This is a genomic window from Haloferax sp. Q22, from assembly GCF_001482285.1.
Classification (GTDB): domain Archaea; phylum Halobacteriota; class Halobacteria; order Halobacteriales; family Haloferacaceae; genus Haloferax.
On the sequence record NZ_LOEP01000014.1, the window covers coordinates 1 to 56064 of the forward strand.

Annotated in this window: 55 protein-coding genes (1 of these 55 only partly in view); 17 read left to right on the top strand and 38 right to left on the bottom strand. The window is 65.9% G+C overall.

Annotated features, from left to right (window positions below; genetic code table 11):
- Positions 1 to 449: 449 nt before the first annotated feature.
- Positions 450 to 983, bottom strand: coding sequence for a hypothetical protein (locus AM590_RS04370; RefSeq protein ID WP_058826407.1), 534 nt, complete (start codon positions 981 to 983; stop codon positions 450 to 452).
- Positions 984 to 1329: 346 nt separating this feature from the next.
- On the opposite strand from AM590_RS04370, the gene AM590_RS04375 reads away from it, so the two are divergent.
- Both AM590_RS04375 and AM590_RS04380 read left to right on the top strand, forming a co-directional pair.
- The gene (locus tag AM590_RS04375; RefSeq protein ID WP_004978148.1) at positions 1330 to 1608 is read left to right on the top strand and encodes a PadR family transcriptional regulator; all 279 of its coding nucleotides are present in this window, start codon (positions 1330 to 1332) and stop codon (positions 1606 to 1608) included.
- A 590-nt stretch (positions 1609 to 2198) separates the two neighbouring features.
- A complete protein-coding gene (locus AM590_RS04380; protein ID WP_042663194.1) occupies positions 2199 to 2621 on the top strand; it encodes a hypothetical protein in 423 nt (140 codons plus the stop codon).
- A 47-nt stretch (positions 2622 to 2668) separates the two neighbouring features.
- On the opposite strand, the gene AM590_RS04385 is transcribed toward AM590_RS04380, so the two are convergent.
- The 4 genes from AM590_RS04385 to AM590_RS04400 all read right to left on the bottom strand — a co-directional run bounded on the left by AM590_RS04385 (position 2669) and on the right by AM590_RS04400 (position 6036).
- Positions 2669 to 3280 carry a nitrous oxide reductase accessory protein NosL gene (locus AM590_RS04385; protein WP_058826408.1) on the bottom strand — a complete coding sequence of 204 codons (612 nt, stop codon included), beginning with the start codon at positions 3278 to 3280 and terminating at the stop codon, positions 2669 to 2671.
- Between the two features lie 116 nt (positions 3281 to 3396).
- The gene (glmM, locus tag AM590_RS04390; RefSeq protein WP_058826409.1) at positions 3397 to 4722 is read right to left on the bottom strand and encodes a phosphoglucosamine mutase; all 1326 of its coding nucleotides are present in this window, start codon (positions 4720 to 4722) and stop codon (positions 3397 to 3399) included.
- 181 nt (positions 4723 to 4903) lie between these two features.
- Positions 4904 to 5218 (bottom strand): HalOD1 output domain-containing protein, encoded by a 315-nt coding sequence (locus tag AM590_RS04395; protein ID WP_058826410.1) that lies wholly within the window; start codon positions 5216 to 5218, stop codon positions 4904 to 4906.
- 176 nt (positions 5219 to 5394) lie between these two features.
- Entirely contained in the window at positions 5395 to 6036 is a 642-nt protein-coding gene (locus tag AM590_RS04400; protein WP_058826411.1) for an NADPH-dependent F420 reductase, read from the bottom strand.
- 183 nt (positions 6037 to 6219) lie between these two features.
- Between AM590_RS04400 and AM590_RS04405 the strand changes: the two genes are divergently transcribed.
- The gene (locus tag AM590_RS04405; RefSeq protein ID WP_058826412.1) at positions 6220 to 6825 is read left to right on the top strand and encodes a hypothetical protein; all 606 of its coding nucleotides are present in this window, start codon (positions 6220 to 6222) and stop codon (positions 6823 to 6825) included.
- A 3-nt stretch (positions 6826 to 6828) separates the two neighbouring features.
- Here AM590_RS04405 and AM590_RS04410 read toward each other — a convergent pair whose 3' ends face one another.
- The 11 genes from AM590_RS04410 to AM590_RS04460 all read right to left on the bottom strand — a co-directional run bounded on the left by AM590_RS04410 (position 6829) and on the right by AM590_RS04460 (position 18111).
- Entirely contained in the window at positions 6829 to 8139 is a 1311-nt protein-coding gene (locus AM590_RS04410; RefSeq protein WP_058826413.1) for an MFS transporter, read from the bottom strand.
- Between the two features lie 48 nt (positions 8140 to 8187).
- Complete coding sequence (locus AM590_RS04415) at positions 8188 to 8625, bottom strand: chemotaxis protein CheW (protein ID WP_058826414.1); 438 nt, start codon at positions 8623 to 8625, stop codon at positions 8188 to 8190.
- Entirely contained in the window at positions 8626 to 9669 is a 1044-nt protein-coding gene (locus AM590_RS04420) for a methyl-accepting chemotaxis protein (RefSeq protein WP_058826415.1), read from the bottom strand.
- A gap of 267 nt (positions 9670 to 9936) precedes the next feature.
- Positions 9937 to 10923, bottom strand: a complete 987-nt coding sequence (locus tag AM590_RS04425; protein WP_058826416.1) for a metal ABC transporter permease — start codon at positions 10921 to 10923, stop codon at positions 9937 to 9939.
- A complete protein-coding gene (locus AM590_RS04430) occupies positions 10920 to 11744 on the bottom strand; it encodes a metal ABC transporter ATP-binding protein (RefSeq protein ID WP_058826417.1) in 825 nt (274 codons plus the stop codon). The genes AM590_RS04425 and AM590_RS04430 overlap by 4 nt, the downstream gene beginning before the upstream one ends.
- Positions 11741 to 12790 carry a metal ABC transporter substrate-binding protein gene (locus AM590_RS04435; protein ID WP_058826418.1) on the bottom strand — a complete coding sequence of 350 codons (1050 nt, stop codon included), beginning with the start codon at positions 12788 to 12790 and terminating at the stop codon, positions 11741 to 11743. The genes AM590_RS04430 and AM590_RS04435 overlap by 4 nt, the downstream gene beginning before the upstream one ends.
- A 300-nt stretch (positions 12791 to 13090) precedes the next feature.
- Positions 13091 to 13297, bottom strand: coding sequence for a cold-shock protein (locus AM590_RS04440; RefSeq protein WP_004040969.1), 207 nt, complete (start codon positions 13295 to 13297; stop codon positions 13091 to 13093).
- Positions 13298 to 13454: 157 nt separating this feature from the next.
- Complete coding sequence (locus AM590_RS04445; RefSeq protein ID WP_058826523.1) at positions 13455 to 14372, bottom strand: DMT family transporter; 918 nt, start codon at positions 14370 to 14372, stop codon at positions 13455 to 13457.
- A 222-nt stretch (positions 14373 to 14594) separates the two neighbouring features.
- Complete coding sequence (locus AM590_RS04450) at positions 14595 to 16022, bottom strand: FAD-dependent oxidoreductase (RefSeq protein WP_058826419.1); 1428 nt, start codon at positions 16020 to 16022, stop codon at positions 14595 to 14597.
- 111 nt (positions 16023 to 16133) lie between these two features.
- Positions 16134 to 17498, bottom strand: coding sequence for a hypothetical protein (locus AM590_RS04455; protein ID WP_058826420.1), 1365 nt, complete (start codon positions 17496 to 17498; stop codon positions 16134 to 16136).
- A gap of 1 nt (position 17499) precedes the next feature.
- Positions 17500 to 18111 carry a hypothetical protein gene (locus tag AM590_RS04460; protein WP_058826421.1) on the bottom strand — a complete coding sequence of 204 codons (612 nt, stop codon included), beginning with the start codon at positions 18109 to 18111 and terminating at the stop codon, positions 17500 to 17502.
- A gap of 110 nt (positions 18112 to 18221) precedes the next feature.
- Between AM590_RS04460 and AM590_RS04465 the strand changes: the two genes are divergently transcribed.
- Both AM590_RS04465 and AM590_RS04470 read left to right on the top strand, forming a co-directional pair.
- A complete protein-coding gene (locus AM590_RS04465; RefSeq protein WP_058826422.1) occupies positions 18222 to 18794 on the top strand; it encodes a hypothetical protein in 573 nt (190 codons plus the stop codon).
- Between the two features lie 38 nt (positions 18795 to 18832).
- Positions 18833 to 19291, top strand: coding sequence for a hypothetical protein (locus AM590_RS04470; protein WP_058826423.1), 459 nt, complete (start codon positions 18833 to 18835; stop codon positions 19289 to 19291).
- 21 nt (positions 19292 to 19312) lie between these two features.
- On the opposite strand, the gene AM590_RS04475 is transcribed toward AM590_RS04470, so the two are convergent.
- From AM590_RS04475 to AM590_RS04495, 5 genes are all read right to left on the bottom strand, one after another.
- Positions 19313 to 19768, bottom strand: coding sequence for a high-potential iron-sulfur protein (locus tag AM590_RS04475; protein WP_058826424.1), 456 nt, complete (start codon positions 19766 to 19768; stop codon positions 19313 to 19315).
- Between the two features lie 165 nt (positions 19769 to 19933).
- Positions 19934 to 22615, bottom strand: coding sequence for a heavy metal translocating P-type ATPase (locus tag AM590_RS04480; protein WP_058826425.1), 2682 nt, complete (start codon positions 22613 to 22615; stop codon positions 19934 to 19936).
- Positions 22616 to 22710: 95 nt separating this feature from the next.
- Positions 22711 to 24120, bottom strand: a complete 1410-nt coding sequence (locus tag AM590_RS04485; RefSeq protein ID WP_058826426.1) for a hypothetical protein — start codon at positions 24118 to 24120, stop codon at positions 22711 to 22713.
- Complete coding sequence (locus tag AM590_RS04490) at positions 24117 to 24374, bottom strand: hypothetical protein (RefSeq protein WP_008094085.1); 258 nt, start codon at positions 24372 to 24374, stop codon at positions 24117 to 24119. The genes AM590_RS04485 and AM590_RS04490 overlap by 4 nt, the downstream gene beginning before the upstream one ends.
- Positions 24375 to 24517: 143 nt before the next feature.
- Positions 24518 to 25582: a hypothetical protein gene (locus AM590_RS04495; protein ID WP_058826427.1), complete on the bottom strand. Its 1065-nt coding sequence runs from the start codon at positions 25580 to 25582 to the stop codon at positions 24518 to 24520.
- Between the two features lie 198 nt (positions 25583 to 25780).
- Here AM590_RS04495 and AM590_RS04500 point away from each other — a divergent pair, with 198 nt between their 5' ends.
- Entirely contained in the window at positions 25781 to 27427 is a 1647-nt protein-coding gene (locus AM590_RS04500; RefSeq protein ID WP_058826428.1) for a PAS domain-containing sensor histidine kinase, read from the top strand.
- A 75-nt stretch (positions 27428 to 27502) separates the two neighbouring features.
- Here AM590_RS04500 and AM590_RS04505 read toward each other — a convergent pair whose 3' ends face one another.
- Entirely contained in the window at positions 27503 to 27919 is a 417-nt protein-coding gene (locus tag AM590_RS04505) for a VOC family protein (protein ID WP_058826429.1), read from the bottom strand.
- Between the two features lie 269 nt (positions 27920 to 28188).
- Between AM590_RS04505 and AM590_RS04510 the strand changes: the two genes are divergently transcribed.
- From AM590_RS04510 to AM590_RS04535, 6 genes are all read left to right on the top strand, one after another.
- Positions 28189 to 28557, top strand: a complete 369-nt coding sequence (locus AM590_RS04510; protein WP_058826524.1) for a hypothetical protein — start codon at positions 28189 to 28191, stop codon at positions 28555 to 28557.
- A gap of 422 nt (positions 28558 to 28979) precedes the next feature.
- Positions 28980 to 29414 carry a type IV pilin gene (locus AM590_RS04515; RefSeq protein ID WP_058826430.1) on the top strand — a complete coding sequence of 145 codons (435 nt, stop codon included), beginning with the start codon at positions 28980 to 28982 and terminating at the stop codon, positions 29412 to 29414.
- 238 nt (positions 29415 to 29652) lie between these two features.
- Positions 29653 to 30078: a type IV pilin gene (locus tag AM590_RS04520; protein WP_058826431.1), complete on the top strand. Its 426-nt coding sequence runs from the start codon at positions 29653 to 29655 to the stop codon at positions 30076 to 30078.
- A 154-nt stretch (positions 30079 to 30232) separates the two neighbouring features.
- Positions 30233 to 31570 (top strand): M20 family metallopeptidase, encoded by a 1338-nt coding sequence (locus AM590_RS04525; protein ID WP_058826432.1) that lies wholly within the window; start codon positions 30233 to 30235, stop codon positions 31568 to 31570.
- A 13-nt stretch (positions 31571 to 31583) separates the two neighbouring features.
- Positions 31584 to 32699, top strand: a complete 1116-nt coding sequence (locus tag AM590_RS04530) for an aminotransferase class V-fold PLP-dependent enzyme (protein ID WP_058826433.1) — start codon at positions 31584 to 31586, stop codon at positions 32697 to 32699.
- A 113-nt stretch (positions 32700 to 32812) separates the two neighbouring features.
- Positions 32813 to 33289 carry a YbaK/EbsC family protein gene (locus AM590_RS04535; protein WP_058826434.1) on the top strand — a complete coding sequence of 159 codons (477 nt, stop codon included), beginning with the start codon at positions 32813 to 32815 and terminating at the stop codon, positions 33287 to 33289.
- A 207-nt stretch (positions 33290 to 33496) separates the two neighbouring features.
- On the opposite strand, the gene eif1A is transcribed toward AM590_RS04535, so the two are convergent.
- Positions 33497 to 33781 carry a translation initiation factor eIF-1A gene (gene eif1A / locus AM590_RS04540; protein WP_013035036.1) on the bottom strand — a complete coding sequence of 95 codons (285 nt, stop codon included), beginning with the start codon at positions 33779 to 33781 and terminating at the stop codon, positions 33497 to 33499.
- 1154 nt (positions 33782 to 34935) lie between these two features.
- Here eif1A and AM590_RS04545 point away from each other — a divergent pair.
- On the top strand, positions 34936 to 36186 hold the full coding sequence (locus tag AM590_RS04545; protein WP_058826435.1) for an orc1/cdc6 family replication initiation protein: 1251 nt from the start codon (positions 34936 to 34938) through the stop codon (positions 36184 to 36186).
- 533 nt (positions 36187 to 36719) lie between these two features.
- Here the strand turns inward: AM590_RS04545 and AM590_RS04550 are convergent.
- The 3 genes from AM590_RS04550 to msrA all read right to left on the bottom strand — a co-directional run bounded on the left by AM590_RS04550 (position 36720) and on the right by msrA (position 39396).
- On the bottom strand, positions 36720 to 37298 hold the full coding sequence (locus tag AM590_RS04550; protein ID WP_058826436.1) for a hypothetical protein: 579 nt from the start codon (positions 37296 to 37298) through the stop codon (positions 36720 to 36722).
- Entirely contained in the window at positions 37291 to 38118 is an 828-nt protein-coding gene (locus tag AM590_RS04555; protein WP_058826437.1) for a ParA family protein, read from the bottom strand. Before AM590_RS04555 ends, AM590_RS04550 begins: the two co-directional genes overlap by 8 nt.
- A gap of 744 nt (positions 38119 to 38862) precedes the next feature.
- Positions 38863 to 39396, bottom strand: coding sequence for a peptide-methionine (S)-S-oxide reductase MsrA (msrA, locus tag AM590_RS04560; protein WP_058826438.1), 534 nt, complete (start codon positions 39394 to 39396; stop codon positions 38863 to 38865).
- Positions 39397 to 39583: 187 nt separating this feature from the next.
- On the opposite strand from msrA, the gene AM590_RS04565 reads away from it, so the two are divergent.
- A complete protein-coding gene (locus AM590_RS04565) occupies positions 39584 to 39988 on the top strand; it encodes a CBS domain-containing protein (protein WP_042665409.1) in 405 nt (134 codons plus the stop codon).
- 30 nt (positions 39989 to 40018) lie between these two features.
- Here the strand turns inward: AM590_RS04565 and surE are convergent, their stop codons facing one another.
- On the bottom strand, positions 40019 to 40894 hold the full coding sequence (gene surE, locus AM590_RS04570; protein WP_058826439.1) for a 5'/3'-nucleotidase SurE: 876 nt from the start codon (positions 40892 to 40894) through the stop codon (positions 40019 to 40021).
- Positions 40895 to 40924: 30 nt separating this feature from the next.
- Positions 40925 to 41848 (bottom strand): DUF6544 family protein, encoded by a 924-nt coding sequence (locus AM590_RS04575; RefSeq protein WP_058826440.1) that lies wholly within the window; start codon positions 41846 to 41848, stop codon positions 40925 to 40927.
- Positions 41849 to 42320: 472 nt separating this feature from the next.
- On the opposite strand from AM590_RS04575, the gene AM590_RS04580 reads away from it, so the two are divergent.
- Positions 42321 to 42617 (top strand): winged helix-turn-helix domain-containing protein, encoded by a 297-nt coding sequence (locus tag AM590_RS04580; protein ID WP_042663898.1) that lies wholly within the window; start codon positions 42321 to 42323, stop codon positions 42615 to 42617.
- Positions 42618 to 42675: 58 nt separating this feature from the next.
- On the opposite strand, the gene AM590_RS04585 is transcribed toward AM590_RS04580, so the two are convergent.
- The 10 genes from AM590_RS04585 to AM590_RS04630 all read right to left on the bottom strand — a co-directional run bounded on the left by AM590_RS04585 (position 42676) and on the right by AM590_RS04630 (position 53544).
- Positions 42676 to 43713 (bottom strand): GNAT family N-acetyltransferase, encoded by a 1038-nt coding sequence (locus AM590_RS04585; protein WP_058826441.1) that lies wholly within the window; start codon positions 43711 to 43713, stop codon positions 42676 to 42678.
- 52 nt (positions 43714 to 43765) lie between these two features.
- Positions 43766 to 44854 (bottom strand): GNAT family N-acetyltransferase, encoded by a 1089-nt coding sequence (locus tag AM590_RS04590; protein WP_058826442.1) that lies wholly within the window; start codon positions 44852 to 44854, stop codon positions 43766 to 43768.
- Positions 44855 to 45124: 270 nt separating this feature from the next.
- Complete coding sequence (locus tag AM590_RS04595; protein WP_058826443.1) at positions 45125 to 46444, bottom strand: antibiotic ABC transporter permease; 1320 nt, start codon at positions 46442 to 46444, stop codon at positions 45125 to 45127.
- Between the two features lie 96 nt (positions 46445 to 46540).
- Positions 46541 to 47542, bottom strand: a complete 1002-nt coding sequence (locus tag AM590_RS04600; protein WP_058826444.1) for a polysaccharide deacetylase family protein — start codon at positions 47540 to 47542, stop codon at positions 46541 to 46543.
- A complete protein-coding gene (wecB, locus tag AM590_RS04605) occupies positions 47535 to 48620 on the bottom strand; it encodes a non-hydrolyzing UDP-N-acetylglucosamine 2-epimerase (RefSeq protein WP_058826445.1) in 1086 nt (361 codons plus the stop codon). Before wecB ends, AM590_RS04600 begins: the two co-directional genes overlap by 8 nt.
- Positions 48617 to 50056, bottom strand: a complete 1440-nt coding sequence (locus AM590_RS04610) for a nucleotide sugar dehydrogenase (protein ID WP_058826446.1) — start codon at positions 50054 to 50056, stop codon at positions 48617 to 48619. Before AM590_RS04610 ends, wecB begins: the two co-directional genes overlap by 4 nt.
- Positions 50053 to 51102 (bottom strand): Gfo/Idh/MocA family protein, encoded by a 1050-nt coding sequence (locus AM590_RS04615; RefSeq protein WP_058826447.1) that lies wholly within the window; start codon positions 51100 to 51102, stop codon positions 50053 to 50055. Before AM590_RS04615 ends, AM590_RS04610 begins: the two co-directional genes overlap by 4 nt.
- Positions 51099 to 52202: a DegT/DnrJ/EryC1/StrS aminotransferase family protein gene (locus AM590_RS04620; RefSeq protein WP_058826448.1), complete on the bottom strand. Its 1104-nt coding sequence runs from the start codon at positions 52200 to 52202 to the stop codon at positions 51099 to 51101. The genes AM590_RS04615 and AM590_RS04620 overlap by 4 nt, the downstream gene beginning before the upstream one ends.
- Positions 52199 to 52774: an acyltransferase gene (locus AM590_RS04625; RefSeq protein ID WP_042663890.1), complete on the bottom strand. Its 576-nt coding sequence runs from the start codon at positions 52772 to 52774 to the stop codon at positions 52199 to 52201. The genes AM590_RS04620 and AM590_RS04625 overlap by 4 nt, the downstream gene beginning before the upstream one ends.
- A 182-nt stretch (positions 52775 to 52956) precedes the next feature.
- A complete protein-coding gene (locus AM590_RS04630) occupies positions 52957 to 53544 on the bottom strand; it encodes a metal-dependent hydrolase (RefSeq protein ID WP_042663900.1) in 588 nt (195 codons plus the stop codon).
- Between the two features lie 434 nt (positions 53545 to 53978).
- Here AM590_RS04630 and AM590_RS04635 point away from each other — a divergent pair, with 434 nt between their 5' ends.
- Together AM590_RS04635 and AM590_RS04640 are read left to right on the top strand one after the other, a co-directional pair.
- Positions 53979 to 55058, top strand: coding sequence for a DUF354 domain-containing protein (locus AM590_RS04635; RefSeq protein WP_058826449.1), 1080 nt, complete (start codon positions 53979 to 53981; stop codon positions 55056 to 55058).
- Between the two features lie 228 nt (positions 55059 to 55286).
- On the top strand, positions 55287 to 56064 hold the 5' portion of the coding sequence (locus tag AM590_RS04640; RefSeq protein WP_058826450.1) for a glycosyltransferase family 4 protein. The gene runs 281 nt beyond the window's last position; the window shows 778 of its 1059 coding nt (coding positions 1–778); the start codon lies at positions 55287 to 55289; its stop codon lies off the right edge, out of view.

The window sequence follows — 56064 nt, forward strand, 5'->3', positions numbered from 1 at the left end:
CCTCGTCGTCGCAATCACCAACTACGAACGTGGAGACAATCCGGGAAGTACCGTGATCACGGTGTGAGAACTCTTCTATGACACCCTCTGCGCCCCACCAAGCGCGCCCCAGATTCAGAGGGTCAACGAGTTAATAGGTTAAACGAGGATATATACTTGTCTGAGAATCCCACACTCTGATTTCACCGACTGTTAGGGTCGCAAAATCTGCAAGTAAAGTGGTCGTAACAATCTATACTAACTCAGAATTTCAATGTATCCGACAGTATCGTTGTACTACCGGAAAGCAGTAGTGTGGCCCGATTTTTCACCTGCGAGAACCGCAATTGGACGCGACACCAAAATCGACTGAGAGTTAAGTTCACGGATACGACGATTCGGCAGTAGCACCGACTGAGAATACGCGAGAGCTCCGGAGCGACTGTCCACGGCAGTCTCGAGGAGACGGTTTATTCCACGAGCGCTTCGAAAGCGTCGGCCGAGGTACCCTCACGTTGCTCGGAGAGGTACTGCGCGAACACCAGCACGAGGAGCGCCGCGGAGACGAACACCGCGATTGCGCTCCACGAGACGAGCGCGAATCCAGGGATCCCCGCCCACACTCCGAGGATGAGCACCCAACTGACCGCGCCGAGAAGTGCGTAGTACCGACTCCACGACTCGCGCGCGTCGGGTTGCATCCAGAAGAACCCCCGCTTGGCGACGTTCGGGACGAGTTCGACGGACCGCTCCTCGTCGTCGTAATCGACCAGTCCGGCGCTCTCGAGTTTCGGGAGGTGCGTCTGGTACAGCGAGATATACACGCGCTGTCGCTCTTCGTCGGTCACGTCCTCGACCGCCGTGCCGTTCTCTCGAGCCGCGACCATCGCCGCGAGTTGCTTCAACGAGATTGCTTCGCCCGCGCGGTGAAGGAAGTAGAGAATCTGCCTCCGGCGCGAGTTACTGAGGATGCGAAAGAGCTCGTCTTTTGATAGTGTTGTCATCGTCGTGTGCGGGGGGTTCTCGCATGCGATGCGAAAGAAGACCAGGCCCGGTTGAGTCGTAATACACCACAACCAACCTTTGTTATCGTGACGTTTCCGGGAGGCACTGACCGAGTTTCTAACGAGGATTAAGCTCATCTTCACGGGATATTTACTGGGTTACAGACGGTCAGCGGGAGGGAGTTATCTCGGTCTCGGAGATGATTACGCATCTCGTCGGTTTTGAGAAAAGTCCTCGCGCCGGAATGGGAGCAAACTCGCAACAGCGGCGGTAAGGAACCCAATTGTCCAGTATAGAGGTGGCTAACAATACCCGATGGCGGCGATACTTAGATTCGAGACTACAATGTTCGAATTGACTGGCTTCCAGCGCGACCTGCTGTACGTGATTGCCGGCGCAGAGCGCCCGTCCGGGCAGGAGATTAAAGAGATGATCAGCAAGGACGTCGGGGAGGTGAACCACGGTCGGCTCTACCCGAACCTCGACGCCCTCGTTGAACAAGGGTACGTGAACAAGGGACAGCACGACCGCCGAACGAACTTCTACGAGATGTCCGAGAAAGGCCGCGAGTCCATCGTCGAGCGCCGGGACTGGGAAGACCGTCACGTCGGGTTCCTCGGATAGCACGCCGCCGTCTCCACAGCTGAGCGACGAACCGTCCGTTCGAACACCCGAGGGCGCGAGTGGGACGCTCGCCCCGGAAGAAAGAAGACGAGAACAGCTCGTCGCTGGTGGCCGCATCGGTCCCCGCGGTCTCGTTCGGTCCTCTCCCCTTTTCAGCGCCGATTCGAGTTGAGCGACCGCAGCGGCGCTGAGCCGACCGTGTTCGACGAGGCTCAACGCCCGGCGCCGCGGCTCCTGACCCGTCCGCCGCGGTTTCGAGGCGCATAGACGCTCGGACGGCCGAGAGCGCGGCCGCAGCGAACGCCACCAGAATATCTATCAGAAATTAGTACATTCGGTCGTCGTCAAAAATATCACAAGAAGGACATTCAAATCGACACCGCAACTCAGACATTAATGCAGCCATAAGAAACGGATTAATTCGAGAATAAGAGGTTGCTGTCGGTCGTTTTTCTGGTCAAAGTGAATCACCAGAATTCGTCGGCAATTCGAACAATAACGATAGCAATAGTATCATCGATAGATATTCATGTATTCCTACTAATGTAATTATCGCAACATTTATGCGTGTAATCCGCAACCCCTGAGACATGGTAAGTGAACGGTCCACCGGGCAGGACCCAGAAACGACGACGACTGACGACGACGTCGGTAGACGCAAGTACCTCGCGCTGTGCGGGTCGGTATCGGCCACTGGTGCACTCGCGGGGTTCTCTGGGCTCGGCTCGGCGACGGAACAGGCCGACGAACCGGTCGACGACGACGGGCACACGCTCGTCGTTGCGGGCACCGGTCCCGTCTCTTCGTTCGAAGTGACGGTCAGCGGCTCTATCTCACCGCTCCAATCGAACGGCGCGCTCAGCACGACCGGGACGGTCGGTCCCGCCGCCGAGGGTACCGTCGACGACGACTCCCGGCGCTACCAGTTCGCGGGCGACATCACCAACTTCCAGTCGACCGACGCGGTGTCGGTCTACGTCGACGGCGTCCGCATCCCCAACGACTCGTTCTGAGGCCGTCGGAAATTCCGTTGTTTTCGAAGCGACCGACAGCGGCGGCGCTACGAGCGCATGTAGCCGCTGAGCCACTCGGGCGTCACGTCGTCGAACGGTACGGTTTCCCCGCCGTATTCGGCGACGAACTCGTCGGCGTCGGAACCCGACGAAAAGGGAATCAGGTCTTTACCCATGCCTCCGAGCACGTCGCTTTCGACGACGTACGTCATCTCGGTGGCGTCGCCGAAGGTCTCAGCGCCGGTGTGAGTCGAAATGAACGTGTCGCCGCCCTCTGTCGAGAGCTCGTAGTCGACCGTCGAGTAGTCCGTGACGTACACCGCCGTCGCCTCCCAGCCCTGCTCTCGGCGTTCGAAGTAGTACGGGAACAGCCCCATGCTGAGGGTGTGGAACCACGCCGGGTTGTCGTGGTCCTCGGGCGCGTTGTCGCGGTAGAAAACCTGTCCGTTCGGGCCGGCGTGGAGGCCGATGACCATCCCGCCTTGGTCGTCTTCCTTCCCGCCCGAGAGGTCGACCGGTTCGGGCGTCGGCTCCGCGTTCGAACCGCCGCCGAGACAGCCCGCGAGGGCCGCGAGCGCGCCGAGAGAAACGGCTTTCGTCGCGGCTCGGCGCGTGAACGAACCGTTCGAGCGGTCGCGCGGCGGAGAGTCATCGTGCATCGTCGCTCTGTGCAGAGGTCGGGCGTCATGGTACATAAACCGTGAGAACGGTCGCTCGCGTGCGCGAACTGAACTACCCTCGCCGAGGAGGCGGACGGGTCACAAAAATGAGGGGGTCAGGCGACGACCCGCGCGCCCTCGACGAGCGAGCGAACGTCCGCGAACAGGCGGTCGGCGTCCTCCTCGTCGCGGGCCTCCGCCGTGATTCGGACCAGCGGTTCGGTCCCGCTGGCGCGGACGAGGAACCAGCCGTCGTCGGTGTCGACGCGGATGCCGTCGATGGTGTCGACCTCGTCGTACGTCGCGTGGATGTCGCGGGCGATGCGGTCCATCGCCTGGTGTTTGTCGTCGAACGAGAGGCTCGCGCGGCGGGTGGCGTACGCCGCCCCGCCGAGGTCGGCGACCTGCTCGGACAGCGGCCCGCCGCGGGCCACGAGGTCGGCGAGTTTGAGTGCCGCGTAGTGGCCGTCGGGTGCGAGCGTCTCGTCCGGCCAAATCCACGCGCCGGAGGGTTCGCCACCGAAGACGTAGCCGGGTTCGGCGACCGCCTCGGCGACGTGGACGTCGCCGACCGGCGTGTAGGTGACGTGCCCCCCGGCGGATTCGACCACATCTTGCACGAGGAGGCTCGTGTCGACGGGGACGGCGACGGCGTCGCCCGGGGAGACGGCGTCCCGCGCGAACAGCGCGAGGAGCGCGTCGCCGGGGACGTACGCGCCGGTCTCGTCGACCGCGACGAGTCGGTCCGCGTCGCCGTCGTGGGCGAGACCCACGTCCGCGTCGAGCGCGGGAACGGTCCGGCGGAGCGCAGTGAGCGTCTCGGCGTTCGGCTCGCTCTTACGAGCGGGGAACCGACCGTCCAGTTGGCCGTCGATGGTGTTGACCGTCGCGCCGAGCTCGTAGAGCGCGTCGACCGAGACGCGACCCGTGCCGTTGCCGAGATCGAACGCGACGGTCACGTCGTCGAGGTCGTCGAACGACGAGACGAGGTGATTCACGTGGCGAGCCGCGGCGTCGGGCCACTCGCGCTCCTCGCCGAGTTCGTCCCACGGGGCGAGCGACACCTCGTCGCGGTTGAGCCGGTGGACGATGTCGCGCGTCTGGGCCTTGTCGAAGGCGCGGCCGCTCGGCGTCCAGAGCTTCAGCCCGTTGTCCGACGCGGGGTTGTGAGACGCCGTGATACCGATACCGGCGTCCGCGCCGGCCCAGCCGACCGCGCGGGCGACTGTGGGGGTCGAGACGACGCCGAGTCGGACCACGTTCGCGCCGCACTCGCGGACGCCGGCGCTCACGGCGTCGGCGAGGACGTCCCCGCTGAGGCGGGCGTCCTGCCCGACGACGACGGTGCAGGCGTCGCAGCCGACCGCGCGGCCGATTCGAAGGGCGAGTTCGGCGGTCACGGTTCGGCCAACCGGACCCCTGATTCCACTCGTTCCGAACATACCGTGGGAGACGGTGACAGGACGTTTTGGTATGTTTCGCCTACTGTCACAAACGGGCGGTCAGGCGGTACCTACTGGAAGGCGGCGAATCGCGAGGCCGGCGTGACGAATCGAGGGGCCGTGTCGCCACTCGCCGGGGCGGATGAGCGGTAAGTGGTCGGCGATTAGGCGGTGAGTCGCCTCACTGGAGGGGCTGGGCGTCGCCGATGGGGACCACTTCAATAGAACCGAGCGCGTCGAGCGTCACGCGGTAGCCCGCGTAGGAAAACGAGAGGAGCGCGTCCTCAGAACAGCCGAAGACCGTTTCGAGGGCGTCGGGGTCGATAGTCTGTGCGAGCGGCGGGAGCTGCGTCGGTCGGACGCCCTCGATTGCCGCAATACTCAATACAACGTTCGTGCTTAGGAGCTCGGAAGAGTCGCGGTCGACGCGGTATGACCCGGTCGACTCGTCGTACGTCACGCGCGAGTCCTTCCAGTCGTTCGTCTGTGCCATCATGGGTGCCTTAACAGGCGTCTGTGTGCGATGGTTCCCCTTAAATCCATGCTATTTGTGAACAGTTGTAATTCGTGAACGTCACGGAAATAGACGGGTACAGCCGTGGTACTCCGCGATCGCAATCTGGTGCCCACCATACACAATCAAAATTCGTGATGGTTTCGGAGGAGCGACGGTCAGCCCTGCCGGGCACGAAGCGTTCGGACGGTTTCGCGCGCCTCCTCGACCGTGATTTCGCGCTTGTAGAGCGCCGATCCGGGCTCCAGTAGTTCGCCGCCCGAAACGAGGCCACCGACGTCAACCGGGCCGAAGCCGATGTCACGGATGAGGTCGGCGACGCGGGCTTTGGCGTCCGAGTCGTCGCCGGCGAGGAAGACCGCGAGACGCTCCGAGTCGGGAAGGTCCGGGTGTCCGAGGTCGCGCAGCGTCTCCCAGTGGATGGTGTTGAACGACTTGACTAGTTTCGCGTCCGGGAGCTGGGCCGCGACGAGTTCCGAGGAGGTGTCGTCACCGAGGTCGATGACGTGGAAGTTCTCGGTGTAGGGGTTCATCGCGTCGACGACTATCTTCTCCGCGAAGTGGTCCGCGTCGGGGAGCGAATCGCGCTCTCGGAACGGAACGGCGAGGAAGACCACGTCGCCGAACCGAATCGCTTGCGTCGGTTCAACCGCGCGAAGTTGCGGCCCGAGCGTCTCGGAGAGGTCCGTGAGCGACTCGACTCCGCTTTCGTTGGCTATCGCCACCTCGTGGTCCGACTCCACGAGGAGTTGGGCCAACGTCCCGCCGAGTCGGCCAGCGCCGAGTATTCCGATGTCCATGAACAAAGATATATGTTAACAAAGTTGAATCTTTGTGTGGTCGGCGGCGAAGGATGAAGGCTCTCTCACTCGTGGTTCACTAATCGTAATGAGCCACATAACCGCATCAGACCTTCTCTATCCCGGAATCTTCAGCTATTCAGTACAATCATAATTTAGTATATATGTGGCGTTGGAAGCGACATGAACAGACGAACATTCCTCGGCGGCGTCGGAGCGAGCGTGGTGCTCCTCTCCGGCTGCCTCGGTGCGGAGGGTAACGCGCTCGACCCGGCGGCCGACCAGAACGACGACCCAGCCGGCGACGAACAGCCCGCGAGACAGGCGACCGACTCGCCCGAGCCGACCCCCGAGCCGACGACCGAACAGCCCACCGAACCGACACCCGAATCGACGCCGGAGCCGACGACCGACGCTCCCGAAGACCGCATCGACTTCGAGCGCGAGGACGACGACCCGGACGTCGTGGGCACACTCCTGACTAAGGGGCCCGTGCCGGGCGTCGTCGTCTCCTCTGACCTCCCGTACGCGAAGGCGTGGCAGAACTACGCCGAGACCGACGAGGAGGCGGAGACCTACCGCGTCGGCCTCTCAGTTGACACCGCCTCGCGAATCGGGCGGCTGAGCGTCGTCGGTCGGGTGTACGACGCCGAGGGCGAGCTCGTCGCCGAGGACACGGACGTGAGCAACAACGTCCCGGCGGACAAGAACGCGCTCATCCACCTCGTCTTCGAGGGCGACCTCGACGCGATGTACTACTTCGAGGTCGACCTCGTCGTCCCGAACTGAGCGTCAGGCCCCGCCGGCGTACGCCTCGAACTCTTTTCCGCGCAGGGCGAAGTAAACCACGCCGACCACGCCGACGAGCGACGCGACCGAGAACGCCAGCGTCGGGTCGCTCGCGTAGAGCCAGCCACCGAGCGCCGCGCTCGGGATGACGATGGTGTTCCGCACGAGGTAGTACGCGCCCGTCACCCGGCCGCCGGCGTTCCGCTCGGCCGGGCCGACGATGAGCGCCTTGTGCGCGGGGAGGCCGGCGAACCGGAGCCCCGAGAAGGCAAAGAGGGCGACGACGACCCACTGGTCCGCCGGCGCGAAGATGAGGAGGACCGGAAAGACGGCGTACACCGCGAACCCGAGGCCGACGACCGGCTTGAGACCGGTTCGCTCGGCGAGCTTCGAGACGGGGAGTTTCGTCAGGAGCGCGACGGCCATCTCGACGCCGAGGAGGACGCCGAAGAAGGCGTCTGGGCGGAGCGAGACGCCGAACCCGGTGAAGCCGACGTCGAGGAACTCCGTGACGACGATGACGAAGAAGACGTACACCATCCCGTTGGCGAACCGGATGAGCGTGTCTGCGACGAGGAGCGGGCGGAGCGTCTCCGGGAGCGACCGGAGGTCGTCGCGGAGCTGTGCGAGCCCCTCGAACGACTTGCCCAGCGAGTCCCCGCCCGCGTCGTAGAGGACGTGCTGGGCGACGGTGGCGACGATACCGAAGGCCGCGGCCACGATGAGGACGTACCGGAAGCCCTCGACGAACGTCGCCGTCGCCGCCAACAGCGCGGCCGCGATGAGCGGTCCGAGGAGGAAGCCGACGCGGCGGAAAATCTCGGTGCTGGCGAAGCCCATCGCCAGTCGCTCCGGCGGAACGCTCTGCTTGACGATGGCAAACGTCGCACCGAGGCCGAACGACTTCCACGCCTGCGTGAGAAACAGCCCGACGAAAATCCAGAGCCACGGTTCGAGCGAGACGCCCGCGAGCGTCACCTCGGGAACTTGCGGGGCGACGAACCAGAAGAGAAAACCGGCCGAGGAGACGGTTCCGAACAGCGTGAGCGAGAGGCGCGACCCGAGGCGGTCGGAGAGCGCGCCGCCCGGATACGGGTACAGCGCCCCGATGAGGTTGCCGACGCTCCCGTAGAGACCGACCACGGTCGCGCCGGCCCCGAGCACCCGGAGGTACTCCGGAACGTACCGGCCGGTCATCTGAAACGAGAGGCTGAACGCGAACATCGCCACCGAGAGGACGAGCACGTCGCGTTCGAGTCCGACGAACTGCCGGAAGGAATCGAAGCTATCGACGGCGTCCCGGAGCGTTCCCATCGTCCGAGTGGTTCGCGGGAGCACTCAAGAAAGTACGGTGCGGTCGGCCTATTCGTCGACCGGCGGGTCGACCCAGACGACGAGGCCGTCGTCGCCCCTGACGACGCCGCGGGTCAGGTCGTCGCCGAACGGCGCGTCGTCGACGCTCTCGGGGTCGACCGCCGTCACGCGGTCGACCTCGTCGACCAGCCAGCCGAACACGGTCGCGTCCTCGTCGGCGGCGTCGAAGACGACGACGCGGGAGGCGTCCGGGTTCGACCCCACGCCGAGGAGCGAAGCCGTGTCGACGAGCATCGTCGTCGCGCCCCGGTAGTCCATCGCGCCGACGACGTGCGGCGGCGAGTCCGGGAGCGAGCGGGTCGGCTTGCGGTCGATGATCTCGGTGACGACATCAAGGGCCACGCAGTAACGCTCCTCGCCGATTTCGAATTCGAGGACCTGCGTCGGTTCGTCGAGCGCCGCGCCGGGCGCGTCCGTGAGTGACATCTACGCGCTCCGGACGGAGCGCCCGTCTTCGGCCGCGTCGAGTTCGTCTTCGAGGTCGTCCACCTCGTCGTCGATGTGGCCAACGAGGAGCGCGACCTCCGAAATCTTCGCCGTCTGCTCTTCGGTGGCCGCGGCGACCTGGTCTATCTCGCCGGCGACCTCTTCTGCGCCCCGAGCGGTCTGGTCGACGAGGCTCGCCACCTCCTCGGTGCTCGCGGCCTGCTGGTCGGTCGCGCGGGCGACCTCCTCCGCGCCGGCGGCGGCCTCACCGACCGCAGAGTCGATGTTCCGGAGGGCGGAGACGGCAGCGTCGACCTCCGAGATGCCGTCGTTGACCTCCTCGTTCGCCTCCTCGATGTTGCCGACGGTCGTCTCCGTCGTCTCCTGGATGTCACCGACGACCGTCTCGATTTCGGAGACGCTGTCGCGGGACTGCTCCGCGAGGCTCTTGACCTCGTCGGCGACGACGGCGAAACCGGCTCCCGCCTCCCCGGCCCGCGCGGCCTCGATAGAGGCGTTGAGGGCGAGCAGGTTCGTCTGGTCGGCGATGTCGTTGATGACCTCGACGACGCTGTCTATCTGGTCGACTTTCGCGCGGAGGTCGGTGATTTCGTCGTACACCTCGGTGGTCACGTCGTCGACGGTCTCCATCGCGTCCGCGGCGTTGTCGGCGGAGCTTCGACCCTCGGCGGCGAGGTCGCGCGCCTGGTCGCTCATCGCCTTCGTCTGGTCGGCGCTGGAGGCTATCTGCTCGACGCTGGCGCTCAGATTCGACACCTCGCCGGCGACCTCATGCATGTTGGTCGACTGGTCGCCCGCGAGGTCGCTTATCTCCTGTGCGCTGACGGCCACGCTCTCGGAGGCGTCGGAGAGTTCGGCGACGGCCGTACCGATTTCGTCGGTCGCGTCGTCCACGTCGTCCACGTCGCCGAGGACCTCGTCTGTCGCCGCGCCGGCGGCACCGGGACCGGAATACGTGTCGTGCTGTCGGGAGGTAGCCCCGTCTCCGGCGGCCGGTTCCCGTTCGTTTCGCTCGATTGCCATACGAACGAGTGTGGGAGTAAAGTGATAAGTATTCGCGAACAGTATCAATAGAGATAATCTCAAATTGCCGCTAATCGCCTCAAAACGGCCAAAAATAACGGATTCGGGATTGGTATTGCAAGATAGATACCACGCTGCCGACACTGACAGAACCAGGAATCGTCGGTCGGTTTAAAAATCACTTGTCTGGTCAAGGTCGCGGGTCGCGGTGGGGGCTCTCCGGAGTCGTCGCGACCGGGATTCGGTGGGAGGGCCGAAACGGGGTGTTCAGGCCAGTCGGTGCCCGGCGGCGACGGCGACGAAGCCCGCGAGCGCGACGAGGACGATGGAGCCGCCGGCGGCGAGCCCGTAGAGGTACGCGACCGTGACGCCGGCGACGCCCGCGAGTTCGCCCGCGAGAACGCCGTACAAGAGCGATTGCTTAAAGCTCCGCCCGAGCCGCGAGGCGGTGACGACGGGGATGACGAGCAGCGCCGCGACGAGGATGACGCCCATGATTCGCATCGCGCTGACGACGACGAACGCGGTGAGAATCGACAGGAGCGTGTTGACGGCGCGGACGTGGAGCCGCGACGCGCGGGCGGCGGTCTCGTCGAACGTGACGTACACGAGCGGACGGTAGGCGACCGCAACCGAGCCGACGACGACGAGCCCCATCGAGACGAGAAGTCCCACGTCGGCCCGCGAGACGGTCGCCAGCGAGCCGAACAGATACTGGTTGATACCGACCGAGATGCCGCCGCCGGTCAGCGAGATGAGCACGCTCCCGAGGGCGAAGCCGCCGGTCAGGACCATCGCCAGTGCGGCGTCGCTCCGGGCGTCGGTGTACTCGATGAGCGCCTGCACGACGAGGGCCGCGACGACCGCGACGACGAGCGCGCCGAGGAGCGGCGGGACCGCGAGCCCGAGCGTCGCGTCGAGGAAGAGCGCGAGCGCGACCCCGGCGAAGGCGGTGTGGGCGAGCGTGTCCCCGACCATCGAGAGGTCGCGATAGACGAGGAACGACCCGACCAACGGGCCGACGACGCCGATACAGAGCACCGAGAGGTACGCCCGCTGCATGTAGGGATAGCCGAGGAAATCGAGACCGGTGACGCCGGCGAGCCACGAGAACACCCCGCCGACAACCGCCGTCAAGAACCAGTCGAAAATCCCCGTGAATGCGTCGGCAACGAGGAGCGGCGCGAGGGAGTCGGCCGCGGAGAAATCGACCGCGAGGAGGTCGGTCGCCGCGAGCGCGACGGGGCCGGTCACTGCTCATCCTCCGGTTCGGCGCGGGCGTCACCGTGGGAGTGACCGCGCTGGCGATCGTGAGAGTTGCCGTGGTAGCGGCCGTGACCGTGGTCGTGGTCGAGCACGCGCTGGTTCGCCCCGTAGGCCGCGGCGAGCGCGTCGCTGTCGGCGATGTCCTCGGTGTCGCCGTGGAAGTACAGCCGCTTGTTGAGACAGGCGATTCGGGACGCGCGGGCCGTGACGACGCCGATGTCGTGTTCGACGAGGACGACCGTCATCCCCTGCTCGTTCAGATCGCCGAGGAGGTCGTAGAACGCCTCCCGGGACTCGGCATCGAGGGCGACTGTCGGCTCGTCGAGGGCGAGCAAGTCGGCCTCTGCGGCGAGCGCGCGGGCGACGAACACCCGTTGGCGCTGGCCGCCCGAGAGCGCCCCGACGCGGCGGTCGGCGAGGTCCGCGATGTCGACGCGGTCGAGCGCCGAGACGACCGCCTCGCGGTCGTCGGCCGAGAAGCGGCCGAACAGATTCCGCGGGTAGCGACCCATCCGGACGACTTCGCGGACGGTGACAGGCATGTCCCGGGCCGCGTCCGTCGCGTCCTGTGCGACGTAGGCGACGCGCTCGCCGTCGGCGAAGTCGTGGGCGGGGCGGTCGAACAGACGCACCTCGCCGCGGGTCGGTCGGCGGAGACCGAGCATCAGCGTCAAGAGCGTGCTCTTTCCCGACCCGTTCGGGCCGACGAGCCCGAGAAACTCGCCTTCGGGAACGTCGAGCGAAACCCCGTCCACGACCGGGACATCGCCGTACGAAAAGGTCACGTCGCTGAGCGAGACAGCCGTCATTGGGCGCCGAGTGCCGTCCGGAGCGACGGCAGGTTCACCTCGCGCATGATGTCCACGTACCCCCAGTCGTTTTCCTCCCACTCAGTCATTACGCCGGGAAGCGGCGTGAGCGGGAGCACGTCCGCCGCGTCCGTCTCGGAGACGAGTTGCTGCGCGGCGCGGTCGGACTCCAGCGGGTCGGCGAGGACGTGTCGGATGCCGTGTTCCTCGATGGTCGCCTGCGCTCGCTCGATGTCCCGCGGCGACGGCTCCTCATCGGGCGAGATACCGGTGAGTCCGACGATTTCGAGGTCGTAGCGGTCGGCGAGGTAGCCGTAGGCGTCGTGGCCGGCGACGAGAATCACGTCGCGCTCGCGGTCGGCGAGGCCGTCCTCGAACGCCGCGTCGAGTTCCGAGAGCGTCTCGCGGTAGGACTCGGCGTTCGCGGCGTAGGCGTCGGCGTTGGCCGAGTCGACCGATTGGAGGGCGTCGCGGAGCGTCTCGGTCGCGGTGGCGACCCGCATGGGGTCCAGCCAGAAGTGCGGGTCGAGTTCACCGTGTTCGTCGTCTTGCTCCTCGGCGTGTTCGTCGTCGTGGTGTTCGGTCTCCTCGTCGTGGTGCTCCGTCTCGTCGTGGGACTCGTCATCGTGGACGTGGCCGTCGGGTCCGATTTCGTGGAGTTCCACGTCGGCGGCGGCGTCGACCGCGACGACATCCGACCCGTCGGCTTCGAGCGACGACCGAATGTCGTCGGCCCACGGCTGAAAGCCGGGCATTCCGTGGACGAACAGGTCGGATTCGAGCACCCGCCCCTGTACGTCCGGACCGGGCTCCCAACCGTGGCCGTGCTGGCCGATGGGGACGAGCGTGTCGACGGACGCGACGTCGCCAGCGACGTGCCGCGCCACGTCGCCGAAGACGAAGAACGAGGCCGTCGCCGTCGTCTCCGAGTCGGCCGACGAGTCGGTCGAATCGGACGAGTCGTCACCGCCGAGACAACCCGCGAGGCCGACGGCGGCGCTTCCGGCGACTGTCGCGAGGAACCTGCGTCGGGTCTTCGTTCGCATGTTAATAGAAAGTTCATCGAGTATAATAAGTGCTATTATTCTATTGTCCGAGATTGTTATACGATGCCAATCGCGGATTCGCCGGTGAGCGCCGCCGCTCTCAGTAAGGAGCAGAACATCGGCGAGAGAGATGAGGAGACAGAGAAAGGAACGGCCGCCCGCGGGTCGGCGCGAGGACGAACAGTGACGGGCAAACCACGGCCGAGACGGTCGGCTCCGCCGAGAGCCTCGGCTCGCCGTGTAATCGTCTGAAAAGTCGAGATGTCGTCTGCCGCTACAAACAGCAGTCGCGTCTCGGTGTTACTGCCGAACGACGTTCGCCGCGCGGGGTCCCTTGGGCGAGGACTCGATGTCGAACTCGACTTCGGTGCCTTCGGTGAGGTCGTCGCCGCCGACGTCTTCCATGTGGAAGAACACGTCTTCGTCGTCGTCGAGGTCGCCGTCGTCAGTAGAGATGAAACCGTAGCCGCCAGTGTCGTTGAAGAAATCAACTTTGCCGTGTGCCATTACGAACAAATCGAAGGTCGGGCGACGGATAACCCTTCCGAGGGTCAAGGTACCACGACCCGCCACGTTACATTTGCCCACTATCGAACACCCGTTTCGGCAGACGAATGCCGGACCGAGTGGGGTTGACAGCGACGACGACCGCCACTCCGAACCATCACTCCGCAGACCGACCGCGCGCACCCGCGACCAACTCGCCGAGCGCCCGGCGCTTGATGAGCGCGAAGCCGGCGAAGATGGAGACAAAACCGAGCGCGGTCACGGCGTCGATGAGTTGGCCGAGGAAGGCCCAACTGAGGAGCGTCGCGGAGACGGGTTCGACGTAGCCGATGAGGTTTATCTGCGTCGGACCGAACCGGCCGAGCAGTTCGAAGTAGATGAGGAACGCGCCCGCGCCGCTGACGACGGCGAGATAGAGCAGCGAGCCAACGGCGACGCCGGACCACTCGATAGCCGCGAGGGATTCGCCGGTGACAGTTCCCCCGGCGAACAGGAGCGCGGACCCGAACAGCATCGCCCACGCCTGGAGCGTCCGCGCCGGGATATCCGAGGAGAAGGGGCGCGTCAGGACGGCACCGAGAGCGAAACACGCCGAGGCGACGAAGACGATGGCGACGCCGACCACATCGCTGGAGAGGAGCGCGCTCGGGTCCGGTTGGGCGACGAGGCCGACGCCCAGAAAGCCGAAGCCGAACCCGAGGACGCCGAGCGCCGAGATGCGGTCGCCGAGGATGCCCGTCGCGAACAGCGCGGTCAGGACCGGTCCGAGACTGATGACGATGGCCGCCACCGCGCCGGGAACGTGCTCCTGTCCGAGGTAGAGAAACGCGTGGTGCGCGCCGATGAGGAGGCCGCCGGAGACGCCGACGAGCGTCCAGTCGGTCCGGCTGTGTGGCCGCCAATAGTCGGTCGAGGCGGCGGCGTAGCCGAGGACGATGAGCCCCGCGAGGAAGAACCGAAGCGCCGCGAAGTGCAGCGGCGGGAAGTACGCGAGACCGACTTCGATAGCGACGAACGAACTGCCCCAAAGGAGTCCCAGAAGGACGAACAGTCCGGCGGCGACCCGGCTGTTCACCGAGACCACGCCCCGCTCGACGGTCGGCGACGTGCCCCCGTCGGACTCGGCCGCTCCATCGGCTCCGCCGACCGTTGCGGCCCCACCGACCGGTCCGTCCGCGCCGACCCGGATTCGAGACGCCCGCGTTCAGTTGCAGTAATATTCAGCACGTGAGCGTATCATTACCACATAATCGATAATAGTCGTTTTGTTCGGTTCGAATTTCGAACCGCTCGCGACTTAGAGCGACCCGCGAAGGACCTTCGCCGCGGTTAAAATCGGGTCCCAGACGGGGCTGAACGGCGGCGCGTAGCCGAGGTCGAGACGCTCCACCTCGGCGACGGTCAACTCGGCGGCGAGCGCGGTCGCCACGGTGTCGATTCTGACGGCGGCGCGGTCGGCCCCGACGATGGTACCGCCGAGCAGTCGCCCAGTGTCGCGGTCGGCGACGAGCGTGACGGTCGTCTCGGCGGACCCGGGGTAGTAGCCCGACCGCGAACCGGCGGTGATAGTCTCCGAGACGGGGTCGAAGCCGGCATCGCGCGCCTCGTCGAGGTCGGTCACGCCGGCGCGGCCGCATTCGAGGTCGAACGCCTTCACGACCGAAGTGTTCGCGACGGTTCCGATGGGTTCGGGGTCGCCGGCGACGGTCTGGCCGATGGCGCGCCCGGCGCGGTTCGCGGGCAGGCCGAGCGTGTTCCACGTCGGCTCGCCGGTGACGACGTGGTCGATTTCGGCGCAGTCGCCCGCGGCGTAGACGCGCTCCGCGCTCGTCCGTCCGTAGTCGTCGACCGCGATAGCGCCCGTCTCACCGAGGTCGACCGCGTCGGCGACGAGGTCCGAGTTGGGGCGGAGACCGATACCGACCATCGCCGCGTCGACCGCGAGTTCGTCGTCCTCGCAGACGACGGCCTCGACCCGGCCCGCGTCGTCGCCGCGGAGTCGCTCCACCGACGCGCCGAGGTGGAGCGTGACGCCGTGGGCTTCGAGATGTTCCTCGACCCGCTCGCCCACGGCGTCGCCGAACGAGCTGAGGACGTGGCCGGACCGCTGGAACAGGTGGACATCGAGGCCGTGGGCGGTGAACGCCTCCGCCATCTCGACGCCGACGAAGCCGCCACCGACGATGGCGACCGACTCGGGCGGTTCCATCGCGCCGAAGCGGGCCGCGCGCGCCTCGTCGACGAACCCGCCGCCGCCGAGGTCGGCCACCGGTGCTTCGTCCGGGTCGGTGAGGAACGACCGAATCGCCGCCGCGTCGTCCAGGCCGTGGAGCGTGAATGCACCGTCGAGGTCGATACCATCTATCGGTTCGCGGAGCGCCCGCGCACCGGTAGCGACGAGGAGGTCACCGTAGGGCTGTTCGAACGTCCCGTCCGGGCCGTCGACCGTGACGACTCGCTCGTCGGTATCGACGGCGACGACCTCGTGTTCGCGCCGGAGGTCGATGCCGCGGTCGGCGGCCTCCTCAGGCGACAGCGAGAGCATGTCGGTGAGCTTCTCGACCTCGCCTTTGACGAAGTATGGCGTGCCGCAGTGGGCGTAGGAGACCCAGCGGCCCTTCTCGAAGACGACGACCTCGCGGTCGGCGTCGGCGCGGGCGAACTTGCTCGCGGCGGAGAGTCCGGCGGCGTCGCCGCCGACGACGACGAATGGTTCGGCAGGCATCGTGGGAAAGTAGTACGGCCGCCGACACGTAATTTCCCCGGCCGGGCGAGGCGGGCGCACGGACGCGAGGACGACGGTCGAGAACGCGGCGAAAACGAAAGTACCGGCTCGTCAGCGACCGACGCCGCCGCGGTCGGCCGCGAGCGTTCCGAGCACCCACGCGCTCGCACCGGGCGTCTCGCGCGCGGTGAACTCGGTGGTCGCGTACTGCGCGAGCGCGTTTCGCGCGGCCCGAGGGTCGCCGTCCTCGTAGTAGTCGTCGCGGAAGTAGCTGTCTCCGTGGTCGACCATATGGGCGATGTCGACCAGCGCGCGCCGCGTCAGGTGCGGGTTCGAGCCGTTCGACCGGGCCGCTTCGAGGGCTTCGAGCGCGCCGAGTTTCGCGTCTCTGACCGCGGCCGCGGACTCGACTGACTCGTACCGGCCTCGCTTGACCGCCGTGACAGCGTCTTCGAACACGCGGCGGTGCGTCTCGGCGGTGTGAGCGCCCACGAGCGAGGTGGCGAAGCGGTCGCTTCGGAGGGCTTCGCGGACAGTGCGGACGCCCGAGCCAAACTCGATGAACGTCTCCACCAGCAGGTCTTTGGCCGGCGTTGATTCGAGTTCCTCGGTGTCGAACCCCTCGGCCGCGACGACGGATTCGAGCCCTCCCTCCTCGGGGTACTCGGCCCCGCGGTCCTCGATAATCACGGCGAGCGAGGACGCGGTTGACTCGAATACGTCGGTGAAGTCAACCGGGTCGACAATCGACGCCAGATAGCGGTCGCGGACGTGGCGCGCGCCGTCGAGCGACGCCCGCGCGGACTCGACCGCGTCGAGCAGTTCGCCGACTCGCGGGGCGCTGCCGGCGTAACGACTGTACTCGTCGGTGTTGTCGAGATACCGGGACGCCGCCATGACGAGGTTCTCGATGGCCTCGTACACGACGAGCGCCCGGTCCGGTTCGTCCCCGAGGTAGCGCGTTCCGAGCCGGAACGACTCGATGTCGGCGCGGACCGACTCGGCCTCATCGCGCACGTCGGCCTCGGTGAGGTCGCCGACCGCGGCGTCGTAGGTCCCCTTCGCCATCGCCGCGGCCCCGCGATCGTAGCGCAGTCCCCGAAGCGCCTCGAAGGGCGTCTCGTCCGCCGTCGTCCGTTCGAGGTCCTCGGCGGCGTCCGCGTACGCCTCGGCGTAGATTTCTCGGACCGCCTCGTTCGGGACCTCCTCCGGAGACATCGTCTCGGGACACGAAGCGAGGAGTTCGCGGGCGCGAGCGCGGCCCCGTTCGAGGTACGACTCCGCGATGGGGACCGGAACGCGGGCCGGGAACGCCGGCGACCCGAGTTCCCTGACCTCCCGGAGCGCCGCCGCGTCAAGTGCCGAGTCGTCGGATTCGGATTCGGATTCACCCGCGTCGAGTGCCGTACAGCCCGCGAATCCGGCGACGCCGACCCCGGCGAGCGAGGCGAGCACGTCGCGTCGCGTTCGGGGCATCTCAGGCGTCCTCCGTCTCGGTTCGGAGCGACGACGGGAGGTGACAACTGCTTCCGCCGCCGTGTCCCCAACTCGACTCGTCCTGCGACGAGTAGGGCAGTCGCACCAGCGAGGCGACGACGTGGCGGTCGTCCACGGAGCACTCGACCGACGCCGGCCGGAGCGGGTAACAGAAGTCGAGGTGGACGGCGCTGTCCGGCGGGTGCGTGACGTACAGCAGTTTTACCCGGTGGCAAGCGTCCGTCCGGTGCTGGGTGATGACGAGCGTCTGCGCGTCGAAATCCGTCTCGTCGATGAACGCGCGAGCCTCGTCGATGCCGTCGGGGTCCGCCGCGAACTCGACGTCTGCGCGTTCCTCGTCGGTGGTGACGAGGAAGTCGTCGAGGTACGACGACCCCGCCCCGTCGTCGTCGCGGGCGGCGTCTCGGAAAATCGCGCTCTCGGTGTCGTTTCGGAGTTGGAGCTGGTCGTAGTCGGTGACGAGCGTGTCCGGGGAGGGACCGTGCGGCTCGTCGAGGCTGGAACTGGACCCCTCGCCGGAGCACCCGGCGAGCGCGGCGGCGAGGGACGCGCCGCCGGCGCGGAGGACCTGTCTGCGGGTCGGCAGGGACATATGTCGGTTCTCCAACCGAACGCCCGCGGTATGTGTTTTCCGATATGTTGGGTCGCCGCCGGCCGAACCGCGGGACATTTCCCCGACGGTCGCCTCGTCTCGACCGACAGATGCGCGAGGACGAGTTGGCGACGCGGGTGGTCGAGCACTTCCGGGCGGCCTTCGACGACGTGGAGATTCACCTCGAAGAGCCGTACGACCACTACGGGAACCGCGGCGTCGCCGACGTGTACGTCAGGGTGCGGACGCCCGAACCGGTTGACTACCTCATCGAACTCAAGGCCGACGCCGCCGTCCGCCACGCCACCGGTGCGAACGAAATACTCCGTCAGTACCGCCGCATGGAGCGCTACTTCTACAAGGACGACGAACACGCCATCCGGACGAAACTCGGCCGCGAGGGGCCGGGCGTCCACGCGCTGTTGCTGTTCGCGCCGACGAAACGCTGCGTCGAGCACGTCCGGGAACACGCCGCCCTGTACGAGTCGGTCGACCCCGACGCGACCGTCGAGGGCGTCGAGGCCGTCCGAAAGGTGGCGTTCCTGACCAACCTCGACCGCGCGCCCGAGGGCGAACTCGGCTTCCTCTCGCTCAACGGGCCGCTCGCGTTCGACTCGGTCCCCTTCCGCGAGGCCGTTCCGTCGGGGTCGCGCCTCGCGGACGCCCTCTGGGGCGACGGCTAGCGGACACGCTCATACACCCCCCGTTCGTAGGGGCTGGCATGGGAACGATTCGAGAGTCGGTTCGAATCCCGTTGGGGGACCTCCGTCAGCAGGTCGCTGACAGCTTCGGCGTCGCGGCGTCGCTCGTCGAGATACACGGTATCCGGCTCGAAGACGGGGCGCTCGAAGTCGACGCGAGCTACCCCGACGGCGAGGACGTGCCGGTCGTCGAACTGTTCGTCACCGACCCGACCGGGAACACCGAGTCCTACGTCACCGAGTTGGACGGCGCGAAGAACCTCCTCATCGCCGGCGAGGACGTGCTCGTCGAACTCGTGGACTACGACCCCGAGCGCGGCGAGGTGTTCGTCTCGGTGAAACATCGACAGGACGGCGAGATGGTGACCGTCCTCGGCTGCGGCGAGAAGTGGGTGATTCCGGTCGAGCGCGACGACGCCGAGGAGTCCATCCGCTGTCGGATTCAGAGTGCCGTCGGGCCGACGGGCGACGACTCCTGACCGCGACTGCGGTTCAGAGCGTTACCCCTCGTATTCGACGTAAGAGACGCAGTACCCCTCGGGAGCGATTTCGCCCGCGACGATGGCGCACGCGCCCACGCCGTCCCCGTTTTTGTCCTCGATGTAGTACCGACAGGTCGAACACTGCTTGCCGTCTTTCGGCTCGTCTTGGTACGAGACGGCCTCCTGCGACGAGAGGCTGTCAGGGTTGCGCTGGGTCCCGTCGAGGGACGTGGCGGTCGCGTACGCCTCGGGAACGCCCCCAGTCGAACCCGACGACTGCGTCGTGGTTGCGGTCGCTGTCGTCGTCTCGGTCGCGCCGCCACCGCCGCCGGAACAGCCGGCTAACCCGGCCATCGCGGCGGTCCCGGTGAGCCAGATGAACCGTCTCCGGGTGCGGCCGGTGTCGCGGGTCTCCTGACTCCGCGTCGGTCGGGTGGTCGCGTCTCGGCGTGGCGTCCGCTCGTCGTCTCTCATGCCAACCAATGACGCGCGCCGTCGGTAAAACCGAGCCAGCCGGTTCCCATGTGGCAAGAATTGCGGACGCGTTGATGGTGCCACGACACTAAGTAACACGGATACGCGAATCGGGGGGCGAGAGAGCGAAAATCGGAAGATGGAGGGCGACGAGCCCAGTGAACCTCACTCGTCCGGCCGAATCCGGGCGAGTCGCATCGCGTTGCCCGTCACGCCCATCGTCATCCCGGCGTCGCCCGCGAGCACCGCGAGCGCGACCGAGACGTAGCCGAAGGGAACGCCGACCGCGAGGACGGCCTTGATGGCGAGCGACGCCCAGATGTTCTGCCGGATGACACCGTTCGCCCGGTGGGAGAGTTCGTAGAGATACGGGAGCTTCGAGAGGTCGTCGGCCATGAGGGCGATGTCGGCCGTTTCGAGGGCGGTGTCGGTGCCGGCCGCGCCCATGGCGACGCCGACGGTGGCGGTGGCGAGCGCCGGGGCGTCGTTGATGCCGTCGCCGACCATGGCGACCGAGCCGTACTCGTCGAGCAGTCCCTCAACGGCGGCGACCTTGTCCTCCGGGAGGAGACCAGCGCGGAAGTCGTCGACGCCGACCTGCTCGGCGATGGCGCGGGCGGTCCCCTCGTTGTCGCCGGTGAGCATGACGACCGAGAGGCCGGCCTCCCGGAGCTTCGCGACCGTCTCGCGGGCATCGGGGCGGACCTCGTCGGCGACGGCCACGAGGCCTTCGAGGGCGTCTTCGGTGCCGACGACGACGACCGTCTTGCCCTCCGACTGGAGGCGTGGAATCGTGTCCTCGACGAGGTTGAGACAGCCGTGGCGGTCACAGAGCTGTCGGATGTCCTCGGAAAGCACCTCGTCGGGGCCGGTGACGTGGACGTGTTCGAGGTCGAAGCCGAGTTCCTCGAAAAAACCGGGCTTGCCGGCGAAGTGCGGGACGCCGTCGAGGTCGGCGCGGACACCCTTGCCGGTGACGCTCTCGAAGTCGTCGACCTCGCGGGCGGCGACGCCCGTGCCCTCCGCGTGGGTGACGATGGCCTCGCCGATGGGGTGTTCGCTCCGGGCTTCGAGGCCGCGGGCGCACCGCAGGACGTCCTCCTCGGAGTTCCCGTTGAGCGGGACCACGTCGGTGACGGTGAGTTCGCCCTTCGTGAGCGTGCCCGTCTTGTCCACGGCGATGGCCTCGACCGAGCCCATCGCTTCGAGGTGCGTGCCGCCCTTGATGAGCACGCCGTTTTTCGCGGCCGACGTGATGCCCGAGACGACCGAGACGGGCGTCGAGATGACGAACGCGCAGGGGCAGGCGAGCACGAGCATCGTGATGCCGTAGACGAACCACGTCACCCAGTCGAGGCCGAACGCGATGGGCGGTATCGCCGCGACCGCGACCGCGACGACGACCATGACGGGGGTGTAGTACGACGAGAAGCGCTCGACGAACTGCTCGCGTTCGGTCTTGTTGGACTGGGCGTCCTCGACCATCGAGACGATGCGCGAGAGGGTGTCGTCGCCCGCGACGGACTCGACGCGGACTTCGAGGTAGCCCGCCTCGTTGACGGTGCCCGCGAACACCTCGTCGCCCTCGGCCTTGTCGACCGGGACGGACTCGCCGGTGATGGGGGCCTGATTGACCGCGCTGTCGCCCGTGACCACCGTCCCATCGACGGGAATCTTCTCACCGGGCTTGACGGCGACCACGTCGCCGAGTTCGAGTTCCTCGACGGGAACGACCGCCTCGACGCCGTCGCGGAGGACCGTCGCCTCGTCGGGCGAGAGGTCCATCAGTTCGCGGAGGGAGTCGCGCGTGCGGTCCATCGAGTAGCGTTCGAGCAGTTCGGAGACGCTGAAGAGGAACGCGAGCGTCGCGGCCTCGAAGTAGAGGCTCGTCGGCCCGGAGATGAGACTCGCGGTCACGGCGCTGAGAATCGCCGCCGACATCAGAAAGTCGATATCGAGACTGCGGTTCTTCGCCGAGTAGTAGCCGTTGCGGAGGATAGCCTGCCCGCCGAGCGCGGCCCCGAAGATGTAGAGCAGTTCGGCGACCGTGAACGAGACGCCGAGGACACTGGCGACGACGAGTTCCAGTCCGAACAGGTACTCGGCGGCGATGCCCGCCGCGAGGAAGCCGCCGCTTATCCACGTTTTCACCGCGCGCGTACTGCGCCAGACGCTCTCGCGGTCCGTACCGGTGTCAGCGTCGGCGTCGGCGTCTGCCTCGTCGCCGTCGGTCCCGGTGACCTCGTACCCCGCGGCTTCGATGGCCGAGACGACCGAATCGAGGTCCGCGTCGGCCGCGAGCGTGACGACCGCGGTCCCGGTCGTCGGGCGCGTCTCGTAGGAGAGCACGCCCGGCGCACCGCGAAGGGCGTTTTCGACCTTTCCGGCGCAGGAGGCACAGTCCATGTCCGGCACGGTGAACGAGACCTCGCGCGTCGAGGGGCCGTCTTCGACGGCGTAGCCCGCGCCCTCGATGTTGCCCCGGATGTCGTCCGGCGTGGTCCGATCGGGATCGTATCCGACGACGAGTCGGCCGGTCGTCGCCCGCGGGTCGACGTCGCCGACGCCGTCGAGTTTCCGGACGCTCGATTCGACCTTGTTCGCACAGGAGGCGCAGTCCATGTCCGGCACGGAGAACTCCGCGCGGGTCGAATTGGCGGCGGGCGACGAGTCTCCCCCCGACTCTCCGACGGACGAGTCGGTCCGGGTCTCGCCGGCCGCTCCCGACTCCGACGCACCCTCGACCTCGCAGGCGTCGTCGCACCCGCAGCTGTCGCCGTCGGGCGGATTAGTGGACGCGTCCGCCCCGTCACCGGGGTCGGGGTCGCGTTCGTCGTGTTCGCTCATACTCGGCAGTAGTCAGGGACCGTTTAATAATTCACCTGTTAGAAACGGGGGGTTGTATGTTTTAACTTCATAAATTAAGCGTTCTCAGTTAACAATCAGAGGAACGGCGGACTCGCGGTCGGCAGCGAGATGAGCCACAGGCTGAGAACCGTGTAGAGAATCATCACGGCGACGAAAGGGAACTGGCTCCGGACGGCCTGCAGTCGGCTGGGAAAGGTCCGGTAGGCCTGCGAGTGCGCCACCCACACCGCGAGCAGGTGACCGACGAGAACGAACACGACGTTCAGGCCGCCGAACCACGCGGGAAGCGTGAGGACGACCGGGTTCGCCGGTGACGACAGCGGCGACGACAGCGCGTGCACCAGCATCGGCGACAGCGAGACGAAGAAGCCGAAGTAGTGCGCGAGGTGGTAGCCGGCGGCGATAGCGAGCAGCGAGGGCGCGAACTTGACCGCGAGGTCGAGCGGCGTCTCGAAGGTGTCGATGCGGTGGGCGGTCACCCGCGCCGCGAGGACGTAGAGGCCAAGGAAGACCGCGAAGCCGCCGAGGTAGAGCAGTCCGTAGACGAGAAGCGGCGGGAGTCCGACGCCCGCGAGCCACCGGATGGCCGCCGCGCCCTGTTCGGTCGTGACGAAGCCGCTGAAGGTGAGTTCCCAGACGAGGACGACCGCGACGGCCACGTCGCCGAGGTCGGTCAGGTCGTCGTCGGTGACGAGTCGCATCCCCGGCAGGCGGACCGAGAGACCGTCTTCGTCGAGGCGAACCGGCGCGACCCGGCCGTAGAAGTGCAGGAAGACGGAGACCGGGTCGACCTTGTCGAACCACGCGTCCGCGCCGACGACGACCGCGCCGGCGACCGTGACGACCGAGTAGGCGACGAGCGCGGTCGCGAGGACCGACGGCCGGGTCGTGACGGCGGTCGCGGTCTCGACCCAGACGAGCGCGAGAATCCCCGCCACTGCGGGCCAGCGACCGAGTCGCTCGGGGTACGAGACGAAGCCGTTCGGAACCGCGGCGGCGACGGTCCGCCACGGGTTCAGCGCGCACCACGTGTCGGCCACGAGGTACGAGAACATCGTGTACCCGGCACGGAGACCTGCGAAGACGACGATAACGGCGAAGCTGACGGTCGGGACCTGCGGGCCGGTATAGCCGAGATAGACCACGAGTGCGAGGAGCGCGAGGCCGAGGACGCCACCCGTGACCCGCAGGGCGCGCAGGACGCTGTCTGAGATACCCGCTTCGGACCCGGTCTGCCACAGGTGGACGCGCTCGATGAACCGGCGGTCGGTGACGAAACTGGCGAGGAGTGCGGAGGCCCCGACGGTCGCGCCGCCGGTGGCGAGATAGAGCCACTGCGGGACCGCGAGGTTGTCCTCCGACGCGCCCGCGAGGCCGACCGCGGCGTTGCTCGCGGCCGCCGGGTCGGCGAGAAGCGACAGGAGGCTCGCCAGTAGGAGACCGAGACCGAATCGTCTGAGGGAGAGGGGTCGGAGTCGGGTCATGATGCGAAGACGATAAACAGCATGAGGAAGCCGAAGTACAGCAGGACGAGGACGCCGAGCGCGCGGATGCGGAACGACTTGAGTTCGTCTTCCTCCTCGTAGTACGCCTCGCGGTACGCCTCGACCTCCCCGGCGTCGAGGTCGTCGGGGTGTCTCGCGCCCCGGTGGAGGACCAGCAGTCGCTCGGTCGGATACGCCTCGCCGCACGCTGTGCAGGTGTGGCGGTCGCGCGTCGCGTCGGTGTCCGTGGTCATCCGATAGTCACTCGAAGTTCGGGGAGGGTGGCTTCTGAACGTTTCTATCGCGGGTGTTCGCGCCGTTGACATCGAACGGGCCGGGGCCGGCGGCGGGCCGCGAGTGCGAGCAGCGAGACGCGCGACAGCGGCGGGGCGACGCCTCAGACGTCGAACCGCATCGATTCGAACTCCATGAACGCCGTCTCGTAGCCGTCGTGGCGCGCAACCTGTGGTGGCACGTCCACCGAGAGCGTCAGCGAGTCGCCGGATTCGACGCCGTCGACCCCCACGCCGTAGTGATAACTGAGGTCGGGGTCGAGCGTCCGGTCGAGTCGCGCCCCATCGAGCACCGCGGTTCCGCCGCGTTCGAGCGTGGCTCTGACGCCCATCATCGGCAGGACGAACTCGTTGTACGGGGTCCGCGCCGAGACGTAGAGGTACGAGCCGTCGACGCCGAACCGAGAACCGTCGTCGACGACGAGGGCGTCGAACAGGGCGTCGGCGCTCGTCCGTCGGCCGAGGTGGCGACCGGGGAGGTCGTCGACGGCGGGCGCTTTCCCGGTCGGGACACCCATCATCTCCATCGCGGAGACCGCGCCGCGCGACCCGGCATCGTCGCCGAGCCGACGCAGTTCCACGTCGTAGAGGTCGTCCGTCTCGAAGGCGAACTCGAACGTCGCCGTCTCGGCCGCGTCGAACCGCCCGGCGAACGAGCCGGTTCGGGAAAGCGAGGTGCCGCCGATGTGCACGCGGGCCTCGTAGTCGCCCTCGCCGTCGAGAACGTAGTTCGAGCCGTAGTGCATCCCCATCTGCTGGGAGAGCATCGGGTAGGCGACCTCCTCGCTCACGAGGTCGCCGTCGCGGAGAATTTCGATGGAGACGCCGGCGTCCAGCGGGAGGACGGTCCCCGTCTCAGCGTCCCACAGCGACGCCATGAGGTGAATCGAGTCGTCGGCCTCGACGACGGTCTTCCCGAGTTCCGAACCGGCGGCGGTCCAGAAGCGGTGGGGGTACGAGTAGGTGAGCGCGACGCCGTACGGACCGGCGGTCGTCTTGCCGTACATTTTCATCCCCTCCGTGATGGCGGGGAGGTAGACCGCGGCCGGGCGGTCCTCGACGAGCGGCGGGTCGCGCCACGCCGACTGTCGTTCGAATCCGCCGAGACACCCTGCAGTGGCGGCGATCGCGCCGATGCCGAGCGTCTTGATGGCGTCGCGTCGTTTCATGGTGTCTCGATAGCGTCTCGTCGGGTCATGGTGAGCGACCGCCGCGCGTCTCCACGAAGCGGTCGAGTTACCGCAGCTAGCGGCCCGGTGCCAATGTCGGTTGCGCTTCCGCGTCGGGTTTCGAGGGGTGCTGGTTTCGTTATCAACTGCCGGTTTCCCGCATCACGTTTATGTCTCCGGTCGCGCTCCGTTCGGACGATGAACGACTCGCCGCTCGACGGTCTCGACGCCCGCACGATGGCGCTGGCGTATCTCGGCTTCGGGACCGCGGGCATCCTCGGCGGCGAGTTACTCCTGTTGGCCGTGCTGGGTGCGCCCACGGCCCCCGTGGCCGAGCTTATCAAGGGGTTGTCTTTCGTCGCCGTCTCTACCGCGTTCGTCTGGGCGCTCGCCTCCCGGAAAGACCGGCGAATCGAGCGCCAACAGGCGTCGATTCGGTCGTCTTTGGACCAGCTTCGAACCGTAGTCGCCGCGTCCCCGGTTCCGATTATCGCGGTCACGCCCGAGGGGCGCGTAACGAGGTGGAACGACGCCGCCACGGAGGCGTTCGGCTGGGAGCGCGACGAGGTGCTCGGCGAGCCGCTCCCCTACAGCGCGGGCGAGAACAGCGAGAACAGCGAGGAGGTTATCCGGCGGACTATCGCTGAAGACGGCCTCTCGGACATTTCGGTCGAACGACGGCGCTCGAACGGTGACCTCCGAGGGTTTCGGCTCTCGACGGCAGTCGTCCGCGACGCCGACGGCGAGCCCGTCGAAATCGTCGGCGTCTTCGTCGACGTGACCGACCAACAGCGACGGGAGCGTCGCCTCCGCGAGTTCGAGCAGGCCGTCGAACAGGCGGGGCACGCGATTTACCTCACGACGCCGGACGGAGAGATTACGTACGTCAACCCGGCGTTCGAGGAGACCACCGGCTACGACGCCGCGGAGGCGGTCGGCGAACCCGCGTCGATTCTCAGTTCTGGCGAGATGCCGGACGCGTACTACGACCGGCTGTGGCGGACCATCCAGTCCGGTGAGACGTGGCAGGAGCGGATTATCGACCGTCGGAAGGGCGGTGAGCTCTACACCGCGATACAGACTATCGCACCCATCGCGAGCGACGGCGACATCCACGGCTACGTCGCCATCCAGTCGGACATCACTGAGTCGGAGCTGACCAGACAGCGGCTCGGCGTCCTCAACCGGATGTTCAGGCACAACCTCCGAAACCGGATGAACGTCATCGAGGGCTACGCGGAGCTGATTCGCCGGAACGCGGCCGGCGTCACCGACGAGGAACTCACCGACGCCGCGGAGACCATCGTCGAAGCGGCGAGCGAACTCGTGGCGCTCTCGGAGAAAGCCCAGACCGTCTCGGACGCCCTCGAATCCGAGGCGACGCCGCGACGTGTCTCGGCGCTCGTCGAGTCCGCCGTGTCGCGAGCCGAGTCGACGTATCCCGAGGCGACGATACGAACCGACATCGAGACGGGGCTGTTCGCGCGAGTCGACAGCCGCGTCGGCGCGGCGCTCGACGAGTTGGTCGCGAACGCGCTCAAACACGGCGGCGAGACGGTCCACATCGACGTGTGCCGAATAAAAGACGACGACTCGAAGCTCGTCGTCCGCGTCGCCGACGACGGGCCCGGAATCCCCGACGAGGAATGGCGAGTCATCAAGCGCGGCGAGGAGACGCCGCTCAAACACGGAACCGGGATGGGCCTGTGGCTGGTCCACTGGGTCGTCAAGAAGGCGGGCGGAAGCATGGAGTTGGAACCCTCACCCCTTGGAGGTACGGCTGTGACGCTGAAACTGCCGGTCGGAGCGGAGCGACCGCGAACGTGGTTCCCGAGCGAGGAGTGACCAACTCCACAGTTGTACAGTATATACAATCCCCATCTGGCCAAGAGGTGACGCCCGTCGAGCCGAGCGTCCGATTCAGGCCTCGAGGAGTTCGACGAGGTTCCCCTCCGGGTCGCGGACGAACGCGATTCTCGTACCGCTTTCGGTCGTCTGCGGTTCGCTGAGCGTCTCGGCGTCGGACGGGAGTTCCGCCACCGCGGCGTCGACGTCGTCGACGGAGAGCCCGAGGTGGGTCGCACCGGGGCGGTTGAGCGTCGGTTCGTCGGTGTCGGCACCGACCGGGTCGTACTCGACGAGTTCGACGCGTACGTCGCCGCCGTCGAGGTGGGCGAACCGCGCCGACGCGCCGTCGACCGAGACGGCGGTGGCGAATTCGTCGCCGCCGACTTCGAAGCGGGAGACGACCGGCAGGTCGAGCGCGTCGCGGTAGAATTCGAGCGTCGAATCGAGGTCGCGGACGGTGAGACCGACGTGGTGCGCGTTGGAGTTCACGGTTCGTCTGCGCGCGCAGAGACCCAAAGGCGCTTCGCTCGGAACGCGGTCGGCAGACGGTAACCGACCGAGACTGACCCGCGTTCGCTGGAACAAGTGCTGGATGCGCCTCCTCTCAGTTCACTGGACAGTGTTTCTCGTGCGCGCCCGCGAGGCGCGAGGCGGGTCGGGTCCCGTCGCCCAGCAGAGACCGTATCGCATATACCCGCTGGGCCGCCCAGATAGGGTACGATGGAACCGACAGGCACGCGATGCGAGGTGGTGCGACCGTGAGCGAACCGTTCGTCGAATCGCTCCCCGGGCGAGCCGTCCCCAAGTCGTTCGTCGCCGAACTCGAGACGAAAGAGGCGATTCAGCAGGCCGTCGCCGTCCGCGGTTACAACCTCGAACGCGACGGCGAGACGGTTCAGCACGCCTACCAACTGGTCGTGAACGTCCGCGGGAAGTACATCCTCGGGCTTCACCTCACGAACGGGACGTGGCGCGTCGTCTTCGACACCCGCGACCACCCGAAACTCGCACAGGAAGGCCCGCGCGCGGCCTACGAGGCCGTCCACGACGCGCTCTACGAGCGCGCGCCCTCCGACGCGAAGATAGACTTCGAGTCGACGCCGCGGTTCTGGAACGCCACGCAGTAGGTCGTTCAGCGACGTTTTTCTACGTTTCAGCGTTCTCACGACCGTCAGCAGCGCGTGCGAACGCGCGCGCCGCGGCGACGACCCGGCCGAACCGACACCACCGTGTCCGCAGAAACTCGGGTGTGCCACGGCTCTGGTGGACGCGCCGTACGGGTGGCGGAGTCAAATTCGGGAGTACAGAGCGTCAGAACAGCGGTTCACCACCGGAAGTACCCGCCGATGGTATGCAGGTGGGATTGAACGTCTTAAATCACGAATTCGGGCGTTAGGAGCGTCCTAACCCCTCGAATAGACCAGTAAGTCGCTGCGAAATTAAATATATCCGGAACATACGAAAGGCCAACAGGAGCCGGAACATGTGGCCGCTCGAGGTCCCGTGTGGTGGGCACGAGGTGGGTCTGAGGCCGGTCCTGGGTAGAACAATGGATATCAAGAAATTCCTTAGCGAATCACGCGCAGTCTCGCCAGTCATCGGCGTCATCCTCATGGTCGCGATCACAGTCATCCTCGCGGCCGTCATCGGTACCTTCGTCCTCGGTCTCGGCGACCAGGTCGGCGACACCGCCCCGCAGGCGAGTTTCAGCTTCGAGTACGATGGGACTGACACGGTGACCATCACGCACGAAAGCGGTGACGCAATCAGCTTCGACGACCTGAGCGTGTCCGAGACTTCGGCTGCGAGCGTGGACAGCGAAACGCCCAGCGATGCCAACAGCGACGGTAACATGAACGCTGGTGACACCATCGCAGTCGAGTTCAGTGCTGGCCTTAGCGACGGCGACGAAGTGCGCCTCGTCTGGACCTCCGAATCGGGCTCCAACTCCGCGACCCTGCAGAAGTACACCTACAACGCCTGAACGGTCCGCAGCGTCACAGCCAACCGAACCTCAATTTTTTCGGACGTTACTCCGCGAGCGACGGCGTTCTCCGATTCAGGTACGGAACACGCATGATACGTGAAACGTCTTCTCAATACTAGTTTATATCCTCGGAGAACGTCAGACTATCTGTTAGGTTAGAAAGCAGGCGTTCGAGGACCGATTCGAATTTTTCTCAACGGTCGCCTCTCGTCCGGCACACCTAGGAGAGACAACTATGCAAATCAAGAGAATCTTCACAGAATCACGCGCAGTCTCGCCGGTCATCGGCGTCATCCTCATGGTCGCGATTACTGTCATCCTCGCGGCCGTCATCGGTACCTTCGTCCTCGGTCTCGGCGACCAAGTCGGCGACACCGCCCCGCAGGCGAGTTTCAGCTTCAGCTACGATGGTGCTCAGACGGTAACTGTCACCCATGAAAGCGGCGATGCAATCGATGCTGACCGAATTACGATCACCGGTGACGGTGTGGATTCATCTGTGGCGATTGCCTGGACGGACAGCAGCATCAATGCGGGAGACACTGCATCGGTGACAACGTCGGCCAATCCCCTGACAGGTGGTGAAACCGTCCGCGTCGTCTGGACCTCGGAATCCGGTTCCAACTCTGCGACCCTGCAGAAGTGGACCTACAACGCCTGATGGTAGAATCGGCGACGAGCCACACAACGCCTGATTCGGAATAACAATTTCTTTCGGAACTATCCCATAGAGAAACATCCACCTCGAATCCATAGTATTGTATTTGTAGCACAAACTTATCTGTTCGAAGACCGTACACTCGAACAGAGACCCAATGCCCAGCGACCCGCCCGCCGTCGCCTACCTCCGCGAGCATCGCGAGGACATCGTCGACCTCGCGGCGACGCTCGTCGGCCACGACACGCAGAACCCGCCGGGAGACACGCGGGGACTCGCGTCGGAGGTCGAATCGTTCTTCTCCGACCTCGGTATCGAGACCGAGCGCGTCGCCTCGGACCCGACGAAGCCGAACCTCGTAGCGACGCTTCCGGGTGCGACAGACCGGACGCTCGCCCTGTTGGGGCACCTCGATACGGTCCCGTTCGAGGCTGACGAGTGGACGCGCGACCCGCTCGGCGAGCGGGAGGGAAACCGGCTCTACGGACGTGGCGCGACCGACATGAAAGGGGCAATCGCCGCGATGCTCGCGGTGGCGGAGGCGTACGTCAAAACCGGGACGGTACCTGCGACGGACCTCGTGTTCGCGTTCGTGAGCGACGAGGAAGTCGCCGGGAAGGCGGGATTGCCGACGCTGCTGGACCGGCGCGGGCTCTCGGCCGACGCCTGCGTCATCGGCGAGACGACCTGCGAAGGCGACCGACACTCGGTGACCGTCGCCGACCGCGGGAGCATCTGGCTGGAACTCGAAGCGACGGGGACTGCGGCCCACGGCTCCCGACCGATGCTCGGCGAGAACGCCATTCACCGCCTCTACCGCGCCGTGAGCGACATCGAATCGACGCTCGGTGACTATTGGTTCGAGTTCGACCCGGCGGTCCGGGCGCTCGTCGAGGAGTCCGCGGAGTACTACGCGCCGCAGTTTGGCGAGGATGCGGCGCGAGAGCTGTTCGAACGACCGTCGGTCAATCTGGGCGTCCTCTCGGGCGGCGACCGGGTGAACGTCGTCCCCGCCGCGGCGCGGGCGAAACTCGATGTTCGCGTGACGGCGGGCGTCGAGACGGAGGCGGTGCTCGACGGGGTTCGAGAGGTCGTCGCCGGCCACGACGGTGTCGAGATTGTCGACGCGGACTGGTCGGTCGGGACGTTCGAGGACCCCGACGGCCCGCTGGCAAACGCCGTGGGCTCGGTCGCTGAGGGCGTCACCGGTGGGCGCGTGTTCCGGCGGAGCGCAACCGGCGGCGGCGACGCGAAACGGATGCGCAACGCGGGCGTCCCGACCGTCGAGTTCGGGCTGGGAACTGAGACGGCCCACGCAACTGACGAGTTCACCACAGTCGGGGCGCTCGCCCGCAACGCCGAGGTGTACGCCAGACTCCCCGACGAGTTGTTGCGGCAATTCGATAGTGGTACCAGAACGTTTGATTCGACGGGCGTGTCACCAGCAGGCACGACTCCTTCGCGACGCGGACGACGAGAGAGTAACTCACAATGACACAGAACGCACTATGACACCCGACGAACTCCGAACGACGATTCCGGCCCTCGACGACGTCACGTATCTCAACACCGGCGCGCACGGCCCGAGCCCGCGCCCCATCGTGGAGCGGGCGACCGAATTCCTCGAATACCACGAGTACGACTCGCCGGGCGACGACGGTCCCTATCCAACCGCGTTCGACGCCTACGAGGCCGTCCGCGAGGACGTGGCCGCGTTCATCGGTGCCGAGACAGAGGAGGTGGCGCTGACCCAGAGCACCACCGACGGCATCAACCGCATCGCCACCGCGCTCGACTGGGAACCGGGCGACGTGGTCGTCCGAACCGACCTCGAACATCCGGCGGGCATCCTCCCGTGGCGGCGCCTCGAACGCGAGGGCGTCGAGGTCCGCGTCGTCGAGAGCGACGCGGGTCGGCTCGATATGGACCAGTACGCCGAGGCCGTCAGTGACGCCGACCTCGTCTGTTTCAGCGCTCTGACGTGGAACTACGGAACGCGACTCCCCGTGTGCGAACTCGCCGACATCGCCCGCGACGCCGGCGCGCTATCGGTCGTCGACGCGGTCCAGTCGTTCGGCCAGTATCCCGTCGACGTGGAAGACTGGGGGGCAGATATCGTCGCCGGCGCGGGCCACAAGTGGTTGCTCGGGCCCTGGGGCGCGGGGTTCCTGTACGTCCGCCGCGACGTGGCCGAGGACATCGAACCACACGCCGTCGGCTATCGCGGCGTCACGGAACCGAACGCCGACGGCCTCGACTTCGCGCCGGGTGCCAAGCGCTTCGAGGTCGGAACCACCAATCCAGCCCCGCACGTCGCGCTCCGAGAGGCTATCGACATCGCCGAGCGCGTCGGTCTCGATCGGACCGAAGCGAACATTCGCAATCTCGCGAGCCGGTTCATCGAGGCCGTCCCAGAGGGGCGGCTGTTGAGCCCACATGACCCGGAATCGGGACTCGTCTCGTTCGAAGTCTCCGACCCGGAGGGAACGGTCGAACGGCTCAAGTCGGCGGGAGTGGTCGTCCGGACGCTTCCCGAGCCGAAGGCAGTCCGCGCGTCGTTCCACAACTTCAACGACGAGTCGGACGTGGCGACGCTTCGCGACGGACTCGACGAGGAGTGGTAGCTCCGTCGCTCGCGGGGGTCGTCGAGAACGTGATTCGCGTGCGGTCGTTGACTCTCCCGCAGAATCTGCCTCGTCAGTGAACGTTCATATCCGGCGAGGGGGAACCCCTGAGTATGCATCCCACGGCACGAAACTTCGCCGACCAAGTACGTGATTCTCACGGCTTCGAAGTGACTATCGAGGAGTTCCCGGAGGGGACCAAGACGGCCGACGACGCGGCCGCGGCCGTCGGCTGCGACGTCGCCCAAATCGTCAAGAGCATCGTGATGCGCGTCGGCGACGAGACGGTCGTCGTCCTCACGAGCGGCGCGAACCGCGTCGACGAAGCCACGCTCGCCTCCGAATTCGGCGTCGAACAAGGCTCAGTACGAAGCGCCAACCCCGGCGAGGTGAAAGAAGCGACCGGCTGGAGCATCGGTGGCGTGCCGCCGACCTGCCACGCGACCGACTGTCCCGTCCTCGCGGACCCGACGTTCGAGTCGTTCGACCGAATTTGGGCCGCCGCGGGAACCCCCGAGGCGGTGTTTCGACTCACGCCGGGGGACCTACAGACACTTTCCGCGCCGCGATTCGTGGACGTGTTCGAGTGAGACGAGGCGAAATGACCAGACCTCCGGCAGGCGATCCGCACTCGCGCTCGCGTTCTATGTTGTCGGGCGCGACGAGAGCAACACCACGATGTCCGCTGTTCTGTTCCGTCGGTACTAACCGGGAATCGCTGCAGAGAAAACACGGGGCTATCATGGAGCTACGGCTGGTTCATCAGGCGAGATAAACTCTCCTTTCGGAGAAAATGATTACTGGATGTGGCCTTCGCGCCGGAGCTGGTCCGCGTCCTCGCCGGTGTATCGCCATTCGATGTTGGCTTTCTCGTCCTGCCAGTCCCACGGTTCGACGAGCACGACGTCGCCCTCGTTGATCCACGTGCGGTACTTCATGCGGCCGGGGATGCGGCCCATGCGGTTCTTTCCGTCTTCACAGCGGATTCGGACGTGATTGCCACCGTTGTGCTCTGTGACGACTGCGAACAGCTCGTTGTCGTTGGGCATTCGAAGGTTTCGACGCCCTTGATTTTCACTCACGTTCTTGCTCGGACCCGGAGACGGATAACTTATCGGATACTCGTGATACCAAATGTCATGACGTTGAAACCGCGGTGACGACGGTTTCGAACACCACGTTGTCCGCTGTTTTCCGACAGATTAGCCGCCGATAGGGATTGGTTCGTGGCCACACACCACGCAGTTTCGCTCGAGGCCTCATTTTAGGATACCGATCGTGATCGGTTATCACCGAGTCGTCGCTGAAGCGGTCGGACGGGTCGCGGGGGAGTCGAGGATCCCCTGCAACACCACTATGTCCGCAGTTGTTCGTCGACTCAGCCCCTGCAAAGACGCTTTCTCCAGGTCGTGAGGTTCCACCGAGCCACGAAGGACAGACGTCGTCGGTAGACGAGGCGTCGGTAGACGAGTCACTTCCACAGTATCGCCGCTATCACCGCCGCGGTTGCTCACGTCCCTCTCGGTCACGTGTTCTCTCTCGGAGCGTTCATAGGAGTCAAGCGGAGCGGGAACCGAGAGTACGGGTTCGGGTGAGCAGGCAAGCGAAGCGGTCGGGTCGACGCGGTCGCGTGAGAACCAACGACGCGTTTGTGTGACAATCGCTTCAGTACGTGTTCAGTGGGTATTTCGTAGGAATGTTTGATTGGTGTTTGATTGGTGTTTGATTGGTGTTTGATTGGTGTTTGATTGGTACTCTATTGGTACTCTATTGGTTTGATGGTTGACACCCACACCACTTTGTCCGCTGTTCTCGGTGAGTGTGAACGTAGGGGTGAGACGGTGTGAAACGGGGAACACTCACACCACTTTGTCCGCTGTTCTTGGCGTGAGGCGGTACCCCCCTTCGTCGTGAGTTGGTTCTCTCCCGTCGGTTTTCAATCAGTCGGGTTAGTTTAGATTCCTGCAGAGATGAACAAAAAGGGTCGTCTCCAAACAGCCCTCATACAATTACTATAATTGCCTGTATTACGGACTTAGTTTAAGCTATTATATATTAAATCTTTCTCTATATCAAAGCACGCGGTTCCGTCCAGTTGTTCCACCGGTTACCTTCGTTTCCCAGAACAGCGGACAAAGTGGAGGGGGTGTGTCCCCGGTCGAGTATATAAAACACGAGAACAGCGGACACTCCGGACACGGTGGTTTTATCAACGAAGTGGTCGAACCGTGGTAGTATGCCCCTATTCGAGCGGGACACCGAGATCTATCGGGATCGGGACGCCCTCCGCGAGGATTACCAGCCCGAGGAACTCGTGGGGCGCGACGAGGAACTCCGTACCTTCCAGGCTGCGCTGCAACCGGTTATCAACGGCGAACAGCCCAACAACATCTTCCTCTACGGGAAGACCGGCGTCGGCAAGACCGCCGCGTCGCGGTACTTACTCGGGCACCTCCGTGAGGACGCGAGCCACTACGACGACATCGACCTCAGGGTCGTCTTCCTGAACTGCGACGGACTCACGAGTTCGTATCAGATCGCGACCCGACTCGTCAACGAGTTCCGTTCGGAGTCGAACCAGATCAGCACGACGGGCTACCCGCTCGGGTCCGTCTACGAGATGCTCTGGCAGGAACTCGACGACTGCGGCGGGACGATAATCATCGTTCTCGACGAGATCGACCACGTCAACGACGACAGTATCCTCTATCAACTCCCGCGGGCCCGCGCCAACGGGAACCTGGACGTCGCGAAAGTCGGTCTCATCGGCATCTCCAACGACTTCTCGTTCCGCGACGACCTCTCGCCGAAGGTCAAAAGCTCCCTGTGCGAACAGGAGATTCACTTCCCCGCGTACAACGCCAAGAACCTCCGCGCCATCCTCGAACAGCGTGCCAAGGTTGCGTTCCGCGAGGGCGTCCTCTCCGACGAGGTGATTCCGCTCTGTGCCGCCTACGGCGCGAAAGACGCCGGTGACGCCCGCCAGTCCATCGACCTGTTGATGAAAGCCGGCGATTTGGCCCGCGACGACGACACCGACCGTATCGAGGAGGAACACGTGAAACGCGGTCGGCGCGCCCTCGAGCGGGGCCGCATCAAAGAGGGAATCAACGGATTGACCGAACACGGTCACCTCGTCCTCTACTCGCTTCTGACGCTCGAGCTGGAAGACGAGACGCCGATTCGCTCCCGCGACGTTCGGCCCCGATACACCCGGTTTACCGAACTCGCCAACCGCGACCCGCTCGTCCCGCGACGGATGCGCGACCACCTCAGCGAGCTCGCGATGCTCGGAATCGTCTCCGTCACCGAGCGAAACGAGGGCCGACGCGGCGGGACGTACCGCGAGTACGCCCTCGATATGGACGTCGGGCTCATCGTCTCGGCCATGCGCGACACCATCGAACTCGTGGGCGTCCACGAGACGGTCGAACCCTTCCTCGACGGTGAGAAGACGAGCACGCTCGACGATTTCATCCAGCAGTAGACGACCCGACTGAAATTACTGCGGACATGATGGTGTTAGTCTCGAACCCACCTCCGTCGGAGCGGTTCTCTGCCGTGTTTTGGAAGTGGTTGCTACTTCGATTCGTTCTTCAGCAGCATGCGTTCGTTCGGGTTCACCGACCGATTTCGTTACCGATTTCCGACCGCTCGGAACACCACGATGTCCGCAGTAAATCGGCTATTTTCGCCGCTTGTTCGAACAGCGGACAGTGTGGTGTTTCTAACTTACGCGACCAACTGTTCACCAGATAGCGGCCATCTCAGCGGCTCGCTAGCCGTACAACAGCGGACATACCGGTGTTCGATGTCGCGTCTTTCCACGTTCGAAAGCGACGTTCACTCCGCGTCTGCGACAACAGCGGACGCCGCGGTTCTCAGCCGTCGTTTTCTCCGTTCCGCTGTCGGTTGTCATCGAGCGTTTCGATAACCGGCCGGCGGACTGTCGGTCTCGAACACCACATTGTCCGCTGTTCTCCGGATGTTCGAGTCGGTTTTGTTCGACTCTTCGGCTTCTCACTCCTCGCGAGTTTCGAGGACGGCGTCGGCGATTTTCTCGGGATACTCGGCGGCGACGCGGACGAGAGCGTCGTGGAACTCGCGGCCGGTCAGGTCGCGCACGTCGTGTTCCCGGCGGAGGTGCGATTCGACCTCGAACTCGGCGTCGTCCAGTCGGTCGAGCGTCGCGGTTCGGACGTAGATGCTTTTCGCGGTCGTCGCCTCGAACTCGAACGCCGGACCGCCCGCTGCCTCCGTCGTCTGCTCCGTCTCGTCGATGCTTTCCGGGCCGTCTTCTTCCGCGGTCGACTCGGCCGGCTCTCCGGGTTCATCGCGTTCGCTGCTCTCGGCGGTCCCACTGCTTTCGCCCGCGTCGTCACTCTCGCTCGTTTCGTCTGACTCCGAGGCGGCCTCGGGGTTCGAATCGGGCGCAGCGTCGCCCTCGGACTTGGGTTCGACTGCTGGTTCGGATTCCGACTTCTCAGACCCGTCGGGGGTGTCTTCGCCCGGGGGCTGCTCGTCGTTGGGTTCTGCGTCTGATTCCGATTCCGATTCCATCGCCTCGCCGAGGCCGGCGAACCGGTTTTCCTTAGGCATCGTCGGTTCCTCCGCGTTCGACGATCTCCGCGAGCTGGTCGAGTCGGTCGAGCATGTCGTTCGACGGGTCGTACTCCCGGAGGGTCTTCCCGTCGCGCCAGGCGCGACTGAACGCGATTCGGTGTCTGATTCCCGGTCCCTTGGAGTCGGGGTCGTCGAACAGCTCCGAGCGGGCGAACGGGGGGATGAACTGCTCGAAGGGAGAGTCTTCGAGGTCGCGAATGATGCGCTTTTCTTCGTTGTTCCCGGTGAGGTCGTTGGGGACGATAGCGAGAATGTCGAGGTCGACCTCGCGGCGAATCGGTCCGATTTGTTGTTCGAACATCCGCTCGAAGCCGCTCACGCTCGGCTCGCTCATGAGGAGCGGAACGACGACGTTCCCGGTTCCGATGAGCGCCGCGTCGGACAGCGGGCCGAGGCTCGGCGGCGAGTCGATGACGATGTAGTCGTACTCGTCGTCGTCCAAGAGCGGGTCGACGATTCGGCGGCGGACCCAGAGCACGCCGAACGTCGAGTTCCGGACTCGGTCTTCGATATCGTCGAGGTCGACGTGGGCGGGAAGCACGTCGAAGCCCTCGCGGTCGCGTATCACTTCGCGCACGTCCACGGGCTCGTCGTCGGTCAGCACGTCGCCGACGTTCGGCTCCGACGACTCGTAGGCGTCTTTCATCCCGACGCCCTCGGTCGCGTTCCCCTGCTGGTCGAGGTCGACTAAGAGCACGTCGTTCCCCCGTGCGGCGAGCGCGTCGGCGAGGTTGATGGCAATCGTCGTCTTTCCGACGCCGCCTTTCTGGAGCGAGACGCTCACGGCTCGCGACATCTATCGAGCCTCCTGCGGAGCGCGATGTTCACAAATTGTACACAGTCTACGCTGTGTCTGCCGTTTGGGCGGTGCAAACTCCGTTTGAACTGTGGACTGTGCGGACATTTGAGGGACTTGAACGGACCTTCCGCGGCGTACCACATAATTTTATCCACGACTTTTGAACCGTTGGGACTGCTTCTACATTCTACAAATTCTACAATGTTTACAAATTTTAAAAATTGTAAACTGTCGCCTGTCGCCTGTCGGTATCCGGTGATTCGCCTGCGCTCTCCGTTTGTGGACTGTTTCAGCTTCGTCCGGGGCGTTCGGTTTCCAAACATCGCTCGCGATCTGCGAATCTTTCACACTGTGCGAATCTTTCGCGGTGTAGACTACCTCAACACTCCACAACCTCTATACTTCGTGCAAATTCTACAATTTGTACACGTTCTACACGGTCTGGAACTCGTAAGCGGTGCGAACTTCCCAGACGGTTTCAGATTCCTCCACCGTTCGAACCGTTTGGAGTGCTTCGGCAGTCTGCACTCTCTTCGCTGTTTCCACTGCGCTCGAAGTTCACGCTCTCCTCGAAGTCTGCACTGTCACCGCAGTTTACACCATCCTCGAAGTCCGCCCGGTGTCGACTGTGCGAACTTCGTTCCGGCCGCCGCCTGATTCAAACTGAACCGAAGAAAGCGATATTCAGCGTCTCTCCCCCGCAGATACTGCGGACACAGTGGTGTTGTCCGTCGTCTCGTCTCAGTTGGCGAGCTTGTCGGCGAACTTCTCGCGGACCTTCTCGATTTTCGGGCTCGCGTGGAACTGGCAGTACGCGTCGTCGGGGTTCTTTTCGAAGTAGTCTTGATGGTACTCCTCGGCCTCGTAGAACGTCTCTAACGGAGCCAACTCCGTGACGACCTTGTCGTCGTACTCCTCGTCGAGGGCTTCGATGTAGGCCGACGCCTGTCGCTCCTGTTCGTCGTCGTGATAGAGGACGATAGAGCGGTACTGCGTCCCCACGTCCGGTCCCTGTCGGTTGAGCTGTGTCGGGTCGTGGACCGCGAAGAACACCTCGAGCAGTTCGTCGTAGCCGACGGCCGCGGGGTCGTACTCCACCTGCACGACCTCGGCGTGGCCGGTGTTCCCCGAACAGACCTGCTCGTAGCTCGGGTTCTCCGTCTTCCCGCCGGCGTAGCCCGACGTGACTTCGCTGATACCGTCGAGTTCTTTGAACGCGGCTTCGACACACCAGAAACAGCCGCCACCGAACGTCGCAGTCTGTGTGCTTCCCATAGGTCCGGTTACGTCGCCGAGGAATTAAGCCCCGCGGCGGGGGCAGTCACGGCCGAAGTCTGGTGCTCGGGACGACCGCCGACCCACGCGGCGCTCCGACGAGCGAGTCCCGGACGCGTCCGTGGGTTTTCCCGACCGGAATGTACCCGAAGCCAACATTTAACCGCCCTGTCTGTCAGCAATTACTATGGAAGACGTATTCGTTGCGAGGCTCATGTCCACGACCCTCCACACGGTCACCCCAGACACGCTCGTCGAAGACGCGGCGCAGTTGATACTGGACAACAACATCAGTTCGGTCATCGTCGTCGACGAGGACAACCGACTCGAGGGTATCCTGACGACGACCGACTTCGTCGACATCGTCGCGAAGAGCCAGCCGAAAGCACAGACGACCGTCGAGCGCTACATGACCACCGACGTGATTACCGCGGGAGCGCAGGATTCCATCGTCACCGTCGCGGAGTCGATGACCGAACACGGCTTTCACCACATGCCCGTCGTCGACGACGAGGAGGGCGTCATCGGGATGATTACCACCTCGGACCTCGCGGCCTACCTCTCGCAGACCGGACAGCTGGCGCGGTCGTAACGCGTTCTTTTCCCTGCCGGTAACTCCGCGTTACTCCACCTGTTCGGAGAGGCTCTCGACGACGCTCGCCAGCCGCGGGTCCGTCGCGTGGCCGTGGTGGACCGCAAGGGGCGAGACGCTCACCTCGCCGTCGACCATCGCGCGGCGGTCGCTCCCGACCGGATAGCGGTCGCGGTGTTCGTCGTCGAGCGGGAACGGGTTCTCGAAGCCGACGGCGTCGGGCCACGAAACGTCTTGGAGTCGGACGTAGACCTCGCCGTCGTCGAGGTCGTGCTCGCGGTCGCCGTCAGGGAGTGCGCCGGCGTCCGCGTGGTGGTCGACCTGCTGGTCGTAGTCCGCGAAGGGGCAGGTCACGCGCATCCGGGGACGTGGCACGTCCGCCGGGGCGTTGACGTTCAGGAGGTCGACCTCGTCGAACACGTCCGTGCCGAAGACGCGCTCGGTCAGGGCGCGGGCGACCCGGGCGGGCCGGGAGAAATCGTACTCCTCGGGCGGGTGGCAAAAGAAGTCCCGCGCGTGGTAGCTGGAGACGGCGATGGCCGGCGTCCCGAGGAACGCCGCCTCGACGCCCGCGCCGACGGTTCCCGACCGGCCGACGACGTAGTTGCCCGCGTTCGGCCCGTCGTTGATACCGGAGACGACGATATCGAAGTCGGCGTCGAGGCCGCGGAGCCCGTAGGCGACGCAGTCCGCCGGGGTTCCTTCGAGGGCGTACCCCCACGGGTGGTCGCGGCGGACCGCGTGTTCGTTGCGGGCGCGGCCGACGCCGCTTTGGTTCTCAGCGGGTGCGACGACGGTCACGTCGCCGATTGCGGTGAGTTCCTCGCGCATGGCGGCGATGCCGGGCGCGTCGATGCCGTCGTCGTTGGTGAGGAGGATTCGGAGCGGAGACGAGGAGTCGGTCATCTACTCGGGAATTTCTGCCGGCCGTCGTAGCTATTCCGGATTCGGACCCGGTGACGTATTCGACCGCCGCCTCGCCGTCGGTAGCGGGTCGTACTCCACGTCGTCGATGGTCGCCCGCCAGTACGGCAGGTCGCCCGACGGGAGGTTCCACGCCACCTCCGCCGTCGTTGGCACGCGAACCCCGTCCAGTTCGCGGTAGTCGCTGAAGTATCCCGTCCACGGGCACCGCTCGAACTCGCCGTCCCCCGTGTCGCGCCACCGGTCCGCGGTGACGCGCACTATCTCGTCGTTCTCGTCGAAGTGGAACACGACAGTCGCGGTCGAGCCGCGGTGGGCGAGCGTCGCCCGGGCCGAACGGTCGTCTCTCGGCTCCCAACTGACGCCGTGGCCGGGGAGAAACGCGGTCGGGAACCAGACCATCTCGGCGAGGTGGCGGGCGAGTTCACCTTCGTCCAACTCGGGTGAGCGCGGGGCATCCGCGACGGTGATAACCGAAAGGAACTTCGCCTCCAACGACCCCACACCGCCGACGAAGGCGTCCACGACCCGGACCGGTAGAAACGGCACGAGATCGATTCGGGCGTCCCAGACGAACCCCGGCGGGGCCACCGTGTAGTGCTGGGTCGCCGTCATCGACTTCCACGGCGAATCCGCGTCGCCGAGTCTGAACTCACCCGTCTGGCGGAGCCGGACCGACTGGACATCGGGGTGCTCGCCCGGTAGCACGCGTTCGAGATACCGGCGAACTGGGGCGGGCAGATCGCTGAGGTCGGCCGTGTCTGTCGCCCCCGCATCGTTCGTGGTCGATTCGGCCTGTTCTCGCCGGAGTGCATCGAGCAGTCGAGCGGCCGTATCGTCGGCGCGCGCCCGGATTACGACGAGGAGAGCGCCGACGGCGAGCGCACCGCCGACAAGCGCGAGGCCGAGTCGTCCGAGCGTTCGCTTGTATGACATACCGAACGGTACGTGGGAGATCGATATGAGTCTCGCCGTGACTCTCACAGTCTGACGCAGACCGTCTTCCGGCCACGGGCGGTGTCGTCGCGAGCGGCGCTCCCCCGGCCAAATTCCTGTCAACGTGACGTTCATAAATTCGAGATACTCACGAACGCGTGAATATAATTCAAACGGTGACTTTATGTAATTAAGTTCGTACTAACGAACGAATGCGCACCGAACCGATGCGGCCGGCACGCCGGGCACCCGCCGACATCGCGGTTAATCTCCCGTTAACTCGTCTAATTTCGGTAGATTCGTCTCTGTCGTGGTCGACGGCTCTCTGGTCTGCGACCGCCACGACTGCCGCGAGCGATGCGGGCCGTCGCCCCTGCCGGGCCACCTTCTCCACTCGCCGTCGAACCCCCTTGACAGCGACCCCCGACTGGACAGCCGACCGACCCGTTTCCCCAAGCGAGGTGGGCGTTGCGTGAGCCACGTCGGCGAGACCGACGACGTGCCGTGGGACGACGTGGGCTTCGTCATCAGCTCTCGCTACCGCATCTCCGTTCTCGATAGGCTCTCGGAGGGTCCGGCGACGCCGACGCAAATCGCCACCGACTCCGAGAGCGCGGTCGCTCACGTCTCGCGGGCGCTGCAAGAACTCAGAGACCGGTCGCTCGTTGAACTCCTCGTCCCGGAACAGCGTCGAAAAGGGCGGGTGTACGGCATCACCGACGACGCCGAGAACATCTGGGACGTCATTCAGACACAGCAGATGACGTGAGTGCGGCCGTCTCGCGGCTTTCTCACGGCAGATCTGGCGCGTCGTGCGACCGACCAACTCACTTCGTCGCGATTCGCTCCGACCCCTTGTTCAGGAGCTGGTAGGTCCGCTTGGCGAGGTTCATGCCGACGCCGGTCGACTCGACGACGTAGTACGGGACGAGCTCGCCGCCGAACTTCGATTTGTAGTTGCAGAGCCGTTCCGTGTTCGCGCCGACGAGGTCGTACTTCGTGACCGACGCGAGCGCTTCGTCTTCGACGATGTCCTCGATGATGGTCCAGTGGAGCAGGCTGTTGATGCTGACGCCGTCGTACTCGCCGCGCGCGCCGCCGAGCCAGAAGTAGCCCACCTCGTCCGAGAAGGGAACGATCATCCCGCTGAGGTACTCGCCGTCTGGGTCGCGGGCGACGTACACGCGACACCGGTCGCCGAGGTTTTCCACCAGCGACTCGACGAACTCCCACGGCATTCCGAACGGTTCGTCCTGCTCGTCGTACCGCGAGACTACGTCGTCGTAGACGACGCGAGCGCCGTCGAGTCCCTCGTCCGCGATGGTGATATCGAGTTCGCGGGCTTGCCGAATCTCGCGGCGGAGGCTGCTGCTGAACTGGGCCTGTATCTCGTCGAGCGAGCGCCCGCCGAGGTCGAGTCGGTAGGTGAAGGAGGGCTTGACCGCGAAGCCGGTCCACTCGAACGGACGGGGGTCGAGGTACGCCGGCGAACAGAGCAGGCGGACGAACGTCCGGTTCGAGCGGATGCCGAGCTCCTCGACCACGAGGTCGGCGAACTCGCGGTTCACCGACTCGTAGGCGCTCTGTTTCGGGCTGTTCGGCATCATCACCGGGCCGATGTAGGGAATCGCCATCGACGGCGGCGGCGAGACGACGACCCGTCCGAGGGGGTTTCGGCGGACGAACGTCGGGAACAGCGCGACCGGTTCTTGGCCCTTGAAGACGCCGAACAGGTGCATTTCGCCGTCGAAGTGCTCGTCGATGGCGGCGAGCACCGCGGGGGTGTGGAAGACTTCGGTGCCCGACGAGGGGAGCGCGGCTCCCCACTCGTCGAGGCTCAGGGGTTCGATACGGAGTTGTGACATGTGTCGTAGTCGTGTGATTGGATGGTCGTCGGGCGATACGTCGGTCGGGTCGTCATCGGTGGAGGAACCCCGAGACGAGTCGCGACGGGAGGCTCGTCCCGTTTCCCCGGGACAGCATCTCTATGCCGGGGCCGAGGCGGCTCTTATACAGGTGCGCGATGGTTCTGACCGGGAGCGCGCCGTGCTCGATCTGGTAGAACGTGACGAGTTCGGGGTTGTACTTGCTCTTGTAGCGGTTGAGTCGGCGGTTGTTCGCGCCGACGAGGTCGTAGCGGTGCATCCCGGCGGCCATGCCGTCGCGCATGATGCGCCAGTCCAGCAGGTCGTTGACGTCGATGCCGAAGTCCCGCTGGGGTTTGACGCCGCCGAGCCAGCGGTAGAGCGTGTCGCCGTACTGCAGGACGAGAATCCCGCTCACGAACGCCCCGTCGTACCGGAAGACGTAGGGCCGGACCTGTCCCGCGGGGAGCGCGTCGTACAGGTCCATGACGAACTGCGGCGGTACGTCGAACGACAGGTCCTGTTCCTCGTAGCGGTCTTTGACCAGCGTGAGAATCGAACAGATGTCGTCGCGGTCGCCCTCCTCGACACCCGAGACGAGCTTTCGGCCGTCGCGGATGTTCCGCCGGGCGCTCCGGCTGAACGACATGAGGAGGTCCTCTTCGCCCCGGGTCAGGTCGACGTTGTAGGTGTACTTCGGCGACACGTCGCAGCCGCCCCACAGGAACGTCCGCATGTCGGTGTAGTAGTCGCCGACGCGGACGTGCGTGTAGTTCGGGCCGATGTGTTCGTCCAGCCACTCGGTACAGCCGTCGATGAACTGGTTGCGGCGGCGCTCGAACTTCCGGCTCTTGATGTTGCCGGCGTCGAGCATCACGGGCCCGAGATACGGGACGCCGATGTGCGGCGGCGGGGAGAACGCCGTCTTGACCAGTCCCTTCCGAATCTCGAAGACTGGAAACAGCCCGACCGGCTCTTCTGTCTTGAAGCCGACGAGCAGGTGAAGTCTCGAGTTCGAGTACTTCGCCTGCAGTCGCAGCGCCTCGTACTGGTGGAAGAGACTCGCCTGACTCGACCGCTCGACGTACGTGTCCCACTCGTCGCGGTCGCGGTGGTCGAACTCGACAATCTCGATGGTCATGGGCTGCGGGAGGACCGGCGGTCTTCGCGCTGCGTCCGTTGTCGTCGACACCCTCGACTGCGGTCGTCGCGTTCGCTCTGTCCGAACCGACCAATTCGACCGAAATCAGCCGATTCACCCGCCGACTCGGCGGCCCCGTAAATCGACCCGCGATCCGGTCGGGCCGCGTCAGCGTGTATCATTCGAAAAGACATTCTCGAACTACTGTGACGGGAGGATGGGGATTTGTTATGAAGCGACTAGCCGGCGTTCGCGCCGGCCTGTCCGCCGTCAGGGAGTCTCTGCCGTTGCCCGTAGGCGCTCGATACCGTCGGCGTCGATGCCGTAGCCGTGAGTCGGTTCTCCGGAGATCCTGGTGGCGACGTACTCGGCGATGGCGTAGGCCATCCACGCCTGACACCACCGCATGAGCGTCATGCGCTTGGTGTAAAAGCGGTGTTTGCGGAAGTAGAACCGACCCTCGGACGGGACGTACATGTTCGCCAGCGCCCAGTCAATGGCGCGCTCGGCGCGGTCGTACTGCCCGGCGTAGGTGAACACGAGGATGCCTTGTGCCGTCGCGTGGATGTCGCGGGGGTAGGGGTGCTCCTCGTCGAAGTTGGGCGCACCGTCCTCGTCGAACAGTTCGCGGGCGTAGAAGTCGAGGCCGCGTTCGAGCGTCTCGTCGTACCGACCGCTGCCGACGAGTTGCTCGTAGCGCTGGAAGCACTCGACGATGAAGCCGTTGTGGTGGTTGTCCATCGAGAGGTGCGAGGCGCTCGCAGGCTCGCGGTAGTACCACCCGCCGCGGTCGGTCTGCTTGGACGCGACGAAGTCGTACACCTTCTCGGCGCGTTCGAGCAGTTCCTCGTCGCCGAAGTAGTCGTACAGCTCGACGAACAGTCGCGCCCCGATAGCCAGCGCGTTGAGGGTGTAGCTGTCCTTCGGGTGCGAGAGGTAGTAGTCCATGACTGCGCCGTCGTCCTTCGGCCGGTAGTTGAGGTCGTTGAGCATCACGTCGACGGCGGTCTTGGCGATGTCCGGGTAGTCCGGGTCGAACTCCCGACCCGCGAGGAGCGCCTTGACGCCGTAGGCCGTCGAGACGATGTTCGGCGAGTGTGGAATCCCCGACCGCGGGCCGTTGCGGCCGGAGATATGCTGGATGACGTGGCGGTGACTACCGGCGAAGCCGCTGTAGCCCTTGGCTTGGTTCTCGACGAGCCACTCCGTCAGCGAGGCCGCGTCGTCGCGGTACGTCTCCGCCGGGCGGTCGCCGTCGAACCACTCGGCCAACTGGGCGCGGGTTCGGTTCGCCATGGCGAACAGCGTGATACCCTTGAAGTTTCGGCGCTTCTCGACGAGGAACAGCGGGCGGACGTTGACGGGCGAGCGCTTGATGAACTCCTGGACCGCGAGGTTGAACCAGCGGTTGTCGATGGGAACCGACAGCAGGAGCCTGCTGCTCATGCCGTCGCCGTAGTCCCAGCCTTTGTAGTCGCGTTCGCGGGCGTAGTCGAGCACGTCGTCGAGTACGTCGACGTACCGCTGGAGTCGCTCCGTGTCGGCGTCGGCGTCGCCGTCCCGGTGATACTGCTTCGATGGTGGATTCATGATATAGAATAGCCTCTCTGAGGGGTATTGGCTGTCCGAGAGGAAGCCCGCTGGCGGCTTTGTTATGGAGCCGATACCGGCCGACGCCGTCGAATTCTACTGAGAGAGCGAGTGATTCGTGCCGCCGGCGGTCGCGCTGTCGGTCTCCGCCTCGCCCGAGTCGTCGCGGGAATCGCGCTCGGCGAGGAACTCGCGATAGTACTCGGCGACGGGGCCGACCCACGCGCCGCGGTCGAGCGCCCGTTCGATGATGCGGCGGTAGAGCCGGCGGTAGCCGGGGAACTCGTCTTCGTTGAAGTACCGAGGGTGCCACAGCACCGTCATCACGGCGTCGTTCGCCTCGGCCTCGTCTAGGAGGCGCTCGCACTCGGCCCACGCCTCGTCGAACGCCGACCCGGGGTCGGGAAGCGACACCTCCATCAGCGTCAGCGGGAAGACGACAAAGTCGTCGTCGAAGGGTCTGAACGGCCGGTAGCCGTGTTGGAACCCGTTTTCCGAACTCGACCCGGGGCTGGCGTCGTACTTTAAGCCGAGTTCGCGGTGGTAGCGCCACGTGTTCGGCCCGAGTTTGAGGTGGTGCTGGCGGCCGCCGACGATTTCGTGGCCGAGCACCGCTTCGAGTTCGCGCTTTTCGGTTCGGAGGCGGTCGAAGTCGTCGCACGACCGGAACGAGCCGTGGATGCCGACCTCCCAGCCGCCCCCGTCGAGGTCGCGGACGGCGTCGGCTATCGACGCCGAATCGAGGTCGTACCGGCCGAGGTGTTCAACCCAGTTCTTCGGTTCGAGCCAGTCCGAAAGCGACCCCGTTTCGAGGAGGCTCGGCTCGTTGAGGAAGTAGAACGACGAGCGGACGCCGAGGTCGCGTTCGAGCGCCATGATATCCTCGAACTGCCAGTAGGGGTTCTCCCGCCGGAGGAGCGTCCGGAGGTGGTAGCTGGGGTTCGACTTCGCCGCATAGTACAGCCCCTGATACGTCTTGTACGGGCGGTCCACGTCGTGGGTCAGACAGACCGCGAAGCCGGGGCCGGATTCGCTCGGCTCCGTGCGGGTTACGCGGAGGTCATCTCGCGCATCCGAGTCTCCCTTCTTCTCACGCATTCTCGTACTCCGAGAGCGCGGCGACGATTCGCTCGGCGGCGCTCCCGTCACCGTACAGCGAGGGTTTTTCGGGAAGCGGGTCGTCATCGGTCAGCGCCGCCCGAATCGCGGTCGCGTCCGCGCCGACGAGGACGTTCCAGCCAGCGTCGACGGTTTCGGTCCACTCGGTTTCGTCGCGGAGCGTGAGACATCGGGCGTCGAGGTAGAACGCTTCCTTCTGGACGCCGCCGGAGTCGGTGGCGACGCGCTCCGCGCCGTCGAGCAGGCGGACGAAGTCGAGGTAGCCGACCGGCTCCACAAGGATGACGTTCTCGGCGTCGGCGAGCCGCGACCAGAGGCCGCTGGCTTCGAGCGCACCCTCGGTCCGCGGGTGGACCGGGAACACGACCGGGAGTTCCGACGACACGAGCCCGTCCACGATGCCTTCGAGGCGGTCGCGGTCGTCGGTGTTGGCGGCGCGGTGGACCGTCGCGAGGACGTACTCCCCGTCTCGGAGGTCGAGGTCGGCGAGTATCGACGACCGCTCGCGGGCGGTCTCGCGGACCCGGAGGACGGCGTCGTACTGCACGTCGCCGGTGACGGAGACGCCGTCGCGGATGCCCTCGGCCGCCAGCGTCTCGGCGGCCGATTCGGAGGGCGCGAACAGCAGGTCCGAGCAGTGGTCCGTCAGCACGCGGTTGACCTCCTCGGGCATCTCCCAGTTGTAGCTCCGCAGGCCGGCCTCGACGTGCGCCAGCGCGGGCTCGCGCTTTGCTGTCACGAGTGCCGCCGCGAGCGTCGAGTTGGTGTCGCCGTAGACGAGCACCACGTCGGGCTCCTCGTCGGCGATGACGGCGTCCAGACGGGTCATCATCTCGGCGGTCTGGGCGGCGTGGCCGCCCGAGCCGACTCCGAGGTTGTAGTCTGGCTCTGGGATGTCGAGCTCGTCGAAGAACACGCCCGACATCGACTCGTCGTAGTGCTGGCCGGTGTGGACGAGCACCTCGTCGTGGTCGCGTCTGAGCGCGTCGGAGACGGGGAACGCCTTGATGAACTGCGGGCGCGCGCCGACGACCGAGAGCACTTTGAGGCGGTTCATCGGCTCGCACCTCCGTGCGGCGCGTCGGTCCCCACTGCGACTTCGGCCTCGGCCTCGGAGTCGGTCTCTGACGACTCGCCCCGCGGTCCGCCGCCGATTTCGTACACGCGGTGGCCGATGTCGCCGAGGGTGCCGCGGCCGTCGACGACGACGAGGTCGTCGAAGGCGGTCCAGTCGATGCCGTCGAACTCCTCGTGCGGCGTGACGACCACGGCCGCGTCGATAGCGCGGGTTGGCAGGTCGGCGAGCGAGACGGGGGTCGCGCCGAAGGACGCGACGACCTCGTCGGAGAGCATCGGATCGACCGCGAGGACGGTCGCGCCGAGTTCGTTCAGTCGGTCGATGACGCCCGCAGCGGGCGTCGCGCGGGTCTCGGCGACGCCGGGGCGGTAGGTGACGCCGAGGACGGCGACGGTCGAACCTTCGATGTCGCGTCCCGCCGCGGCCAGCTCGTCGCGGAGCTTGTCGGCGGTGAACGCCGGCATGCTGTCGTTGACCTCGCGGGCGGTCAGGAACAGCGGCGTCTCGGCCTCGACTCGGCTCGTGATGAAGTACGGGTACCACGGGATGCAGTGGCCGCCGACGCCCGGGCCGGGCGCGTGGATGTCGCAGTACGGCTGGGTGTTGGCCGCGTCGATGGCCTCGGTCACGTCGATGCCGAGGTCGTCGCGGAGCCGCGCGAGTTCGTTGGCGAGCGCGATGTTCACGTCGCGGTAGACGCCCTCGAACAGCTTCACGGCCTCCGCGGTCGTCGCGTCGCGCACGGGAATCACCTCGTTCGAGGTGAGCTCGCCGTAGACGAGCGCCGCGACGCGGGTGCTCTCGGCGTCGACGCCGCCGACGATTTTCGGGTGCGACTCGGTGATGTCGCGGAGCGCCCGGCCCGACGAGGTCCGCTCGGGGCAGAACGCCACCCCGAACTCGCCGGCTGAGAGACCGCTTCGCTCCGCGAGGTACGGGACGACGAGGTCTTTGCTCGTCCCCGGCGGGACGGTACACTCGACGACGACGAGGTCGCCGGGCGCGAGGCCCTGTGCGATGCTGTCGAGGACGGCCTCGAACGCCGCGAGGTCGGGTTCGCGGTCGTCGGTCAGCGGGGTCGGAACGATGATGACGTGAATCGCGGCTCCTTCAGCCGCGGCGACGCCGTCGGTGGTCGCCCGGAGCGCGCCGCGTTCGGCCTGCTCGGCGACTAACTCGGGGAGTCCCGGTTCCTTCGCCACGTGGCACTCGCCGTCGTTGACGCCGCGGACCACGTCCTCGCTGATGTCGACGCCGGTGACGTTACCCGTCGCGCGGGCGTAGACGGCCGCCAGCGGGAGGCCCATCTTGCCGAGGCCGTACACCGCGACGGGAACCTCGCCGGCGCGCAGGGCCCGCGTCTGTTCGTCGGGCGAACGGTCGGAGCCGTACAGTCCGGGGTGCTCGCGGCTCATTGCCGGCCCTCCGGGGTCTCTGTCGTCTCCGCGGCCGCCGCGGCCCCGACGCTCCGAATCGCCGATTCGGCATCGGTCTCGATGCGCCGGGCGAGTTCGATGGCGCGCAGGCCGTCGGCCGGGGTGACGAGGACCGGGCCGCCGTCGGTCGCGGCGTCCACGAACGCCTGTAGCTCGCGCTTCAGCGGCTCGCCGGTGTTTATCATCGGCTGTTCCATGACCACCTCGTGGCGGTAGCGGACGCCCCCGTTGTCCCGGAGGTAGTCCGGCCGCGACTGGCGGAAAATCTGGACCGACTGGTTCAGGTAGTCGACCCGGATGAGCCGGTCGCGCGCGGTGATGTCGAGCGTTCGCGTCTTCTGCTGGGTAAGCCGACTCGCGGTGAGCGAGGCGATGACGCCGTTCTCGAAGGTCAGCTGCGCCGTCGCGTACTGCTCGTCGGGCGTGGCGGTCGCGGCCACGCGGTCGACCTCGGCGTCGACCAGCGAGAGCACCACGTCGATGTCGTGAATCATGAGGTCCATGACGACGCCGTCGCCCATCTCGCGATTCAGTGGCGGGCCGAGCCGGTTCGCGGTGATGGCGATGGGTTCGACGCCGTCGAGGAGGTCGGGGAGGGCTCGGACGGCCGGATTGAACCGCTCGATGTGGCCGACCTGCAGCACGACGCCGCGGTCCTCGGCGAGCGCGGCTAACTCCGCGCCCGCGTCGAGGTCGTCGACGAAGGGTTTCTCAACGAGCGCGTGGACGCCGGCGTCGATGCACTGCCGGGCGACCGATTCGTGATAGGGCGTCGGCACCGCGACCGTCACCACGTCGACATGTTCGAGAAGTTCATCGATTCCGTACGCGTCGGTGCCGAAGTCGGCGGCGACCTCGGCGGCTCGCTCTGCGTCCGCGTCGGCGACGCCGACCAGTTCGACGCCGCGAAGCTCCGCGTAGACCCGCGCGTGGTTGGTTCCCATCGACCCGACGCCGATGACGCCCGCGCGGACCGGGCGCTCTCGGCCGCCGTCGGCGCGGAGTCCGTCGGGTTCTCGGCTCACCTCGCCACCTCCACGTAGTTGGCGACCGCAGTCCCGATGCGTTCCACGTCGGCCTCGCTGAGTCCGGGGTGGACCGGCAGCGAGAGCACCCGTGCCGCGGCTTCCTCCGCGACGGGGGCCGACACCGCGAGGTGTTCGTACGCGGGTTGCTTGTGGACGGGCTTCGGGTAGTAGACGCCCGTGGCGATGCCCTTCGCGTCGAGGTACGACTTGAGAGCGTCGCGCTCGACGCCGTCGCAGGCGACGGTGTACTGGTGGAAGACGTGAGTCCGGTCCGGCGGCGTGTGGGGCGTCGTGACCGGCGAGTCTTCGAGGTACTCCGTGAGCGCGGCGGCGTTCGCCTGTCGCGCGCGGGTGAACTCGGGGAGGCGTTCGAGCTGGACCCGGCCGATGGCCGCGGCGATGCTCGTCATGCGGAAGTTGTGGCCGACCTCGGCGTGTTCGTAGCCGGAGACGCGGCCGTGGTCCACGAACCGGGCGGCGCGCTCGGCGACGTCCGCGTGGTTGGTGGTAATCATGCCGCCCTCGCTCGTGGTCATGTTCTTCGTCGGGTAGAACGAGAAGCACGCGGCGTCGCCGAAGGAGCCGACGCGCCGTCCCTCGACTTCCGCGCCGTGGGCCTGCGCGGCGTCTTCGACGAGCAGGAAGTCGTACTCGTCGGCGAGTTCCGTGAGTCGCGTCATGTCGGCCGGGAGACCGTAGAGATGGACCGCGATGACCGCGTCCACCTGCTCGCCGGCCCTGAGTCGCGCTTCGAGCGCGTCGGGGTCGATGTTGTACGTCCGCGGGTCGATGTCGACGAATCCCACCTCGGCCCCCGTGAATGCGACGGCGTTGGCCGTCGCGATGAACGTGAAGGGCGTCGTCAGGACGCGGTCGCCGGGGCCGACGCCGAGCGCGTGGAGCGCGGCGTGGAGCGCCGTCGTTCCGTTGGAGGTGGCGACGCCGTGGTCGGCCCCGCAGTAGTCGGCGAACTCCCGCTCGAAGCCCCGGACCTCGGGGCCGTCGGCTATCATGCCGCTTTCGAGGACGGCCGCGATCCGGTTCCGTTCGGCCGCGCCGAGTTGGGGCGCAGCGATGGAGATGTGGTCTGAACTCATCGTCGTATCCTGTTTTCTCCCCGCAGTTGCTCCGGCAGTTCGCGGTGGACGGCGGGGACGCCCACGGCGAGGGTTCGCGGCGGCACGTCGTTCACGACGAGCGCGCCGGCGGCGACGAACGCGCCCTCGCCGACGGTCACGCCGGGGAGAAGCGTCGCGTTCGCGCCGATTGAGGCGTGGTTCTCGATTGTCGGGCCGACCAGTTCCGCGTCGGTGCGGACCGGGTAGGGGTCGTTCGTCATCACCACGCCCGGTCCGACGAACACGTCGTCGCCGATGCGGGTGTTGGTGGGGATGTAGACGTTCGTCTGGATGCTCACGCGCGACCCGATGGTCGTAGTACCGTCGACGACCGTCTCGGTCCCGAGGAGGACCTGGTCGCCGATGGTCGTGTGCTCGCGGACGAGGACGTTGTGGCCGGTGACGAAGTCGTCGCCGATGGTCACGTCGTCGTAGACGATGGTGCCGGCGCGGATTCGCGCCCGGTCGCCGATGATCGGGTCGTTACCGTCGCCGTAGCCGATGGTGACGCCGTCGTCGACGTGGGATTCGACGCCCACCTCGGCGCTCATCGTCGTCCACCTCGCGTCGGTCGCGCTCCATCGACTGTCTGTGTCGACTCGGCGGTCGGCCGAATCGACTGGAAAATCTGGAATTTCATATCATGTCGGCGGGGAGTCTGCCTGCCTTAGCGAAATTCAGTCTCGGTGAGGGCTTTGTTATGGAGTGATTGCCACCCGAAATCCGGTCGCAGTCACTTCGTAACGCTGCGGCGGATTCCGGTCACGGAGCGCTTGAGAAGCGCCACGCCGGGCGCGCCGTCGCCCAGCCAGAGCCAGACGGCGCTCCCGAGCAACGCGAGTTCGAACGCGACAAGCACCCACGCCTCGGGTCGGCCGAGGAAGACGACGAAGCGGCGCAGGTAGAACCACGTCTGGGCGAAGAAGCCGCCCATCGACGACTCGCTGCCGTGGGACAGCGGCCAGAGGAACGCCCGAATCACGTCGTAGTTCCCGAAGAAAAAGCCGTTGTACAGCAGGTCCGCGGGGATGTGCGAGAGGTAGCCGAGGGCGAAGGCGACGCCGACCGTCGCCGCTCCGTAGCGCCGCGCGACGACCACGACGAGTATCGAGACCGGCACCGAGACGAGAATCGAGTGCGCCACCGAGATACCGCTCGGGAGGATGCCGAACGACCACGCCAGCGGCTTGTCGACGAGGTCGGGGAACTGCGTTCCGAACAGCACCGCCAGCGCGGCCCAGCCGTCGAGCTTCCGGTCGGTCGCCCGCGCCCACAGTGAGACGATGATGTAGCCGACAGCGGCGTGCTCCCACGGGAACATCAGCGGTCGCTCCCGGTCGGTCGGTTCGTCGTCGTTGCGGTCGGTCGAGCCGCCGTTACGTGTCGGCAATTCGTCGTTCCGGTCGAGTGACGCCGCGTCGTCGGGTCCGTGTTGGCGGTTCGTCGTCGCGGGATGAGAGTGGGGATAGGCGTCTGAGACATCTGATTTGTGGGGCGCATCGGGGGTCGGCTTGGAGGACGTTCCGTTCACCTCGAGTGCGGACTGCGTCCGTCCGCATCGATGCGAACGATTTGAGGCGAAACGGCGCGCGAGCGCCCGGTCAGGGAACCCGAGTGCACGTCCGGGTTTTGTTATGGCGACTGTAACTTCCTCGTGGCGGTTTTCGCGGCCGGAAGTCGGCGTGGATTCGAGCGGCGGCGGCGGGTAGACGCCGTATAACTACTCCCGCGGGGCGCGTGGAACTGCCAGAGAGTATGCGATACCTGTTCTTCACCAACACGCCCGCGCACGTTCACCTCTACAAGTACGCCGTCAGAGAGCTTCAGGCGATGGGTCACGACGTGCTCGTCCTCGGCCGCGACTACGGCTGTACCAAGGACCTGCTTGAGTACTACGACCTTCCGCACGAGATTTACGGCTCCTGCGGGACGACGAAGTACTCGCTTTTCAAGTCGCTCCCGTTCCACTACGTCAACATCTTCCGGGCCGTGCGGCGGTTCAAGCCCGACCTCATCTTCGGGATGGGCGGCTACGCGGCCCACGCCGGGGCCGTCTCGCGGACGCCCGTGGTCCTCCTGCTCGACTCCGAGCCGACCTCGCTGGACCACGTCGTCTCCCGGCCGTTCGCCAAGGCGATTCTGACGCCCCACACCTTCGGGAAGGACCTCGCGGACAACCACTACCAGTTCCGCGGGTTCAAAGAGACGGCCTACCTCCATCCCGACGTGTACGAGCCTTCGGTGGACATCCGAGCCGAACTCGGTCTCGCCCCCGACGAGAAGTTCGTCGTCGTCCGGTTCAACGCGTTCGGCTCGCACCACGACGTGGGCCACGGCGGGTTCACCCCCGAGCGCCGCCGCGAACTCATCGAAATGCTGGGCGAGCGCGCGACCGTCTTCGTCCTCGACGAGAGCGAGGAGCGCCGCGACGGCGACCTCGACACCCGGCCGTTCGACTTCCATCCCGCGCTCGTCCACGACGTGCTCGCCGAAGCGAGCCTGCTCGTCGCCGACACCCAGACCATGGTCACCGAGGCGGCGCTGCTCGGGACGCCCGCCATCCGGTCGAACTCCTTCGTCGGCGACGACGACATGGGCAACTTCGTCGAACTCGAACGGCAGGGGCTCATCTCCAACCTCAAGTCGTTCGACGACGTGATGGCCCGCGCCGAGGAACTCCTCGCCGACGACGGCGCGAAGGCCCGCTGGGCCGAAAAGCGCGACGCGTTCCTCGCGGACAAGGTCAACCTCACCGACGTCATCGTCCAGGTGGCGCTGAACTACGGCTCCGTCGAGACGGTCGACTCGCTGACGAGGCATACGGTCCCGGCGTAATCGGCGTCGCGCCATCGCCGACCCCACGCCGGCGGCGTCCGCCGCAATCGAAGCCCAGCCCGGTGCGTCTGCCCGCTCCCGGAGACGGTCAATCGACCCATAACTAACCGCCGAACCGCCCAATTTTCTCGCATCGACCGGCGCGCGCTCCGCCCGCCTCGATCGCGTCCCGTGACGCGGACCCGCGATTCCTCGACCAGACCCGCAGAATCAACCAGAACCAACCCCATGAAGCCCAAGCAAACACTCCTCATCGTCGGCCCGAAAGGCACCGGCGGCATCGACCGCTACATCACCGAACAGCGTCGCTACCTCGAAGACCGGATGGACGTGCGCGTCTACACGCGCTACACCGCGCCGAAGGGTGAGGGGCTCGAACTCGCCGCACGAATGCTCCTCTCGTCGCTCATTGCCGTCGTTCTCTTCCCCTTCCAGCGACGCCCGGACATCGTCCACGTCCACTCGTCGCACACCTACTCGTTCTACCGCGCGGCGTTCTTCGCCCTGTTTTCGAAGTACGTCTGGCGCGTCCCCGTCGTCCTCCACATCCACGGCTCGTCGTTCGACGACTTCCTCGCCACCGACTCGCGGGTCGTCCGCCGACTCCAGTCGCTCGTCTTCGACGCCGTCGACGACGTGGTCGTCCTCTCGGAGTACTGGCGCGGCCTCGTCTCCAGACTCGCCGGCGAGGAGAAAGTCCACGTCATGGCCAACGCCGTCGAACCCGCGGAGTACGACCCGACGTACCCGACCGACCCCGTCCACCTCGTCTTCGTCTCGAACCTCATCGAGCGCAAGGGTATCCGCGAGTTCCTCGACGCCGTCGAGATACTCGAATCCACGCCCGGCCTCGACTTCGAGGTGAGCATCGGCGGCCGCGGCCCCCACGCCGACCGCGCCGAGGCGGTCGCCGCCGCCTACGACAACGTCTCGTACCTCGGCTTCCTCTCCGAGGAAGACAAGCGCGACCTCATCAGCCGCGGCACCGTGTTCGTCCTCCCGACCT

Excerpts from the sequence above, each read along its gene's own strand:
- wecB (WP_058826445.1), bottom strand. The coding sequence starts at position 48,620 with ATGAACCGCCTCAAAGTGCTCTCGGTCGTCGGCGCGCGCCCGCAGTTC.
- AM590_RS04460 (WP_058826421.1), bottom strand. The coding sequence starts at position 18,111 with ATGTCCCTGCCGACCCGCAGACAGGTCCTCCGCGCCGGCGGCGCGTCC.
- glmM (WP_058826409.1), bottom strand. The coding sequence starts at position 4,722 with ATGTTCGGAACGAGTGGAATCAGGGGTCCGGTTGGCCGAACCGTGACC.
- AM590_RS04495 (WP_058826427.1), bottom strand. The coding sequence starts at position 25,582 with ATGAAACGACGCGACGCCATCAAGACGCTCGGCATCGGCGCGATCGCC.
- AM590_RS04405 (WP_058826412.1), top strand. The coding sequence starts at position 6,220 with ATGAACAGACGAACATTCCTCGGCGGCGTCGGAGCGAGCGTGGTGCTC.
- AM590_RS04530 (WP_058826433.1), top strand. The coding sequence starts at position 31,584 with ATGACACCCGACGAACTCCGAACGACGATTCCGGCCCTCGACGACGTC.
- AM590_RS04470 (WP_058826423.1), top strand. The coding sequence starts at position 18,833 with ATGGGAACGATTCGAGAGTCGGTTCGAATCCCGTTGGGGGACCTCCGT.
- AM590_RS04430 (WP_058826417.1), bottom strand. The coding sequence starts at position 11,744 with ATGACGGCTGTCTCGCTCAGCGACGTGACCTTTTCGTACGGCGATGTC.
- AM590_RS04635 (WP_058826449.1), top strand. The coding sequence starts at position 53,979 with ATGCGATACCTGTTCTTCACCAACACGCCCGCGCACGTTCACCTCTAC.
- AM590_RS04375 (WP_004978148.1), top strand. The coding sequence starts at position 1,330 with ATGTTCGAATTGACTGGCTTCCAGCGCGACCTGCTGTACGTGATTGCC.
- AM590_RS04410 (WP_058826413.1), bottom strand. The coding sequence starts at position 8,139 with ATGGGAACGCTCCGGGACGCCGTCGATAGCTTCGATTCCTTCCGGCAG.
- AM590_RS04440 (WP_004040969.1), bottom strand. The coding sequence starts at position 13,297 with ATGGCACACGGCAAAGTTGATTTCTTCAACGACACTGGCGGCTACGGT.
- AM590_RS04625 (WP_042663890.1), bottom strand. The coding sequence starts at position 52,774 with ATGAGCGCCGAGGTGGGCGTCGAATCCCACGTCGACGACGGCGTCACC.
- AM590_RS04610 (WP_058826446.1), bottom strand. The coding sequence starts at position 50,056 with ATGAGCCGCGAGCACCCCGGACTGTACGGCTCCGACCGTTCGCCCGAC.
- AM590_RS04370 (WP_058826407.1), bottom strand. The coding sequence starts at position 983 with ATGACAACACTATCAAAAGACGAGCTCTTTCGCATCCTCAGTAACTCG.
- surE (WP_058826439.1), bottom strand. The coding sequence starts at position 40,894 with ATGACCGACTCCTCGTCTCCGCTCCGAATCCTCCTCACCAACGACGAC.
- AM590_RS04575 (WP_058826440.1), bottom strand. The coding sequence starts at position 41,848 with ATGTCATACAAGCGAACGCTCGGACGACTCGGCCTCGCGCTTGTCGGC.
- AM590_RS04420 (WP_058826415.1), bottom strand. The coding sequence starts at position 9,669 with ATGGCAATCGAGCGAAACGAACGGGAACCGGCCGCCGGAGACGGGGCT.
- AM590_RS04565 (WP_042665409.1), top strand. The coding sequence starts at position 39,584 with ATGGAAGACGTATTCGTTGCGAGGCTCATGTCCACGACCCTCCACACG.
- AM590_RS04465 (WP_058826422.1), top strand. The coding sequence starts at position 18,222 with ATGCGCGAGGACGAGTTGGCGACGCGGGTGGTCGAGCACTTCCGGGCG.
- AM590_RS04555 (WP_058826437.1), bottom strand. The coding sequence starts at position 38,118 with ATGTCGCGAGCCGTGAGCGTCTCGCTCCAGAAAGGCGGCGTCGGAAAG.
- AM590_RS04545 (WP_058826435.1), top strand. The coding sequence starts at position 34,936 with ATGCCCCTATTCGAGCGGGACACCGAGATCTATCGGGATCGGGACGCC.
- AM590_RS04515 (WP_058826430.1), top strand. The coding sequence starts at position 28,980 with ATGGATATCAAGAAATTCCTTAGCGAATCACGCGCAGTCTCGCCAGTC.
- AM590_RS04500 (WP_058826428.1), top strand. The coding sequence starts at position 25,781 with ATGAACGACTCGCCGCTCGACGGTCTCGACGCCCGCACGATGGCGCTG.
- AM590_RS04520 (WP_058826431.1), top strand. The coding sequence starts at position 29,653 with ATGCAAATCAAGAGAATCTTCACAGAATCACGCGCAGTCTCGCCGGTC.
- AM590_RS04620 (WP_058826448.1), bottom strand. The coding sequence starts at position 52,202 with ATGAGTTCAGACCACATCTCCATCGCTGCGCCCCAACTCGGCGCGGCC.
- AM590_RS04385 (WP_058826408.1), bottom strand. The coding sequence starts at position 3,280 with ATGCACGATGACTCTCCGCCGCGCGACCGCTCGAACGGTTCGTTCACG.
- AM590_RS04535 (WP_058826434.1), top strand. The coding sequence starts at position 32,813 with ATGCATCCCACGGCACGAAACTTCGCCGACCAAGTACGTGATTCTCAC.
- AM590_RS04590 (WP_058826442.1), bottom strand. The coding sequence starts at position 44,854 with ATGACCATCGAGATTGTCGAGTTCGACCACCGCGACCGCGACGAGTGG.
- msrA (WP_058826438.1), bottom strand. The coding sequence starts at position 39,396 with ATGGGAAGCACACAGACTGCGACGTTCGGTGGCGGCTGTTTCTGGTGT.
- AM590_RS04450 (WP_058826419.1), bottom strand. The coding sequence starts at position 16,022 with ATGCCTGCCGAACCATTCGTCGTCGTCGGCGGCGACGCCGCCGGACTC.
- AM590_RS04400 (WP_058826411.1), bottom strand. The coding sequence starts at position 6,036 with ATGGACATCGGAATACTCGGCGCTGGCCGACTCGGCGGGACGTTGGCC.
- AM590_RS04585 (WP_058826441.1), bottom strand. The coding sequence starts at position 43,713 with ATGTCACAACTCCGTATCGAACCCCTGAGCCTCGACGAGTGGGGAGCC.
- AM590_RS04395 (WP_058826410.1), bottom strand. The coding sequence starts at position 5,218 with ATGATGGCACAGACGAACGACTGGAAGGACTCGCGCGTGACGTACGAC.
- AM590_RS04480 (WP_058826425.1), bottom strand. The coding sequence starts at position 22,615 with ATGAGCGAACACGACGAACGCGACCCCGACCCCGGTGACGGGGCGGAC.
- AM590_RS04435 (WP_058826418.1), bottom strand. The coding sequence starts at position 12,790 with ATGCGAACGAAGACCCGACGCAGGTTCCTCGCGACAGTCGCCGGAAGC.
- AM590_RS04455 (WP_058826420.1), bottom strand. The coding sequence starts at position 17,498 with ATGCCCCGAACGCGACGCGACGTGCTCGCCTCGCTCGCCGGGGTCGGC.
- AM590_RS04485 (WP_058826426.1), bottom strand. The coding sequence starts at position 24,120 with ATGACCCGACTCCGACCCCTCTCCCTCAGACGATTCGGTCTCGGTCTC.
- AM590_RS04415 (WP_058826414.1), bottom strand. The coding sequence starts at position 8,625 with ATGTCACTCACGGACGCGCCCGGCGCGGCGCTCGACGAACCGACGCAG.
- AM590_RS04600 (WP_058826444.1), bottom strand. The coding sequence starts at position 47,542 with ATGCGTGAGAAGAAGGGAGACTCGGATGCGCGAGATGACCTCCGCGTA.
- AM590_RS04525 (WP_058826432.1), top strand. The coding sequence starts at position 30,233 with ATGCCCAGCGACCCGCCCGCCGTCGCCTACCTCCGCGAGCATCGCGAG.
- AM590_RS04630 (WP_042663900.1), bottom strand. The coding sequence starts at position 53,544 with ATGTTCCCGTGGGAGCACGCCGCTGTCGGCTACATCATCGTCTCACTG.
- AM590_RS04550 (WP_058826436.1), bottom strand. The coding sequence starts at position 37,298 with ATGCCTAAGGAAAACCGGTTCGCCGGCCTCGGCGAGGCGATGGAATCG.
- AM590_RS04595 (WP_058826443.1), bottom strand. The coding sequence starts at position 46,444 with ATGAATCCACCATCGAAGCAGTATCACCGGGACGGCGACGCCGACGCC.
- AM590_RS04380 (WP_042663194.1), top strand. The coding sequence starts at position 2,199 with ATGGTAAGTGAACGGTCCACCGGGCAGGACCCAGAAACGACGACGACT.
- AM590_RS04490 (WP_008094085.1), bottom strand. The coding sequence starts at position 24,374 with ATGACCACGGACACCGACGCGACGCGCGACCGCCACACCTGCACAGCG.
- AM590_RS04475 (WP_058826424.1), bottom strand. The coding sequence starts at position 19,768 with ATGAGAGACGACGAGCGGACGCCACGCCGAGACGCGACCACCCGACCG.